Here is a 57,057-nt window from a genome sequence, read left to right on the forward strand (position 1 = left end):
GCCCCGGCTCCTTCGGCCACCCGGGCCGTGGCGGCTCGCTGGGCTTCGCCGACCCCGAGTCGGGCATCGCGTTCGGGTACGTCACGAACGGCATGCGCAAGGGGGTCACGGCGGATCCCCGTGCACAGGCTCTGGTGCGGGCGGTCCGCTCGGCGCTGTGATCGCCTCGGGCGGTCCCTTTCCCGAGGCAACCCCGGGCCTCCGGGGAGCATCTGTCCTTCCGGTAGGACCACACCCGTGAGGCGGGGCACCGAGGCGGCGAACCACCTTCGGTGAGTGAACCTTTGGCCAATAAATGGGCCATCCTCATGGCCAAAAGATCACTTGTCGTGATCTCGGGTGAAATGTGAGGGTGGTCCAAGCCGCCTGGGGGGTGCGGAGGTTTGCGGCTGCCTCTCCATCCCCCTTCGTGAGACCGCAGTTCACACCACAGGGGGAACAACACAGTGCTGAGCAAGAAGATCACGGCCTCGCTCGTCGGCATGTCCGCCGTCGTCGGCGTCCTCGCCATGGCCCCGTCCGCACAGGCAGTCGACCGCACCTGTTACGACGGCAACTTCTGCATCTACAAGGACCGGGACTTCAGCACCGACAACTCGATGTACCGGACGAAGATCGAGTCGGCGCGCTGGGACCTCGACATGTCCTCGGTCTACGAGAACGACAGCTCGTGGCGGAACCGCCGCGCCAAGGGCTCCCGTACCTTCGGCGGCCGCTGGATGACTCTCGGTACCGAGATCTGCATCATCGGCGGCGGCCAGGTGAACTACTACTGGGACGCCAATGACGACGGTGCGAGCCACCGGCTCAACGAGAGCTGCTGACCCATCACCAGCTGAAGTCTGCTGAGGCTGCTGCCCCCGGATCCCGGGGGCGGCAGCCCGCGCACGGACGTACGGACGGAACCGTCGGTGAACATACCTGTGAAGATCAAGACCCTCGCTCTGCCGGCTTCTGTGACGCTGGCACTGGTGCTCGGCGGTTGTTCCACGGCCGGGGAGGCGAGCCCTGACGAGCGCAAGTCCGCCCAGCGCGCCCAGGCCGCGCTCGACGCCTCGCGCGAGGACAAGCAGATGGCCGCGGACGCCGAGCTGAAACTGATCCGGCGCTGCATGGTCCAGAAGGGTTTCACCGTCTTCCCCGATGACGGCGGTGCGAGCGCTCCCGAATCCGAGCGTGCGCCGGGCTCACCGACCCTGGAGACCGCGCAGAAGATCGGTTACGGCCTCGACCCGCGCCGCACCGCGAACGAGAAGGGCACGCAGACCAGTTCGGACGCGTTCGATCAGCTCCCGGACAGCAAGAAGGCGGCCCATACGCTCGCGATGTACGGACGCGATGACGAACAGGTCACCTACGAGTTCGGCAGCGGGAAGGTGTCCATCGGCAAGACGGGCTGCATGGCGGAAGTCCGCAAGGAGCTCTACGACGACCTCGAGACCTATCTGCGACTGCACTGGACCGTCACCAACACGGTCAACTCCGACACCGGCGATGCCGTGGCCGAGAGCACGGACGTGAAGGACGCGCTGGGACGCTGGTCGGCCTGTATGAAGGAAGCCGAGCACACCGGCTTCAAGTCGCCCGACGACGCACGCAAGGAGGCGTCCACCGGCTTCGAGGGACTCGGGCCCGAGGACGAGCAGGCCCTCGACAAGGCCCAGGACCGCGAGATCGCCATCGCCGTGGACGACGCGAAGTGCGCACGCGGCAGCCGGCTCAACCAGTCACTGAGCACGGCCCGCGCCGATGCCGCCGCAAAGGTTCTCGCCGAGCACGAATCGGAGATCATCGCGTGGCGCGATCTGATGACCAAGGCCGCGGACAACGCACAGCGCCTGCTGCAGAAGACGTCGTGAGCAGCCCTTCCGAAGAGCGTGCCGCGCGGCCCCGCCGCCGCAAGCGCCCGACTGCCCTCGCCGTCGCCGCGCTGGTGGTGCTGGGGAGCTGCGGCTCCGTCTGGTACATCGCCGCCCAGGCCCGTACGCCGGAGCAACGCGCTGCCAATGCGGCGCCTCCGTCCGCCTCCCAGATCACCGGTGAGGTGTCCGGGGAGCCGCTCGTGGAGCGGCTCGAGCTCACCGGAACGGTGGCGACCGCCGGCCGTACCACCGTCACCGGGTCCCCGCCCGCGGGCACATCGCGGGCCGTCGTCACCGCCCTGCCCGTGAAGGCCGGTGACAGGATCACCGCAGGCTCGCCCGTGGTCGAGGTGTCCGGTCGCCCCGTCCTCGTCCTGCCGGGCCGGTTTCCCGCGTACCGGGATCTGCGCATGGGCGACAAGGGGCCGGATGTGCGGCAGCTTCAGCAGGCGCTGCGCGACCGCTATCGCCTGCCGGTCACGGGGACCTACGGGCCGGCGACAGCCGATGCGGTGAAGCGGCTGTACGCGGCCGCGGGCTACGACGCACCGGTCGGCGAGTCGTCCACCGCCACGGACCCCGGATCCGGGGAACGGTCCGCCGACGGCGGTGCGCAGGGCGCGGACGACGCCGCCCGCAACGGTGCGGAGACCGACGGCGGTACCGGTGCCGCGGCCACGTCCGGTGCATCGACGAGCTCCTCGGAGAGTTCGAGTACGCGCGGAGATTCCGGCGCGTCGCCCGGTGGCACGGACCGGACCGTGGCCGGAGGGCTGCTGCCTGCCGCCGAGATCACCTACGTCGGCTCCCTTCCCGCGACTGTCGCCGAGGTCGGCGGCCAGGTGGGCGGCGATGCCGACAAGCCCCTGGTGGTCCTGGGCAACGGTGGTCAGCACGTGAGCGCTGCGCTCACCGCCGATCAGCGCACCCAGCTGCGTGACCTGCCGGACGAGGCCAAGATCCTGTTCGGTGAGGGCCCTTACGAGGGGCACTCCGGTCGCCTGCACGCCCTGCGAACGGTCGCGGGGGACCAGGGCACCGGCGCGAAGAACGGGTCGGGCGACGGCTCGAAGGGCGAGCCGGCCCGGCAGGAAGCACTGTTCAAGCCGCAGGGCGGCCCCAGCGCGGTGCGCAGCGGAACCAGCCAGCGTGTCACGGTCGAGTTGCGGCGCAGCCCTGCGGACGCACTCAGCGTCCCGGTGTCCGCGGTCTGGACGGATCTCGGCGGTTCCTCCGTCGTCACCGTGATACGTGCGAAGAAGAAGCTCGAAGTGCCGGTCGAGGTGGTGTTCACGTTCGACGGACTCGCTGCCGTGAGGCCCGAGGGGGACGGTCTGCGGTCCGGCGACAAGGTTCTGCTCAGCCGCAACGGCGGCGAGGGAGCCGGCAGCACGGACGGGGCCGATGGCTGACACCTCTTCGGTCATCGAACTGTCCGGTGTGGGCAAGACGTACCCCGGGCCCCCGCCGGTGCACGCGCTCTCCGACGTGACGCTGGCGATCCGTACCGGTGAACTGGCCGCCATCGTCGGTCCGTCCGGTTCCGGGAAGTCGACCCTGCTGAGCGTGCTGGGACTGCTCGACACCCCCACCGGAGGCCAGTACCTCCTCCAGGGAACCGACACCACCGCTCTCACGGAGCGCGAGCGCACCGCCCTGCGCGCCGCGACGCTGGGCTTCGTCTTCCAGGCTTTCCATCTGGTTCCGCATCTGACGTGCGTGCAGAACGTCGCGCTCGCCCTGGTCCACCTGGGAATTCCACGCGCCCGGCGAAGGCCGCAGGCGGTCGCTGCCCTGGAGGCGGTGGGCCTCGGCCACCGCCTCGACGCACGACCGGGCACGCTGTCCGGCGGGGAGAAGCAGCGCGTCGCCGTGGCACGGGCCATCGTCCACCGGCCGGCCGTCGTGCTCTGCGACGAGCCGACGGGCAACCTGGACACCGCGAACTCCGCGCGCGTCATGGACCTGTTGCAAGGGCTGGTCGGCGCCGACCGGGCGGTCGTGGTCGTCACCCACGACCTCGATGTGGCGGCACGCGCCGACCGGGTCCTCAAGGTGGTGGACGGCCGTGTCTCGTAGTCGTAGAGCCTCACGCGGCCCGGGTGACCGGCCCGGCGGCCGGCGCCACGCCGGCGGCCGGCGCGATTCCCGGGGGCCCCGGCGGCCGCGTACGCACCCGCTGGACCTGCTGGCCCAGGCGTTCCTGGCGCTGGCAGGCCGCCGGGTCCGCACGCTGCTCACCACGGCCGGCATCGCGGTCGGTCTGGCCGCGGCACTCGCCACGGTCGGGATCACGGCGAGCGCGGCCGCGGCGGTCTCGGACCAGTTCGACGCGCTCAAGGCCACCCAGGTCACGGTGAAATACCCGGCGGAGCCCGTCAGCGGTATCCAGCCTCGTCCGGAGCCGTCCGCGGCACGCAAGGTGCGGGAGCTGAACGGGGTGCGCGCCGCGGGGCTGAGCAGCCGGGCAGCCGACCACCCGCTGGTGTCCCGGCTGGCCACCGGAACGGAGAACGAACTGCCCGAGGGCAGCGTCGCCGCCGCCGAGACCGAGGCCCTGCGGGCGCTGTCCGCCACCTTGGACCGTGGCCGCTGGTTCGACGCGGGCCATGAGGAACGGCGCGACCGTGTGGCTGTCCTGGACACCGCCGCGGCCGACCGGCTCCTCGTCGACGGAGCGACGCCCAATCCCACGGTGTACATCAACGGGACGGCCTTCACGATCATCGGCGTCTACCGTGCGCCGGAAGGCAACACCGATCTCACCAGCGCAGTCGTCCTGCCCTACTGGGCTGCGCGGGAGGCGCCGGCGGAACTGGAGTTCGCGCCCGCCGAAATGATCATCCATACCGACCTCGGTGCGGCCGACCAGGTCGGCAGCGAAGCGCCGCTGGCCCTGGCTCCGGGCGCACCGGAGAAGCTGGCGGCTCTCGTTCCTCCGGACCCGCGCTCACTGCGGCAGGGTGTCGAGTCACAGACGCGGGCGCTCTTCCTCGGGCTGGCGGCGGTCTCCCTCGGGGTGGGCGCCCTGGGCGTCAGCAACACGTCGTACGTGTCCGTGCTGGAACGGCGCGCGGAGATCGGGCTGCGGCGTGCTCTGGGCGCGTCCCGGCGGGCCGTGGCCGGGCAGTTCTGTGTGGAGAGCGGGCTTGTCGGGGCCGCCGGGGGAGGGCTGGGCACCGTACTCGGCGTACAGATCACGGCGCTGACCTGCCTGGCGAAGGGCTGGGTCGTGGTGCTGGATCCGGCACTGACGGCGGCCGGTCCGCTGATCGGCCTCGTGGTCGGGCTGCTGGCGGGTCTGTATCCGGCGCTCGCCGCGGCTCGGGTGCTGCCTGCGGAGACGCTGCGCGCCGGGGTGTGAGGCCCGAGGCGACCGATCGCATCGGACACGTGTGACCGGACTCTGGCCACGGCGGTGCGCGCGGCGGCATGATCGGCGGCAGTGCTGTCCCGGGGGCGACCCCGGACCCCCGGCAGGCAAGGCCGGCCGGGGTGACCGTGCGCGAGTCGGAAAGGGGACGCAATGGACCGGTTCGAGGGTTACGGCGTACTGATCACCGGAGCCGGCCAGGGCATCGGCGAGGCGATCTCCCGTAGACTGGCCTCCGAAGGCGCCCGCGTCCTCGTCACCGACCTCGACGGCGAGCGCGCCGCGGCCACCGCCCGGACGATCCCGCGCGCCGCCTCGTTCCCCTGTGACGTCGCCGACCGCGACGCCGTCGAGGCGGCGGTCGCCTACGCCGTCGAGGAGTTCGGCACCCTCGACGTCCTCGTCAACAACGCCTACTCCTGCGCCCTCGACACGCCGCTCTTCGAGGACCAGCCCGACGACACCTGGCAGCGGGACCTCGACATCGTCCTGACCGGAGCCTTCCGGTGCGCCCGCGCCGCACTCCCGCACCTCGCGAAGGCGGGCGGCCGCGGCGCCATCGTCAACATCGGCTCCGTCAACGCCGAGCAGGACTTCGGCAACCACGCCTACAGCGCGGCCAAGGCCGGCCTCGCCTCGCTCACCCGCACCCTCGCGGGCGACGCCGCCCGCCGCGGCGTCCGCGTCAACCAGGTCAACCCGGGCACCATCCGCACGCCCGCCTGGGACGGCCGCGAGCGCCAACTCGACGCCCTCGCCGGCGTCTACCCGCTGGGCCGCGTCGGCACCCCGGACGACATCGCGGCCGCGGTCGCCTTCCTGGCCTCCTCCGACGCCTCGTGGATCACGGGCACGACGCTGCGCGTGGACGGCGGCCTGCTGGCGGTCAACACCGGTTCTGCGCAGGTCCTTTCGGCCGACTGAACGGAACGTCCCGGTTTTGGACGCCCGTTGACACTCTCCGTGTGCGGCCGCTAACTTCGCGGCATCGTCGCCACACCAGGAGCACGAGGCTCCCTCGGGACTAGCGACGCGAAGGACGCTTTCAGGTTGACCACTGCAACCGTCTTCGAGAGCCACTCACTCATTCCGCCCACGATCGAGGCGGACCTCTTCAGAGTCCAGCCCTACACTCCGCACTGCCAGGTGATCCACGAGGCGGGCGACCATGCCGTGATCGGCGTCTCGCCGGGCAACAGCTACTTCTCGGCGCAGCGCGTACACGATCTCGCCCGCTGGGGCGTCGGGCACTTCGACCGGGTCGACTTCGTCTACACCGACCTGCACGTGGCCGAGATGTACGAGGCCTCCGGCTACGACCCGGACGACGCCCGGCGCAAGGCCGTCAAGAATCTGCGCGGAGTACGGGCCAAGGTGACCAATGCGGTCGAGGCCGTCGACCCCGGGGGCGGAAGACTCCGTGCCCACGCCATGTCGGACTTCACGAGCAATCCGGCCTACCGCGACCTCCACGGCCACCTCCAGGAACTCCTGAGGACGGACCGGGAGTTCCGCGCCACCTGCGACCAGCTCGTGGACGCGTTCCTCTCCTCCAAGGTCCTCAACGGGAAGGCCGCCACCGAGCGGCAGCGCGAGGTGTGCCTGCAGTACGTCTGCGCGGAGGCACCGCTGTTCCTGGACACCCCCGCGATCCTCGGGGTCCCGTCCTCCGTCAACTGCTACCACCAGCTCCTGCCGATGGCAGAACTCCTCTATTCACGGGGCGCCGGACTGCGTGCCTCCCGAAACCAGGGCCATGCCGTCGTCACGCCCGCCGAAGGAGACCACCCCGATGTCCGTTGAGACGCTCCTGGACAAGCCCACGGAGGAGCAGCCCGTGGAGAAGCGGCCCGTGGAGAAGCTCCTCGACTTCCCGTTCTCCTGGCGCGGCGACCAACTCCCCGACGAAATAACCGCCTTGCGCGCCGAGCCGGTCAAGCGGGTCCGCACCATCGCCGGTGACGAGGCGTGGCTCGTGTCCTCCCACACGCTGTGCAAGCAGGTCCTGGAGGACCGCCGGTTCAGCCTGAAGGACACCTCGGCGCCCGGTGTACCGCGGCAGTACGCGCTGACGATCCCGCCCGAGGTCGTCAACAACATGGGCAACATCACCGGGGCCGGCCTGCGCAAGGCGGTGCTCAAGGCGCTGAACCCGAAGAGCGAGGACTGGTCGACCGGCTGCGGTCGTACGCGGCCGAGCTGGTGGACGGGTTCATGGCCGAGGGGGCACCGGCGGATCTGCGCGGCCAGTTCGCCGACCCGTACTCGGCGGCCATGCACTGCCACATCCTCGGCATCCCGAAGGCCGACGCACCCCGCCTGATGCGGAGCCTGGACATCGCGTTCATGAATTCCGCCTGCCCCGTCACGGGGGCGAGGCTCAACTGGGACCGCGACATCGCCTACATGACCGAGCGGCTCGACGATCCCCTGACCACCGGGCTGATGGCGGAGATCGCGGACCTGCGCAAGGACCCGGACTACGCCCATCTCACGGACGAGATGCTGGCCACGGTCGGGGTGACGATGTTCGGCGCGGGAGTCATCTCGACCTCGGGATTCCTGACGATGGCCATGGTGTCCCTCATCCAGCACCCGGAGCTCAAGGCCGAACTGCTCGCCGACCCGACGAGGATCCCCGCGGCGGTCGACGAACTGCTGCGCATCAACCTGTCGATCGGGGACGGGCTGCCCCGCCTCGCCCTGGAGGACGTCACGCTCGGCGATGTGGAGGTGAAGAAGGGCGAGCTGGTCCTGGTCCTCGTCGAGGGCGCCAACTTCGACCCCGAGGTGTTCGCCGACCCGCACCGCGTGGACCTCGACCGCGAGAACAGCACCGCCCATCTGTCGTTCGGCGGCGGACAGCACTACTGCCCTGCCACCGCGCTGGGCAAGAAGCACGCGGAGATCGCGCTGGAGGTGCTGCTCGACCGGATGCCCGGGCTGCAGCTCGCGGTCCCCGTCGAACAGCTCGTCTGGCGGACCGGGTTCATGAAGCGGATCCCCGAGCGGCTCCCCGTCATGTGGTAGCCGTCCGACGCTGCCCGGCCGGGCGGGGCGGTGCGCCTCGCCCGGCCGGCCGGTCCGTCCTCGTCCGAGCGTCGGACCGTCCGGGCGTCAGCCCGTCCGCAGCATCAGCCCTATGCCCACCACCATCAGCCCCGCCGCCGCGATGCGCGGTCCGCCGAAGCGTTCCTTGAAGAAGAGGGCGCCGATGGCCGCACCGACGATGATGGAGGACTCGCGGAGGGCCGCGATCGGGGCCAGCGGTGCGCGGGTCTGCGCCCACAGGACCAGGCCGTACGCCGTCATGGCGAGCACCGCGCCGAGGAGTCCACGGGCCGCGTGCGGGCGGAGGGCCGGGAGCAGCGCGCCGCGGTAGCGGTGGTAGGTGTAGGCCGGGACCAGGACGCCTTCCAGGAGCATCAGCCAGGCGATGTAGCCGATCGCCGAGCCGGAGGCGCGCACGCCGATGCCGTCGACGACGGTGTACGCGGCGATGGACAGGCCCGTCGCGAGCGCGGCCAGCAGGGCGGGCCAGTGGGGGCGCGACTCCCGGATGCCCCACAGGGCCACACCGACCAGACCCGACGAGGCGACCGCGACCCCCGTCAACTGCCAGGCGCCCAGGGCCTCGTCGACGAAGACCACCGCCAGGACGGTCACCACCAGCGGCGCCGTGCCCCGCGCGATCGGGTACACCTGACCGAAGTCGCCCAGCGTGAACGACCGCATCAGCAGCACGTGGTAGCCGATGTGCAACAGCGCCGAGACGATCAGATACGGCCACGCGGCGGCGTCGGGCAGCGGGGCGAGGCAGGCGATCACCGCCCCGATCACCGCCGCGCCGCCCATGATCAGCGTGAAGGCGATGAGCTTGTCGTCGATGTCGTGCGCGATCGCGTTCCAGCTGGCGTGGGTGACGGCGGCCACGAGCACCGCCACCGCGACGAGAAGGCTCACGCCGTGCGCTCGCGCACGTCCACCAGCGTGGCACCGGCATGGGCGACCAGTGACTTGGGGTCCAGCGGGAACACCGCGTGCGGGGTGCCCGCGGCCGCCCACACCACGGCGTGCTCGAGCACACCCCGGTCGGCCAGCACCCGGGTCCTCGTACGGTGCCCGAAGGGCGGCACGCCGCCGATCGCGTACCCGGTCGTCTCCCGGACCAGGTCCGCGTTCGCCCGCCTGACGGCCGACGCGCCCAGCTCGCGCCGTACGAGCTCCACGTCCACCCGCGACGCACCGTCCATCAGGACCAGCACCGGTTCCCCGTCCGCCTCGAAGATCAGGGACTTGACGATCTCGCTGACGTCGCAGCCGATGGCGGCGGCCGCCTCGGCGGCCGTGCGCGTGGCGTCGGGGAAGCGGCGTACCTCGACCTGGAGGCCCAGCTCGCGCAGGGCCTCGGCGAATCGGGGGTGGGCATGGGTGTCGGAACTGGTCATGGCCCGCACGCTAGCGGTAGGTGTACGGGCCATGCGACCCCGTTTCAGGACCCGGTCAGCGGGCGTTGAGCACCGCGGCGACGAGCGGTCCCGCCGCGTCGCCGCCGTGCCCGCCGGAGTCGACGACCGCCGCCGCGGCGAGGTCGTCGGCGAATCCGGTGAACCAGCTGTTGGACGTGGCGTTCCCGTCGACCTCCGCCGAGCCGGTTTTCGCGCCCTTGTCGCCGCCAACCGGACCCATGGCCTTCGCGCCGGTGCCGATCGTCGCCGTACGCCGCATCATGTTGCGCAGCTGCTGGGCGACGGAGGCGGGCAGGCTGCGCGCGGCGGTGGCGCGCTCGCGGTCGTCGAGGTCGAGCGGCACGATGATGGGCTGCTTGAAGGTGCCGCTCTTGGCGGTGGCGGTGATGGACGCCATGTTGAGGGCGTTCATCTGGATGGTGCCCTGACCGATGTACTGGGCGGCCGCCTCGCCTCCCGACTCCTCCGGCACGCTGCCGTCGACGGACGGGATGCCGGTCTGCCAGTCGAGCCCGATGCCGAAGACGTCCCTGGCCTCCTTGGCCAGCGCGGCGTCGTCCTTGGTGTCGTCGATCAGCTTGATGAAGGCGGTGTTGCAGGACCGGGCGAAGCTGTCCTTGAAGGGGCGGCCGTCGAGCGTGAAGTTCTTCAGGTTGTGGAAGGTCCGGCCCTGGTACATGGCGTACTCGGGGCACTCCGCGGTCCGGTCGGCCGCGACCAGGCCCTTCTCCAGCAGCATGGCCGCGGTCACGATCTTCATCGTGGAACCGGGCGCCTGCTTGCCCAGGAACGCCGCGTTCCAGTTGCCCTTGCGGTTGTTGGCGACGGCCCGCACCTCACCGGTGCTCGGCTTGATCGCGACGACCGACGAATCGCCGTACCGCTTCACCGCCTGCTCGGCGGCCGCCTGCACACCCGCGTCGAGCGTGGTCTGCAGCGTGCCCGGCTCGCCCTTGGCGAGCGTGAGCAGGGTCCGCGAGGGCAGATCTTGGCCCGCGCCCTCGATGGTCAGCTCGACCCCCGGCTTGCCGCCCGCCTTGTCGCCGTACCGCTCGCGCAGCTCGTCCAGGATCGGCCCGAGCGAGGGGTACTTCTCCTTCGTCAGCTCCTTGCCGCCCTTGTCGACGGCCTTGATGGGCGGTGCGGATGCGGCACCCGTGCTCAGCGTCTCGCCCTTGCGCAGCTCGGGGTGGACGACCGCCGGCTGCCAGTCGACGAGCGGCCTTCCGGTGGTCAGCCCACGGACGACGGTGAGTTCGGAGCTGTAGCTCAGGGGCTTGCTCTGCCCCTCGTACGAGACCACGGCACTGACGGTGAACGGCACCTTCGCGCCGACCGCCTGCCCCGGCGTCAGCTTCACCTCGCCGATGTGGGCGTCGGCCTGGTACGAGGCGAGCACGGGCTCCGCCTCGGCCGCGTTGTTGGTCAGCTCCGCGGCGGCCTCCGGCTCGCCGCCGGCCCATGCCGCGAGGAAGTCCTTCGCGGTCGTCCGGATCTCCTCGGCGCTGGGCGGCCCGGTCCGCTTGGGCGCGGACTGCGACGTGCCGTCGGTGCCGCTGCCGCCTTCCCCGCCCATCAGTACGTTGTACGCGCCGTAGGCCATCCCTCCGGCGAAGACGATGAACACGCCGCCGATGACGACGACCTTCGCTCCACTGCGCATTGTTGCGGTCCCCTCCCCAGGAGTCCCCCTGGACTTGAACATGTTCAAGGAGCTGTCCCGAGGAACTCTACGGGGCGGGAGCGACAGGCGTGATGGCTGTTATGAGACTGTGCCCGCGCGGATCCGCCCGGGCACGGTCTCAAACGGCCGAGCCGGGGATACGGCTGCGGACGCGGAAGGCCCGTGCGCACGCCATGACGATCACCATGAGCGCGGCAGGGACGAGCAGGGCCAGGGTGGGCAGGGCGAGGACGAGGGTCAGCACGAGTTCGGGCGACTTGTGCTCGGCGTCCACGGCCCACAGCACGGAGCGCAGCCAGCCGGCCGACACCAGCACGGTGAGCGCGAGCAGCAGCCAGTGGACGATCGAGGCGACGGTCCATCTGCGGACGGCCATCGGGGACCGGGACGGCAGTCGTCGGCGCAGCAGGTGCAGCGTGACGGCGGAGACGAGCAACGGCCCGACGAGGGAGAAGTGCCAGGTGGTGTCCAGTGCCCACTGGTAGTCGTCCCAGCCGGGGCTCGCCGGGGTCAGCTGGGGGTCGGGGTTTCGCAGCTGGGCGTCGATCGTGTCGCGACCGCCCGCCATCACCAGCAGCGGCAGCAGCGCGATGAAGCCGAGGAGCGGTCTGCCGAGCAGTCCCCGGGTCGCCCATGCGGCGCCGACGGGCTTTGCGGAGCCGGGCGGTTGCTGCCACTGCCCGGGGGGACGGTGACCCTGCGGTGCGGATCCCGGTCGCACCCCGGCCGGTCCCGCCTGCCCGCCGGCCGCCACCGGCACCTGGGCCGGTACGCCCTGTGCCCCGAACAGTACGGGTGCGGGACCGAATTCCTGGCGGGCCTCCAGGTCGAGCACCCACGCGGCCCGGCGTGCGACCGCCGAGGTCAGGGACGCCGGCAGCCAGTCCGGGTCCGCGGTTATGTTCTCCCGGGCCTGAGCGACGAGTTCCGCGAGAGACGATCGCTGCGCCGGGTCCTTGGCCAGGCAGCCCCGTACCGCCTCCGCGAAGGTGCCCGGCAGCCCGGAGAGATCCGGCTCGTCGTGCACCACGCGGTAGCCGAGCTCAGGCCCCGCACCGGAGCCGAAGGGGCCGCGCCCCCTGCCCGCGTACGCGAGGAGGACGCCCAGCGCGAAGATGTCACTGCGCTCGTCGACCTCCTCCTTCCCCGTGATCTGCTCCGGGGACATGAAGCCGGGCGAGCCGATGACCAGGCCCGTGCCGGTGAGGCCGGCGTCGTCGGCCGCGCGGGCGATGCCGAAGTCGATCAGGCGGGGTCCGTCGAGCGCGAGCAGCACATTGGACGGCTTGAGGTCGCGGTGCACGAGGCCCGCCTTGTGCACAGTCGTGAGCGCCTCGGCGAGACCGCCGAGCAGCCGCCACAGCGCGGGTCCGTCCAGCGGCCCGTGCTCGTGGACCGCCTCGGCGAGCGAGGGACCGGGCACGTACGCGGTGGCAAGCCACGGCACCGCCGCATCCGGGTCGGCCGCCACCACCGGTGCCGTGCCCGGGCCGGACACCGCCTGGCACGCCCGCACCTCACGCGCGAACCGCGCCCGGAACCCGGGGGCGTCCGACATGCCCGCGTGCACGGTCTTGAGCGCCACCGTGCGGCCGCCCGGCGACCGGGCGAGATAGACGCGCCCCATGCCGCCCTCGCCGAGCAGGAACAGCAGACGGTAGGCGCCCACCTCGCGCGGATCGTGTGGTGACAAGGGCTGCACTGCGTCCCCCAAGGCTGTTCGGGCGCCCACATCCTGGCATGCGCCCTTCGGCACCGGGAAGGGAAGTCCGTGATCACGGGCCCGTACGGTCCGCCCGTCGCCGGCACCCAGGTGTCCAGCCACATCCTGGCGCTGCCGGCGCAAAAGGTTCCCTCAGGTGTTGCGGCGTCGCGCCTGGCGCGCCTGCTCCTCGCCCGCCTTCAGCAGGAGCTTGTACTTCCAGAGTGCGCGCCTCTCGTCCCGCGTCAGATGGTCCGCCAGTCGGCCCACCTCGTCCCAGGCGGCGGCCCTGGCCGCTCTGGCACGTGACCAGTCGCGGCGCGATATAGCCGCCTTCAGGTCCGTCATGTGCTCGTTCAGCTTCTTCTTTGCAGCCTTCTGCCTTTTCGTCAGCTTCGGTGACGCGCTCACCTTTGCCTGTCGCTCTTCCCAGGCGGGTCCACCAGTGAGGAGGTGCACGCGCGGCCGGCCCCTATGCGTCATCGGCTTCTCCTTCGCCCTCGCTCTGCTCCTCCCGGAGCAGCCGACGCAGGTCCGTCTCGAAGGCGGTGCGGCGCGGGCCGAACAGGTGCGGAGCCGAGAACGACATCGAGAACACCCAGGCGACGACATCGTCATACGTGCGTTCCAGCGCCTGCCCGCCGGAAACCACGTGACGCTGAGGACCGGAGAATCCCGCCCGGGCAAGCACCGCCGCCTCATCGCCGGGTGTTCCCTGCGGCAGCACCCCTCGGCCGGCTCGTCGCACCGGTCCCAGGTAGTGCCTGACCAACTCCTCGATGGCCGCATAGGGCACCGCCGGATGCGGAAGACCCTCGACGGATCGGCTCTCCGTCTTCAAGTCCGAGATGTGCACCAGCGCCCCGCCGGGCCGGAGCATGTCCCGGATGGTTGCCGCCACCAGGTCGCGATCCATCCAGTGGAAGGACTGGCCGAAGGTCGCGACGGTGAACGTTCCAAGACCCGCGGGCAGATCCTCGGCCCGGGCCTGCACCCAGTGCGCCTTCTCGGTCACCCCTCGCTCGGCGGCCCCGCGCGTGGCTTCCTCGATCATCTCGCCGTCCGGGTCCACGCCGACGATCTCACTGAACAAGTGCGCCAGACTCAGGGCGAGGGTTCCCGGTCCGCAGCCCACGTCGACGAGGCGCCCTTGCCCGTCGAGCTTCAGGACATCGGCGAGCACCTCCACCAGCCCAGGGGCATAGGGAAGCCTTCCGCGCTGGTAGTAGGCGGCAGTACCCGAGAACAACGTGTCGTCCCACTCCCAGCCGGCCGCCACGCCCGCTCACCACCTTCACAGAGATCCGCAGCTGCGAAGCTGCCGATGATTCCACGGCTCGATTCGAGGAACAGCCGGGAATCCGTGCGGCGGACATCAGGACGTCAGCAGCCCCCCGCACCCTCACAGGTGTCGCCCAGCCAGACCCAGGTGTCCAGCCACATCCCTGTCGGGCCAGTGTGTCCGACCGGCCGGATGCCGGAGCTCGCCCGAATGGCTCAGCAGTACACCACCCGCGGTGTGGCGTCGGCTCAGGATGAGACGGTGAACACCGCTTCCCGCGACACACCCGGCACCCGGGTCAGGCATCACCCTCGTGCGAGGCGATTCGAGTCGGTGCATCTGTGGATCACCACTGCCACCGGCCTGGTTGCCCTGGTCGTGTCGCTCTACAACTTCGCGGAGCTACAGCGGGAACCGGACATCGACGTCACCCTGCCCCATCTCGTCCGCATCTCCCAGGACAAGGACGTGTGGCTCTACCTTCAGCCAACTCTCTCCACACGCATCAAGACGCAGGAAGTCGAAGTGGTCATGAACGCAGAGCTTCGGCTGAAGCCCACCGGCCCAATCGCCAACTCCAGCAAGCCGGAGTTCTTCTGGGATGAGACGGGCACCTGGACCTACGGCCTCAAGGCGAACGAGCTGTCCTACCAGCGGGTGGCCGATCCCGTGCCGCTGCTCGTAAGCCAGGACAAGCCCCAGCAGCCGACGATCCTGTTCAACGCGATCGCCTGGAATTTTCAACCTGGGCGGTACGAAGGAACGCTGCGCCTGCACCGGGCGAGCAGACCCGAGCCGTTGGTTTCCCGGTTCTGCTTGGACATCTCGGAGCAGGCGCTGAAGCAGTTCCAGAGTGGCGGGCAACGAAGGTTCTTCAGCTTCCGTGACGATCTTCCCGCCTCCGCCGGCGGATCGCGAAGCTCTGGTTGCTACCGTCTGCCTCCGTTTGATTAGATCTGGCCGGTCACCCCGTAGCTCGTGCGCATCAGTCAAGGTCAGCTGCCGGTCCTGGCCAGGGCTCGAATCAATCCGTTTGAGCCGTCTCGCACCTTGGCGGCCTGAAGGACGCCTCGTAAAGGCTGTCCACAGCCTTCGTGTACGCCCTCACTGCCTCTATCCGATCCCCCTCTGACCTGCAGCGCGAGGCGTTCTCCGGATCTCGGGACGCACTCTGAGCAAGATCGGACAACTCGTCATGCACGTATTGGGGGCTGCGGCGCGTCGGGGACCCCTCCCTGGTTGGAGGTGCAGAGGCGCGCGGTCTGTGGCTCTCTCTCGGGCCGTCTGTGGGCAACGAAGGGTGCCTGATGACGCCCAGCAACGACCAACAACGCCCGCGAGGGCGCGGCGGCCCGCTGCGCCCCCACGGGCGTCCGCCCAGCTAGACCCAGGTGTCCAGCCACATCCTGTTGCGCCAGTCGTCCAGCGGGATTGCCTGGCCCGTGTAGATCGGCCAGAAGTAGATGAAGTTCCAGATGATCAGCAGCACCAGCACGCCCGCACCCACCGCGCCGATCGTCCTGCGCCGTTCGTCCGACCCGGGCGAGCCCACGATCGCGCCGATCATCATCGCGACCGCGAGACACAGGAACGGCACGAAGACGACCGCGTAGAAGAGGAAGATCGTGCGTTCCTGGTAGAAGAACCACGGCACCCACCCCGCCGCGACGCCGCAGGCGATCGCGCCCGCCCGCCAGTCGCGGCGGAAGAGCCAGCGCCACAGGACGTACGCGAGGGCGAAGCACGCGGCCCACCACAGCAGCGGGGTGCCGATCGCCAGGACCTCGCGGGCGCACTTGCCCGCCGTCGTCACGGGGCAGCCGTCCCGGCCGGCGGGCGGGTCCTCGTAGAAGTAGGAGACGGGGCGGCCCAGGACGATCCAGCTCCACGGGTTGGACTGGTACGTGTGGCCCGAGGTCAGGTTGACGTGGAAGTCGTAGACCTCGGTCTCGTAGTGCCAGAGACTGCGCAGCCAGTCGGGCAGCCAGGACCAGGTCCCGCCCGGCGCCTCCCTCTCGGCCCAGTCCCGGAAGTAGCCCTTGTCGGTGACGATCCAGCCCGTCCAGGAGACGACGTACGTGACGATCGCCACCGGCACCGTCGAGACGAACGCGGGGACGAGGTCGCGCCGCAGGACCGCCGTGTACGGACGCACCGCGCCCGCCGTGCGCCGGGCGCCGGCGTCCCACAGCACCGTCATCAGGCCGAAGGCGGCCAGGATGTAGAGGCCGTTCCACTTGGTCGCGAAGGCCAGGCCCAGCATCAGCCCGGCCGCGATCCGCCACGGCCGCAGGCCCAGCCGCAGGTTCTCGGCGACCTCCGTGTCGGGCCGCAGCACACCCTCCTCGTCCACCGGCAGCGCGGCGGCCAGCCGCCCGCGTGCCCGGTCGCGGTCGACGAGCAGGCAGCCGAAGGCCGCGAGCACGAAGAACATCAGCACCTGGTCGAGCAGCGCCGTGCGGCTCATCACGAAGTGCAGCCCGTCCACGGCGAGCAGCGCGCCCGCCAGACAGCCGAGGAACGTCGAGCGGAACAGCCGTCGCCCGATCCGGCAGAGCATGAGCACGGACAGCGTGCCGAGCACGGCCACCATGAAGCGCCAGCCGAAGGGCGTGAAGCCGAAGAGCTGCTCGCCGAGGCCGATGACCCATTTCCCGACCGGGGGGTGGACGACGTAGCCGGGTTCCGCGGGCACGAGGACCGCGTTCGGATCCGCCAGGACCGACTTGTCGATGTCCTTCGGCCAGGAGCCCTCGTAGCCCTGGTTGATCAGCGCCCAGGCGTCCTTCGCGTAGTACGTCTCGTCGAATATCACCGCCTTGGGGCTGCCCAGGTTCCAGAACCGCAGCACCCCGGCCACCAGCGCCACCAGCAGTGGCCCGCCCCACGCCGCCGCCCGCTCGGCCGTCCGGTGCGCCGACGGGGGCACCCCGAGCAGCGACCACAGCCGGGCGGACGGCCGCGTGTACGGAGGCACGAGCCGGTCGCGCAGCCCGATCACGGGCCGCGGCACATGGCCGAACCTGCGCAGGCGCTGCTGCCAGGAGGGCGGCTGTTCCACGGCGTCCGTCCCGTGCAGGGCCTGTGGTGCAGTACTGGTCACCGCGCCATCGTAGGGAACGCGTCTGTGCGATTGGTGTGTCCCGCCCTGCGAGGATGGCTCCTGTGACTGGATCGGTGACTGGAACGCTCGTACTCGCAGGGACGCCCATCGGCGATGTGGCGGACGCGCCGCCGCGGCTGGCGGCGGAGCTGGAGACCGCCGACGTGGTCGCGGCGGAGGACACCCGGCGGCTGCGCCGGCTCACCCAGGCGCTCGGCGTGCAGACCCGCGGCCGGGTCGTGTCCTACTTCGAGGGCAACGAGTCCGCCCGTACGCCCGAACTGGTCGAGGCGCTGGAGGGCGGGGCCCGGGTGCTGCTCGTGACCGACGCCGGGATGCCGTCCGTCTCCGACCCCGGCTACCGGCTGGTCGCCGCGGCCGTCGAGAAGGACATCAAGGTCACGGCCGTGCCGGGCCCCTCCGCCGTGCTCACCGCGCTCGCCCTGTCCGGGCTCCCCGTGGACCGCTTCTGCTTCGAGGGCTTCCTGCCCCGCAAGGCGGGCGAGCGGCTCGGCCGGCTGCGCGAGGTCGAGGGCGAGCGCCGCACCCTCGTCTACTTCGAGGCGCCGCACCGCCTCGACGACACCCTGGCCGCCATGGCCGAGGTCTTCGGTGCCGACCGCAGGGCGGCGGTCTGCCGCGAGCTGACCAAGACGTACGAGGAAGTGAAACGCGGCGGCCTCGGCGAGCTGGCGGCGTGGGCGGCCGAGGGCGTACGCGGCGAGATCACGATCGTCGTGGAGGGCGCCCCGGCGGCAGGGCCCGCCGAGCTGGACGCGGACGAACTGGTGCGCCGGGTGCGGGTGCGCGAGGAGGCGGGGGAGCGGCGCAAGGAGGCGATCGCCGCCGTCGCCGCCGAGGCGGGGCTACCCAAACGCGAGGTGTTCGATGCCGTGGTGGCGGCAAAGAACGCGGATCGAAAGGCCCCGGCCAACGGTAAAGGGCTAACCTGAAAGGCAAAGCACCGACCGTGTGGCGAGCCTTTCGGGCATGGGAAGACCAAATTTCCTTCCATTATTCGACAGGCGCTGATGCGCTCCCGCCGGAAAAGGCGTCCACTGGATCAGTGGAGAGGAGCTCACGTGAGCGAGATCGCAGGTATCCGCGTCGCGCACGAGGCCTACGGCTTCGCCTGCATGCGCTGCGGATACGGCTGGGAGCAGGCGTACGAGATCGAGCACCACACGGACGCCGCAGGACACGACTTCATCATCTACAAGGCGGACGGAATACACGTTCCGTCGCCGCTGTCCCGGCCGACGTGCCTGAACTGCGGCGAGCACAAGGTGCGCATCATGCGGGCCGGTCAGGTCTCCTCGGTGCGGAACACGCTCGACGAGCACTACCACTACCGGGTCGCACCGGGTATCGCGGGGCCCGTCCCAGCGACCCACTCACCCGCCAGGAAGGCACCGGCTGCGACGGAAGCGCCGGCAGCGACGGAAGAAGCGGCCGGATCCGCGGCGGCGAAGCCCGCTGCCGCTGACGACGTGTCCGCTCCGGCACCCCGCAGGCGCCTGTCCGACCTGTTCCGCTCCTCCCACCACAAGCGGTAGCCGTACGGCGGCGCCACGGACGGGGCTCGTAGGATCGCGTTCATGAGCCCCAAGCCCGACGCCACCCCTCCGCCGCTGCCGGCACCGCTGAGCGTGCCGGTCGCCGACTCGCACACCCACCTGGACATGCAGAGCGGCACCGTCGAGGAAGGCCTGGCGAAGGCCGCCTCGGTCGGTGTGACGACCGTCGTCCAGGTGGGCTGCGACATCAAGGGCTCCCGCTGGGCCGCCGAGACGGCCGCCGCGCACGAGAACGTGCACGCCGCGGTGGCGCTGCACCCGAACGAGGCGCCCCGCATCGTGCACGGGGACCCCGACGGCTGGTCGCGGCAGGGGGCCAGGGAGGCGGGCGGGGACGCCGCCCTCGACGACGCGCTCGCCGAGATCGACCGGCTCGCCGCGCTCGAGCAGGTCAGGGCCGTCGGTGAGACCGGTCTCGACTTCTTCCGCACGGGCCCCGAGGGCGTCGCGGCCCAGGAGGCGTCTTTCCGCGCCCATATCGAGATCGCCAAACGCCACGGAAAGGCCCTCGTCATTCACGACCGGGACGCGCACTCCGATGTGCTGCGCATTCTGACGGAGGAAGGCGCCCCCGAGCGGACCGTGTTCCACTGCTATTCCGGGGACGCCGACATGGCCCGTATCTGTGCGAACGCCGGGTACTACATGTCGTTCGCCGGCAATGTCACCTTCAAGAACGCCCAGCCGCTGCGCGACGCGCTCGCCGCCGCCCCGCTGGAACTCGTTCTTGTGGAGACTGACGCGCCATTCCTGACTCCCGCGCCGTACCGCGGACGGCCGAACGCGCCGTATCTCATTCCGGTCACGGTCCGGGCGATGGCCGCGGTGCGCGGGATCGACGAGGACGCGATGGCGAGGGCGATCGCCGCGAACACCGCACGGGCATTCGGTTACTGACCGATAACGGCACAATCGTGCACGACACTGCGTAGTCGCGTCGCTTTGGAGAGTGACCGACGCTCCGCTAGGGTCCCGGCCTCGTGAGCACTTCACAGGGCAGTCACCGTGCCGCACGTGGCGGGCGCCGCGCCGGCCGGCTCATGGAGCCCGCGCCGCCCCCGGTGCCGCCGGCGCCGGTCGCCGTCCCGGCTCCGGTCCGGATCCCGGGGTCGGCCGTGTCGCCGTACGAGCCGACGGTCACGGCGCCGGTGTACGCCGCCGCGGACACCGCTCCCGCAGGCCCTGGAGCCCCCGGTCGCGCCGAGGCCCGCCGCGCCGCCCGCCGTCGCAGGACGGGCATGGGCGGATCCTCCGAAGCCCTGCGCCGCATCGTCCCGCAGGCCCTCGTCGTCGCCTTCCTCGCCGGCGGCACCACCGCCTTCGTCGCCGCCGACAAGGCCGTACGGCTCAGCGTCGACGGCGTACCCCGCAGCCTGCACACCTTTGCCGACGACGTGCGCGAGCTGCTCGCCGACGAGGGCGTGACCGTGGGCGCGCACGACATCGTCGCCCCCGCCCCCGGAGCCCCCCTCTCCAGCGGCGACGAGGTCGTCGTCCGCTACGGCCGCCCCGTCACCCTCACCCTCGACGGCCGCCGCCGCACGGTGTGGACCACCGCCCGCACCGTCGACGACGCACTGCGCCAGCTCGGGGTGCGGGCCGAGGGCGCGTTCCTGTCCGCGTCCCGCTCCCTGCCGATCTCCCGCAGGGGACTCGCGCTCGACGTACGCACCGAGCGGACCGTCACCGTCATGGCCGACGGCCGCGAGCGCACCATCCGTACGAACGCGGCGACCGTGCGCGAAGCGGTCGAGCGGGCCGGGGTCACCCTGCGCGGCCAGGACACCACGTCCGTACCGCCCGGCGGCTTCCCGCACGACGGCCAGACCGTCACCGTCATGCGGATCACCCGCACCCAGCAGGTCCGCGAGGAGCCCGTCCCGTACGACACCGTCAGGGTCCAGGACCCGGCCCTGCACTCCGGCACCGAGGTGGTCGAACGGCAGGGACGGCACGGCGCCCGGCGCGTCACGTACTCCCTCCGCACGGTCAACGGCGTCCGGCAGAAGCCGAGGAAGATCTCCGAGGAGGTCGTACGGGAGCCGGTCACCCAGCGGGTCAAGGTCGGCACCAAGCCGCTGCCGGACTCGGTCGGGGGCGCCGACGGCCTCAACTGGAAGGCGCTCGCCCAGTGCGAGTCGGGCGGGCGGCCCCATGCCGTCGACCCGTCGGGGACGTACGGCGGGCTGTACCAGTTCGACACCGGCACCTGGCGCGCGCTGGGCGGAAAGGGCCGCCCGCAGGACGCGTCCCCCGCCGAGCAGACGTACCGCGCGAAGAAGCTCTACGTACAAAGGGGGGCGAGTCCGTGGCCGCACTGCGGCCGTAGGCTGTACCGGTGAGCACCAGCACCGATCCCGATGGCCCGTCCGGCCCCGACGGCCCCACCGGTTCCACCGGTCCCTCCGGCCCCGATACCCTCCTCGGCCCCGCCGACATCCGTGAACTGGCCGCAGCGCTCGGGGTACGCCCCACCAAGCAGCGCGGCCAGAACTTCGTCATCGACGCCAACACGGTCCGCCGGATCGTCCGCACCGCAGAGGTACGCCCCGACGACGTCGTGGTGGAGGTCGGACCCGGGCTCGGCTCGCTCACCCTCGCCCTGCTCGAAGCCGCGGACCGCGTGACGGCCGTCGAGATCGACGACGTCCTCGCCGCCGCGCTGCCGAACACGATCGCCGCACGGATGCCCGAGCGGAAGGACCGCTTCGCGCTCGTGCACTCCGACGCGATGCACATCCAGGAGCTGCCGGGCCCCGCGCCGACCGCGCTCGTCGCGAACCTCCCGTACAACGTGGCTGTGCCCGTGCTGCTGCACATGCTGGAGCGCTTCCCCACCATCGAGCGCACGCTCGTCATGGTCCAGTCGGAGGTCGCCGACCGGCTCGCCGCCCGGCCCGGCAACAAGGTCTACGGCGTCCCGTCCGTGAAGGCCAACTGGTACGCGGAGGTCAAGCGGGCCGGCGCGATCGGCCGCACTGTCTTCTGGCCCGCGCCCAATGTCGACTCGGGGCTCGTGTCCCTGGTCCGGCGGACCGAGCCGCTGAGGACGACCGCCTCCAGGGCGGAGGTCTTCGCCGTCGTCGACGCGGCCTTCGCCCAGCGCCGAAAGACCCTGCGCGCCGCGCTCGCCGGCTGGGCGGGCTCCCCCGCGGCGGCGGAGGCCGCATTGGTCGCGGCCGGCGTCTCGCCGCAGGCGCGGGGCGAATCCCTGACGGTGGAAGAGTTCGCGCGCATCGCGGAGGCCAAGAAGTGAGCGTCACGGTACGAGTGCCCGCCAAGGTCAACGTCCAGCTGGCGGTGGGCGCCGCGCGGGTGGACGGTTACCACGACCTGGCCAACGTCTTCCTCGCCGTCGGCCTGTACGACGAGGTCACGGTGACCCCGGCCGACGAGCTGACGATCACCTGCTCCGGCCCCGGCGCGGACCAGGTCCCCCTGGACCGTACGAACCTCGCCGCGCGCGCCGCCGAACTGCTCGCCGCGCGCCGTGGCATCGACCCGGCCGTCCACATCCACATCGCCAAGGACATCCCGGTCGCGGGCGGCATGGCGGGCGGCAGCGCCGACGGCGCGGGCGCGCTGCTGGCCTGCGACGCGCTGTGGTCCACGGGGGCGTCGAAGGCCGAGCTCCTCGACATCTGCGCCGAGCTCGGCAGCGATGTGCCGTTCAGCCTCGTCGGCGGCGCGGCGCTGGGCACGGGCCGGGGCGAGCGGCTCACGGAGCTGCCCGTCGGGGGCGCCTTCCACTGGGTGTTCGCGGTCGCCGACGGCGGGCTGTCCACCCCTGCCGTGTACCGGGAGTTCGACCGCCTGAACGCGGGCGTGGACGTCCCGGTCCCGGTGGCCTCCCCGATGCTCCTCGACGCCCTGCGCACCGGCGACGCGACTGCGCTGGCGGGCGCGCTCGTGAACGACCTGCAGCCCGCCGCGCTGTCCCTGCGCCCGTCCCTCGCGGACACCCTCCGCGCCGGCACCGATGCCGGCGCCCTCGCGGGCCTCGTCTCGGGGTCCGGGCCGACGACGGCCTTCCTCGCGAAGGACGCGGACGCGGCGGAGCAGATCTCCGAGGCCCTGCAGTCCTCGGGCACCTGCCGCTCGGCACGCGTGGCCGCGGCGCCGGCCCCGGGGGCGACGCTCCTGTAGCCCGGGGGCCTCGGCCCCGGTGCGGGGGCCTGCCCTGCCTGCGCCCTGCGGGCAGGCTCCGAAGCGCGTCGGAGCTGCCGGGTGGCCCGGGTGTCCGTGCTCAAGCGCCGGACGGCTGATTGTGCCCGGTACCGCCGGGTGGGCCGGGGTGTCCGTCCTCAAGCACCGACGGGCTGGAGTCGAGCCCCCACGCCCGCCAGGGCGTAAGGGAGGCCTGGGGCGAAACCCGGCGGGGGCCGGGGCGGAGCCCCGTGATTCAGCCCCCTGGGGTTCCCCCCACGCCGCAGGGCGTAGGGGGAGCTTGAGGAGCGGGGTTCGGGGGCGGAGCCCCCCGGAATCGGGGTCCGGGGCGGAGCCCGGTGGGGGCTGGGGGCGAAGCCCCCGGTTCGGGAAGGGGCGGGGTGGGGATAAGGCGCGCCGCAGGCGTCCGCGCACACGGCGCGGTCGCGGCCGCGTACTCACGCCGGAAATGAGTACGCGAGCGCTGACGCCCGCACCACCTCGAGCGCGACCGTACCCGTATGCCAACACGCGTTCGTGAGCTCGCCGAAGCCACCCCGGCCACCCGGGACCGGTACGTCGACCTGCTGCGGGTCGCCTCGCTCGGGACCGTCGTCCTCGGCCACTGGCTGATGGCGGCCGTCACCGCCGACGGCGTCGGCAATCTGCTCGCCGTCGTGCCGGAGCTCCAGGTCCTCACCTGGGCGCTGCAGATCATGCCGGTGTTCTTCTTCGTCGGCGGCTTCTCGCACGCCCTCTCGTACCGCTCGCTGCGCCGCAAGCAGCCGGACGGTTCCGTGTACGCGGCGTTCCTGCGGGCCCGGCTGCGCAGGCTGCTGCGCCCCACGATGGTCTTCGTCCTGGTCTGGGGCGCGGCCGCGCTGGTCATCCAGCTGCTCGGCGGGGGCGGCGGGCTGACCGGGGTCACACTGCGCCTGGTGACCCAGCCGCTCTGGTTCATCGGCATCTACCTGGCGATGGTCGCCTTCACCCCGCCGCTGCTGAGGCTGCACGAGCGGTACGGCTGGGGCGCGTTCGGGGCGCTCGCGGGCGGGGCGGTCGCAGTGGACGTGCTCCGGTTCGCGTACGGCGTCCCCTTCGTGGAGTTCCTGAACTTCGCCTTCGTCTGGCTGGCCGTCCATCAGCTCGGCTTCCTGCGGGCCGACGGCCGGCTGCGGCTGCCGTCCGTGCTCGCGCTCGGCGGCCTCGCCGGGGCCGCGGCGCTCGTCGCCCTCGGCCCGTACCCGCTGTCCATGGTCGGGATGCCCGGCGAGAAGGTCTCGAACATGGCCCCGCCCACCCTCGCCCTCCTCTGCCACGGCCTCTGGCTGGTCGGCGCGGTGGAGCTGCTGCGCGGGCCCGGCGCCCGGCTGGTCGCCCGGCCGAGGGTCTGGCGCACGGTCGTCGCGGCGAACGGCGTCGCCATGACCGCCTTCCTGTGGCACCTCACCGCCATGCTCGGCGTCTACGGCGCCCTCCTCGCCCTCGACGTCGACCTGCCCGCGCCGGCCTCGGCCGCCTGGTGGACCCAGACCCCGCTGCGTATCGCAGCAGCGGCCGTCCTCACGGCGGCGCTGGTCGCGGCCTTCCGCAGCTTCGAACGCCCGTCCCCGGCTGCCCCCTCGACCGGCTCCGGCCCGCTCGCCGCGCTCGGCATCACCCTGTGCCTGCTCGGCGTGCTGGGCCTGTCGATGGTCGGCTTCGCGGGCATGCTGGAGGGCCGCTCGGCGACGCTGATCGCGTTCCCGGTCACGGCCCCGGCGGCCGTCGCGATGTCCCTGGCGGGCTGGCTGCTGGTGGAGCGTTCGGGACGTCGGCCGGGACGTCATTGAGCAAGCGCGAGAGGTCTCCCCCAGGGCGGCGCCCCCGCGCAGCCCGCCGAACGCGTACTCCTCCACCGACGAGCGGCCGGCCGGAGACTCCAGGTCGGTCCGGACCGCCGAAAGCGCGCGCCTACGGTGTCGGCCCCCGCAGTCCCGTCCGATCGTCGTACGAACGCCGCGCACGCTGTCACACCCCCCGCGCCGACTACGCTGGGAGGCCGATCGATCCCCGTGGCAGGAGAGAAATGGCAGTCAACCTCGTCAATGTCGAGGCAGTCAGCAAGGTGTACGGCACCCGTGCCCTGCTCGACGGGGTCTCCCTCGGCGTGTCCGAGGGAGACCGCATCGGTGTCGTGGGGCGCAACGGAGACGGCAAGACGACCCTCATCCGGATGCTCGCCAGGCTGGAGGAGCCCGACACCGGTCGGGTCACACACAGCGGCGGGCTGCGTCTCGGGGTGCTCACGCAGCACGACTCGCTCGACCCGTCCGCCACCATCCGGCACGAGGTCATCGGCGACCTCGCCGACCACGAGTGGGCCGGCAACGCCAAGATCCGTGACGTCCTCACCGGGCTCTTCGACGGGCTGGACCTGTCCGGGTTCCCGCAGGGCCTGGACACCGTCATCGCGCCGCTCTCCGGTGGCGAGCGGCGCCGGATCGCCCTCGCCAAGCTGCTCATCGGCGAGCCGGACCTGATCGTCCTCGACGAGCCGACCAACCACCTCGACGTCGAGGGCATCGCCTGGCTCGCCCGCCACCTGCGGGAGCGCCGCTCGGCGCTCGTCTGCGTCACGCACGACCGGTGGTTCCTCGACCAGGTCTGCACGCGCATGTGGGACGTCCAGCGCGGCACGGTGTACGAGTACGAGGGCGGTTACTCCGACTACGTCTTCGCGCGCGCCGAGCGCGAGCGCATCGCCGCGACCGAGGAGGTCAAGCGGCAGAACCTCGTCCGCAAGGAGCTGGCCTGGCTGCGGCGCGGTGCCCCCGCCCGTACGTCGAAGCCGCGCTTCCGCGTCGAGGCCGCCAATGAGCTGATCAAGGACGTGCCGCCGCCGCGCGACACCTCCGAGCTGATGAAGTTCGCCTCGTCACGGCTCGGCAAGACGGTCTTCGACCTGGAGAACGTGACCGTCCAGGCCGGGCCGAAGGTGCTGCTGAAGCATCTGACCTGGCAGCTCGGCCCCGGCGACCGGTTCGGCCTGGTGGGGGTGAACGGGGCGGGCAAGACCTCGCTGCTGCGCGCGATGGCCGAGGCCGCCCGCAGCGACGGCGAGAAGCAGCCCAGTGCCGGGCGGATCGTCACCGGCAGGACGGTGAAGCTGGCCTACCTCTCGCAGGAGGTCGCCGAACTCGATCCGAACCTGCGGGTGCTGGAGGCCGTCCAGCAGGTCCGCGACCGCGTCGACCTCGGCAAGGGCCGGGAGATGACGGCCGGGCAGCTGTGCGAGCAGTTCGGCTTCTCCAAGGAGAAGCAGTGGACCCCGGTCGGCGATCTGTCCGGTGGCGAGCGCCGCCGGCTCCAGCTGCTGCGGCTGCTGATGGACGAGCCGAACGTCCTCTTCCTCGACGAGCCCACCAACGACCTCGACATCGAGACCCTCAACCAGCTGGAGGACGTCCTCGACGGCTGGCCCGGCTCGATGGTCGTCATCTCCCACGACCGGTTCTTCATCGAGCGGACCACCGACCGGGTGTACGCGCTGCTGGGCGACGCCGCGCTGCGGATGCTGCCGCGCGGTATCGACGAGTACCTGGAGCGGCGCGCGAGGATGATCGAGGCCACGGCCACGGCCCCGGCACCGGCTGCCGCGCCCGAGAAGTCCGGCGCCCCGGAGAAGTCCGCCGCGGATGTGCGTGCCGCGAAGAAGGAACTCCAGCGGATCGAGCGGCAACTGGACAAGATCTCCGACAAGGAGACCAAGCTGCACTCGCAAATCGCCGAGAACGCCACCGACTTCGAGAACGTGGCGAAGCTCGACGCGGAACTGCGTGAACTGGCAGGAGAGCGCGAGGAATTGGAGCTGCGCTGGCTCGAACTCGCCGAGGACGCGTAACGACGGCATCACGGGCCGGTCCTCCCTTGGGTACAGGGGCGGACCGGCCCCTACTTTCCGGTCAACCGGGTGATAAAAAGAAGCCCCGCTCGACTGACGTGACGCTGCGCCATCCATGTCCGATTCGCTCCTTTCCGTAAGGCAATTGCCGGACGGAATCGCGGGGGAGGCCGGTCGGGTCGTGGACCGCACGAAGGGGGAAGTGCTGCCATGACTCAGCCGCCCAGCCAGCAACCGCCGCAGGGGGGCTTCGGATCTCCGCAGGATCCACAGCAGGTCCCGCAGCCGCCCCAACAGCCCGCGCAGCCCGCCCAACAGCCCGCGCAGCCGCCCCAACAGCCCGCGCAGCCGCCCCAACAGCCCGCGCAGCCCGCCCAACAGCCCGCGCAGCCGCCCCAACAGCCCGCGCAGCCACCTCAGATGCCGCCGGTCCCGCCTCAGGTGCCGCCGCAGGCCACCCCGCCGACGGCCCCGCCCCAGGCCGGTCAGCCGGAGCCCGGCTACGGCTATCCCCAGAGCCCGCAGCCCGGTTACGGCTACCCGCAGCAGGCCCCCGGCCAGCCCGGCCCGTACGGTCAGCAGCCCGGCCCGTACGGCCAGCCGGGTCCGTACGGTCAGCAGCCCGGCCCGTGCAACCAGCAGCCGGGCCCCTACGGCCCGCCCCAGGGCGGCTACGGCTACCCCACCCAGCCGCAGTACCCCGGTGTGCCCACTCCGCCGCCCGGCGGCAGCGGCAACCCCTTCAAGGGCAAGCCCGGTGTCATCATCGGCGCGGCCGTGGCGGCCCTCCTCGTGATCGGTACCGGCACCTGGTTCGCGCTGAGCAGCGGTGACGACGACAAGAACGCCAACCCCAAGCAGACCGCGCTCCCGCAGCCGAGCGGCTCGGAGTCCGTCGACCAGGGCGACGGCACCGGCGGTGGCCGCGACGCCGAGGACGACCTCAACGCCGGGCGCAAGCCGGGCGAGGCGAAGGTCCTGTGGCTGGCGAAGAACGACGTCGACCTGCCGCGCAACGGCGCGGATGTGTTCGGGCCGTGGGTCGTCGGCGACACCGTCGTCAAGGGCATGTACAAGGAGCTCACGGGCTACTCCGCCACCACCGGCCAGAAGAAGTGGAGCATTCCCTTCCCCGCCGAGCTGTGCGCGGCCAGCTCGCGGACGACGGACGCCGGCCAGCTCGTCGTGGCGTACAAGGACGGGACGGGCGACAAGGCCAACTGCACCCAGCTCCAGCAGGTCGACGTCAACACCGGCAAGGCGGGCTGGAAGCAGGCCATCCAGAAGAAGGGCACCTGGGACCTGCTCTCCGACATCAGCCTCACCATCAGCGGCGGCACCGTGACCGCCGCGCGCCTCGGCAACTCGGACGCGTTCCGGGTCAGCGACGGCAAGGTGCTGTTCGGCAAGCTCCCGGGCAACTGCCAGCCGGAGGCCTTCGCCGGCGGTCCCAGACTGATCGCCTCCGAGACCTGCCCCCGGGTCAACGGCAAGGCGCAGAACCAGGTCCAGGAGCTCGACCCGTCGACCGGCAAGGCGCTGTGGACGTACAAGCTCCCGGCCAACTGGGAGGTCGCCAAGGTCTACTCGGTCACTCCGCTCGTGCTGTCGCTGGAGGAGCCGGACCAGAAGAAGTGGAGCGTCATCGCGCTCAACCCGAACGGCACCCTGCGTTCCCAGATCGACGGCGGCACGGACAAGTACCAGCCGCGCTGCGGTGGGGGGTTCATCATCTTCGGCGCCCATCTGGAGGGCTGCGTCGGCGTCGCCGCCGACGCCAACACCTTCTACATGGCGACCGACCCCGGCAGCTCCGGCAAGTCCCGCACCAACGCGGTGGTCGCCTTCGACCTGAACACCGGCAAGCGCAAGTGGCGTGCCGAGGCCCCGGCCGACCGCACGATGGTGCCGCTGCGCATGGAGGGTTCCGACGTCCTCCTCTACATGGAGGCGACCTTCCAGGACGGCGGCGCGGTGGCGACCCTGGCGCCGACGGGCGGCAAGCCGAAGGTGATCCTGCAGCACCCGCAGTCCACCGCCAAGATCGAGAGCGACTTCTACTCGCCGAAGATGCTCTACCAGGACGGGCGGTTCTACATCGCCAGCGGCCGGGTGAGCGCGTACAACGACGCGGAGGAGAAGGAGACCAAGACGATGATGGCGTTCGGGAAGTGACGGTCGCAGCACCGCGATGACCCAGCCCATGCACGCGTCACCGCATCCCGGGCAGGGACACGGGCCGGGACACGGGCCGGACCGGCCCGGTCCGCACGGACCGCCGCAGGCGGGCCCGTACGGCCGGCTGAACCCGTACGGAGGCGACCGCCACCGCGTCGCGCCGGCCGGTCCGGGCACGCCGCCCGGCCAGGGCGGCCCACCCGGCCGTCGTTCCACCGGTCGGCCCGCGGCGCTGCTCGCCGCGGGCCTGGCCGCGCTGCTGGCGATAGGCGGCGGCACCTGGTTCGCCCTGTCCGGCGACGACAAGGACAGCGGCGGCAACAGGCCGATCGCCGGGGCGAGTTCCGGCGGTCCCTCCGGCTCGACGGACGACGGCGAGCAGGGGAAGGCCGGACTGCCCGGTGCCTCGGCTCCCGATGCCGCCAAGGCCGCCCGCCTCAACGCCGAGCGCAAACCGGGCGACGCCCAGGTCCTCTGGCTCCGCAAGAACGACGTCGACCTGCCCAGCCTGGGCGGCGACGTGTTCGGCCCCTGGCTGGTCGGGGACACCATCGTCACGGCCATGTACCGTTCGGTCACGGCCCATTCGGTGGCCGACGGCACCCTGAAGTGGAGCCTGCCGCTGGGCACCGGCATCTGCCGGGCCCCGCAGCACGCGTCGGACGACGACAAGATCGTCCTCGCGGTGCAGGAGCGCCCGGGGGCGAAGGCCGACGAGTGCAGGCAGCTCCGGATGATCGACCTGCGGACCGGCAAGCAGGGCTGGCAGCAGAAGATCAAGGAGGACGGCCTCTTCGACTTCTTCTACGACTACTCGACCACCATCACCGGCAATACCGTCACAGCCGGCCGCTACGGCCATTCGACCGCGTACCGGCTCAGTGACGGCAAGCCGCTGTGGGGCAAGTGGGACGGCGGCGAGGACGTCTGCCGGCCGTACGCGTACGCGAGTGAAGCTCCCGTGCTCGTCGCCGCCGTCAACTGCCCGACCGACGACGCCGACAATCCGCAGGAAGAGGTCCACGGGATCGACCCGGCGACCGGCGCCTCCCGGTGGAAGTACCGCCTCCCGCGCGGCTACGTGGTCGAGCACGTCTACTCCGTCCGGCCGCTGGTCGTGTACGCCGTCGACCGGGCCAAGGACCGGCGGGGTGTGCTGGTCCTCAACGACGACGGCACGAAGCGCTCCTCGCTCCGGGGCCAGGACCAGTACGCGAACGGGTGCAGCGAGGACGTGGCCGACCAGGGCAATCTGCAGACCTGTCAGGTGGTCGCGGACGATGACACCCTCTACATGGCCACGGGGGCGCCCGACGGCCGGGAAGGGGCCAACAGCATCGTCGCCTTCGACCTGGACACGGGCGCCGAGGTGCGGCGTATCAAGGCCCCTGGCGTACACACGGTCATGCCGCTGCGGATGGAGGGGAACCGGCTGCTCGTCAGGATCATGCCCACCATCACCACCGACGAGCCCGGGGCGCTGGCCTCCGTCGGCCCCGGGGCGACCGAGCTCCATGTGCTGCTCCAGCTTCCGGCTTCGACCGTCAAGACCGAGCGGATGTTCATCGGGTACAGGGGCGTGTACGCCGACGGGCGCTATTTCCTCGTCGACGACGCCGTCGTTGCCGAGAACGACGCCGAGGAGAAGGAGAGGGAGACGATGATGGCCATCGGCGAGTGACCCCGTCCCCAGGGACGGCCCGGACCCGGCCCCCGACCGACTCCCTCCGCTTCGCACCCTTCAGAGGTATCCACGCATGACGCAGCCACCACAGCCGCCCAACCAGCCACCCCAGCAGCCGTACCAGCCGAACCAGCCGCCGCAGCAGCAGCCCCCGCAGGGCGGCTTCGGCGCCCCGCAGGATCCCCCGCAGGGCGGCTTCGGCGCCCCGCAGGACCCTCCGCCGGGCGCCTTCGGCGCGCCGACCCCGCCGCCGCAGGGCCCGGGTTGCGGATACCCGCAGACGCCCCCCGGCCAGCCGGGCCAGCCCGTCGGGTACGGCTATCCACCGGCCCCGGGCGCCGGCCAGCCGCCGACCCAGCCCATGGGCCAGCAGCCGTACGGCTACGGCTACCCGACCCAGCCCCACTACGGGCCGCCGCAGCCGCCGGGCAAGAAGCTGAGCACCCAGATGCAGATCATCATCGCCGCGGTCGTCGCGGTGGTCCTGATCGTCGCCGGCGGTGTCTGGTTCGCGGCGGGCGACGACGACACCAAGCAGACCCGGTCCAAGGGCTCGGCCGAAGGCGCCAACGGAGAGGGTGACAAGGACCTCGGGGGCGGCGGCAAGGAGCAGGCCCCCGACAACACCAAGTCCAAGGTGTCCTTCCAGCTGCCGCAGCCCAAGGTCGACGACGTCACCGTCGTGGACGGCTCCTGGGTCACCGACAAGGCGTACGTCAAGACCGGCAGCCGCTCCGTCGTCGGCTACGACGCGGCCAAGGGCAGTGTCCTGTGGACCATCCCGCTGCCGGGCCAGCTGTGCGCGGCGTCCCGGCACAAGTCCGATGACAACAAGACCGCGATCGCCTTCGAGCCGGCCAAGCGCACCACGAACTCGTACCAGCGGTGCAGCCAGGTCGGTGCCATCGACCTCGAAGCCGGCAAGCTGCTGTGGACCAAGACGGCCAAGGGCGAGGGCGACGAGCCCGTCGCGTTCAACGAGATCACGCTGAGCGGCAACACCGTCGCGGCGGGCGGCACCGACGGCGGCGCCGCCTTCGACCTCACCACCGGCGCGGTCCGCTGGCAGCCGCAGGCCAACGCCGAGGAGTGCTACGACATGGGCTACGGCGGCGGCCCGGCCCTCGTCGCGGCGCGCAAGTGCGGTCCGTACGACAGCCAGTACGTCGTCATCCAGTCGCTGAACCCGACGACGGGCGCGCCCCTGTCCTCGTACAAGATGCCGCCCGGTGTCGAGTACGCGAGCATCATCTCCACCAAGCCGCTGGTCGTCGCGGCCGACGTCGGCGACACCGCCGGTGACGGCAGCGGGATCTCGGACTTCTTCTCCATCGACGAGAAGACCGGCAAGCTCAAGGTCAAGATCGCGGCCGATGCCGACCGGTACGCCGCGCAGTGCCGCTCCACCGAGGTCGAGTCCTGCAACAAGGCCGTGGTCGGCAACGGCCGGCTGTACCTGCCGACCGAGGAGCACGAGGGCACCGGCGACTACGGCGACACCAACGAGATCGTCTCGTTCGACCTCACCACCGGGAAGCCGACCTCGGACAAGGCCGATGCGGGCGACCGCTACACGATGTTCCCGCTGCGCATGGACGGCGGCAGCATCATCGCGTACAAGTGGCCGCCGTACGACGGGGGCGGACAGATCGTCAGCATCGACGGCGGCACGTTCAAGCAGACCGTGCTGATGGAGAACCCGGCGGACGAGTCGATCCGGGACGCGGAGACCAGCTTCTCCTCCGACTACGCCGAGATCCTCTTCTCGGCGGGCCGGCTCTACATCTCGGAGACGCTGCTGAGCAAGCCGAGCCCGAGCGCGAACACGGACGACAAGGAGTACCTGGCGGTCGCCTTCTCCACCGACTGACACAGCCGACACAGCTGACACGGCTGACACAACTGACGCGGCGCGACAGCCGCGTTGCGGCCCGGTGCCCCGGTCGACGGATCGGGGCACCGGACTGCTTTGCCGAAGAATTCGGCAATCTGGGCGGCTTCTGGCACGTAAGGGGCGCGCGACGTCGAACAAGCGTGTAGCTTGCCGGGTCAATAGGCTGGGGGGCCGGGGGGCCGACTTCAGGGGTATGGGGGGTTGCTCGATGGGTGTGCGGCTCATGGTGGTCGACGACCACCGACTGCTTGCCGAGGCGCTCGCCTCGGCGCTGAAGCTGCGCGGGCACCGGGTGCTGGCGGCAGCGGCGCCGACGGCGGGGGCGGCGGAGCTCGTGGTGAGCAGGGCGCCCGAGGTGTGCCTGCTGGGGACGGCGACTCCGGCGGAGCCGGGGGTCTTCGACCCGATCGTCCGGATCAAGCGGGAGCGCCCGCAGGTGGCGGTGGTCGTGCTCGGTCCCGTGCCGTCTCCGCGGGGGATCGCGGCGGCGTTCGCGGCCGGTGCGTCCGGTTACGTACGCCATGACGAGCGCATCGAGGGCGTCGAGCGCGCCATGATCAAGGCGCGGTCGGGCGAGGCCGCGGTCGCGCCGCAGCTGCTGCAGGGAGCCTTCACCGAGCTCCTGAACCCGGCGGCCCAGCCGGACGACGAGGGCCAGCGACTGCTCCAGATGCTCACTCCGCGCGAGGTCGAGGTGCTGGTCCGGGTGGCCGAGGGCGAGGACACCCGGCTGATCGCGGCGGGCATGGGGATAGCCCCCAGCACGGCCCGCACCCATGTCCAGCGCGTCCTGATGAAGCTGGGCGTGGGCTCCCGTCTCGAGGCCGCGGCGCTGGCGGCGCGCACGGGCCTCCTGGACCGCGCCCCGATCCCGCTGCCCGGACAGGCCGAGGCTCCCGACCCGCAGTCCTGACCGCACCCCGCCCGGCTTGCCGGGCCGGACCGCGCCGGCTGAACGGACCATGCCGGCTCACCGCGTCGCCTCCCCGCACCGCGCTCAGCCATGAACGGCGGTGCGGGCCACAGGCATGCGCTCGACACGCCAGGGCATTGACGTGCCATGTTCGCTCATGGTTCTTTGTGTGTGGTTCTGTTTGATGGCGTTCGTGAGGAGCGACGGTGTGAAGAAGACGGTGACCAGGCTCGCCGACGGCCGTGAGCTGCTGTACTACGACCGCCGCGACGACATCGTCCGCGAGGCCGTGGACCGCAGGCCCCTCGACGCCGTCTCCACCGCCTCGGAGATCCGCCACGACCCGCTGCTCGGGGACGCGGTCGCCATCGCGTCCCACCGCCAGGGACGCACCTACCACCCACCCGCCGACGAGTGCCCCCTGTGCCCGTCCCGGGACGGCCGGCTCAGCGAGATCCCGGACAGCGACTACGACGTCGTCGTCTTCGAGAACCGCTTCCCCTCCCTCGCCGGGGAGTCCGGCCGCTGCGAGGTCGTCTGTTTCACCCCCGACCACGACACCTCCTTCGCCGGGCTCAGCGAGGAGCAGGCCGCCCTCGTCCTGGAGGCCTGGACCGACCGCACCGCGGACCTCGCCGAACTTCCGCGGATCAAGCAGGTGTTCTGCTTCGAGAACCGGGGCGCCGAGATCGGCGTCACCCTCGGCCATCCGCACGGACAGATCTACGGGTACCCCTTCGTCACCCCGCGCACCGCCCTCATGCAGCGCTCGGTCGCCGAGTACCGGGCCGCCACCGGGCGCAATCTCTTCGACGACACCGTCGCGCGCGAGCTCGCCGACCCCGTCCGAGTGGTTCTGGAGGGCGACCACTGGGTGGCCTTCGTGCCGTACGCGGCGCACTGGCCGTACGAGGTGCACCTGTACCCGCGCCGCCGAGTACCGGACCTGAGGGAGCTCGACGACGCGGCGCGCACAGAGTTCCCACAGGTCTATCTGGAACTCTTGAAGCGCTTCGACCGGATCTTCGGTACGGATGACCCGCCGACGCCGTACATCGCCGCCTGGCACCAGGCGCCTTTCGGTGACGGCGGTGGCTTCCGGCGCGCGGACTTCGCGCTCCACCTCGAGGTCTTCACCATCCGCCGCACATCCGGAAAGCTGAAGTTTCTCGCGGGTTCCGAGTCCGGCATGAGTGTGTTCATCAACGATGTGCCGCCGGAGGCCGCGGCCCAGCGAATGCGAGAGGTAGCGACCAGCAGATGACCAAGTACCTGGTGACGGGCGGCGCGGGCTATGTCGGCAGTGTGGTGGCCGCGCATCTGCTGGAGGCCGGGCACGAGGTGACCGTGCTCGACGATCTGTCCACCGGCTTCCGCGAGGGCGTGCCGGACGGTGCCGAGTTCGTCGAGGGCCGCATCCAGGACGCCGCGCGCTGGCTCGACCCCTCGTACGACGGCGTCCTCCACTTCGCCGCGTTCTCGCAGGTCGGCGAGTCGGTCGCGGACCCCGAGAAGTACTGGGTGAACAACGTCGGCGGCACGACCGCGCTGCTCGCGGCCATGCGCTCCGCCGGGGTCCGCAAGCTCGTCTTCTCCTCCACCGCGGCGACCTACGGCGAGCCGGACTCCACCCCGATCACCGAGACCGACCCGACCGCCCCGACCAGCCCGTACGGCGCATCCAAGCTGGCCGTCGACCACATGATCAGCGGCGAGTGCGCCGCACACGGTCTGGCCGCCGCCTCGCTGCGCTACTTCAACGTGGCGGGCGCCTACGGCAGCTGCGGCGAGCGGCACGACCCCGAGTCGCACCTCATCCCGCTCGTCCTCCAGGTCGCCCTCGGGCGGCGCGAGGCGATCTCCGTCTTCGGCGACGACTACCCGACCGCCGACGGCACCTGCGTACGCGACTACATCCACGTCGCCGACCTGGCGGAGGCGCATCTGCTCGCCATGGACAAGGTCGCCGCCGGCGAACACCTGATCTGCAACCTCGGCAACGGCAACGGTTTCTCGGTCCGCGAGGTCATCGAGACCGTCCGGAAGGTCACCGGGCACCCCGTGCCCGAGGTCGCCGCGGCCCGCCGCCCCGGCGACCCGGCCGTGCTCGTCGCCTCCGCCGCCACCGCCCACGAGCGCCTCGGCTGGTCCCCGTCCCGGGCGGACCTCGCGGGCATCGTCGCGGACGCGTGGGCCTTCGCGCGGGAGAGGGCGGCCGGGGCATGAGCGTCGACAGGCAGTTCGCGGAGCTGTACGGGTACGCCCCCGAGGGCGTATGGGCCGCACCGGGCCGGGTCAATCTGATCGGCGAGTACACCGACTTCAACGACGGCTTCGTGATGCCCCTCGCCCTGCCGCACCGGGCGGTCGCCGCGGTGGCGCGCCGCACCGACGGCGTGCTGCGGGTGCACTCGGCGGACATGGACCAGGGCGTGGTCGAGCTGGCGGTCGCGGATCTCGTGCCGGGCTCGGGCTCCGGCTGGGCGGCGTACCCGGCGGGTGTGGTGTGGGCGCTGCGGGAGGCCGGGCATCCGGTCACCGGCGCGGACGTGCAGATAGCGTCGACCGTGCCCACGGGCGCCGGGCTCTCCTCCTCGGCGGCCCTGGAGGTCGTCACGGCACTCGCCCTCGACGAGCTGTACGGACTCGGCCTCGAGCCCGCACAGCTGGCGGTGCTCGCCCAGCGCGCCGAGAACGCCTTCGTCGGCGTCCCGTGCGGGGTCATGGACCAGATGGCGTCGGCTTGTTGTACCGAGGGCCACGCCCTCTTCCTCGACACCCGTGACCTCACCCTGCGCCAGGTCCCCTTCGACCTCGCCTCCCATGGCCTGCGGCTCCTGGTCGTCGACACCCGCGTGAAGCACGCGCTCGGGGACGGCGCGTACGCGCAACGGCGCGCCGGCTGCGAGGCGGGTGCGCGGGCGCTCGGCGTGCGCGCGCTGCGCGAGGTTCCGTATGTGCAACTGTCCGATGCCCTCGCGCGTTTGAACGACGGAACGATTCGTCGTTACGTACGCCATGTCGTGAGCGACAACCATCGCGTCGAACGGACGATCGCCCTTCTCGATGCGGGCGACCTCCGCGGTGTCGGCCCGGTCCTCACCGAGGGCCATGCCTCGCTGCGGGACGATCTCCAGGTCTCCTGCCGGGAGTTGGACCTCGTGGTCTCCGTGGCGAACGCGGCGGGCGCGCTCGGCGCCCGGATGACCGGCGGCGGCTTCGGCGGCTCGGCGGTCGTCCTGGTCGAGGAGGAGGCCGCGGACCTGGTGACCAAGGAGGTCAAGGCGGCCTTCGCGGCGGCGGGGCACACCGAGCCGAGGGTCTTCCCCGCGGTTCCGTCGGGAGGCGCGCGCCGCGTTCGGTAGGCGACCCGAAGGGGACGCGAAGGCTCATCCGAAGGCGATCCGAGGGGGACGCGAAGGCGTACGAAGGCGCCGTCGACCGGTCGGCGTGCCGAGCTTTGTCGACTTCTGTCTCCATTCGAAACTTCAACCACACGCCAAACACCCTGGCCAACCAGTTCTGCAAATATCCTTCCGCTCCTGTCGCCCGGCCTTACGCTGATGCTCAGCACCGGTGGGGGCCGGTGCTGTTCAGGGGGCGAGACAGTCGGGTGCGACGCCCGGGGCGGGGTAGCAGTCAAGTGCGCGGCGGCGGCCGTGGACTGCGTACCACCCCATCCTCGGGCGCCGTACCCGCGCCATCCGGCCCTCCGCCGGAAAAGCGCAGCTTGGGGGTGTCTGTGGTTCGTATCCGGGTCCTGGTGGTGGATGACCACCGGATCTTCGCCGAGTCCCTCGCCGCGGCGCTCGCGGCCGAGCCGGACGTCGACGTGGCCGCGGCCGGCAGCGGCCCCGCCGCGCTGCGCTGTCTGGAGCGCGCGGCGGCCGACGGCCGCAGATTCGACGTGATGCTCGTGGACGCCGATCTGGGCGTGGCCCCGGCACCGGCCGCCCCGGTCGTCGCACGGGCCGTCCCCGACAACGGGGAGGGCGGCTTCGTGGACGGCATCTCCCTGGTGTCCGCGGTCCGTTCGGCCAGGCCGGCGGTCCGCTCGGTCGTGCTCGCCGAGAAGGACGACCCGCGCAGGGCGGCCCTCGCGCTGCAGGCGGGCGCCTCCGGCTGGGTGGCCAAGGACTGTTCGCTGCAGCGGCTGCTCACGGTGATCCGCGGGGTGCTCCGCGAGGAGACGCATCTGCCGCCCGCGCTGCTCACCGGAGTACTGCGGGAGCTCACCGCCGCGCGCAAGCACCGCACCGAGAGCGAGCGGCTCGTCGAGTCCCTCACCCCGCGCGAACGCGAGGTGCTGCGCTGCATGGTGGCCGGCCTCGGCCGCAAGGCGGTCGCGGAACGCCTCTATCTGTCCCCGCACACGGTCCGCACCCATATGCAGAACGTGCTGGGGAAGCTGGGTGTGCACTCCACGCTCGCGGCGGTGGCTCTGGCCCGGCGGGCCGGCGTCGGACCGGTGGAGCTGGACCTGCCGGCGGTGGGGAGCGCGGGGTAAGGAGCCCAACGGCACACGACGCCGCGCGCCCCGCCGCGGCGGGTCCTCAGCCGGGTACGTTGTCGAACGGGGCGGTCAGCCGGCGTAGCAGCGCGGCCAGTTCGCCGCGCTGGGCGCCGGAGAGCTGGGCCAGGATCGCGCGCTCCTGGGCGAGCAGTCCGGCGAGTGCCTGGTCGGCGCGGTCGCGCCCCTCGGGGGTGAGCCGCACCAGCACACCGCGCCGGTCGCTCGGGTCGGGCAGCCGCTCGACCAGGCCCTTCTTGGCGAGCCGGTCGATGCGGTTCGTCATCGTGCCGGAGGTCACCAGGGTCTGCGTCAGCAGCTGGCCGGGGGAGAGCTGATACGGCGCGCCCGCGCGCCGCAGCGACGTCAGTACGTCGAACTCCCAGGGCTCCAGATTGTGCTCGGAGAACGCGAGCCGACGGGCGCGGTCGAGGTGCCGGGCCAGCCTGGAGACACGGCTGAGCACCTCGAGCGGTTCCACGTCGAGGTCCGGGCGCTCGCGGCGCCATGCAGCGACCAGTCGGTCGACCTCGTCCTCCATGACGATCAGTGTAGATGGTCTGTCGACATGAAGTCTCTTGACGTCAAGATATATTTCGATGGACTATTGGGCATGGTCGGGCCGGAACCTCGTTCCGCTTGTCTGCACCGTTCCAGTAAGGGGGCTCGAACATGCATTCCGCACCAACCTGGGATCCACAGCAGTACCTTCGCCACTCCGGCCACCGGACCCGCCCGTTCCTCGACCTGCTCGCCCGGATACCCGAGCTGCCGCACGGCACTCGTCCCCCGCGCATCGCCGACCTCGGCTGCGGGCCGGGCAATGTGACCGTCCTGCTCGCCGACCGCTGGCCCGACGCCCGTATCACGGGCTTCGACCTCTCCCCGGAGATGCTCGCCCGGGCGGAGAAGGAGTACGCGGGCACCACCCCCGGCGGCGGCTGGCTCGACTTCCGCGCCGCCGACGCGGCGCACTGGACTCCCGATGAGCCGTACGACCTGATCGTCTCCAACGCCGCACTGCAGTGGGTGCCCAACCACCCCGAGTCGCTCCCCGCCTGGATCGAGGGCCTCGCCCCCGGCGGCACGTTCGCCTTCCAGGTCCCGGGGAACTTCACCTCACCCAGCCACGCCCTGCTCGGCGAGCTCTGCGACACGCCCCAGTGGCGCGACCGCCTCGCCGACCAGGGCCGCCGCTTCGTCCATGTCCTCGAACCCGCCGACTACCTCATGCGGCTCGCCGACCTCGGCTGCGCGACGGACGTCTGGGAGACGACCTACTCCCAGCTGCTCACCGGCGAGGACCCCGTGCTCGACTGGGTGAAGGGGACGGCCCTGCGGCCGGTCCTCACCGCCCTGGAGGGCGACGACGCCGCGATCGAGGAGTTCCTCGGCCAGTACCGCGATCTGCTCCGCAAGGCCTATCCGCCGGGGCCGCACGGAACGGTCTTCCCGTTCCGCCGGATCTTCGCCGTGGCCCGCAATCCGCAGTAGAGGGGGAACCGATGCTGACTGCGATCGACCACGTCCAGCTCGCCGCACCGCCCGGCACCGAGGACGCTCTGCGCGCCTTCTACGCCGACGCCCTCGGCATGACCGAGATCCCCAAGCCCCCGGCCCTCGCCGCCAACGGCGGCTGCTGGTTCCAGGCCGGGGCCGTACAGCTCCACCTCGGCATCCAGAGCGACTTCCACCCCGCGAGGAAGGCCCACCCCGGCCTGCGCGTCCGCGGCATCGAGGCGTATGCCGACCGCCTCGCATCCCACGGCGCCAAAGTCGTCTGGGACCAGGACCTCCCGGGCCACCGGCGCTTCTTCTCCGAGGACCCGGTCGGCAACCGGCTGGAGTTCCTGGAGCCGGACACGCAGCGGGATGACGAGCCGGCGCCGTGAGTGGCTTGACCGACCGGTCGGCGGCCGGTCCGTCCCACGGCGGGGACAGGACCGACCGCCGACCGGGTCAAGACCGGGTCATGGTCGTGCCGCGCGTCAGTGCAGGCTGGTGTACGTGTTCCAGCCGGGGCCGATCTTCACGCGCGCCGAGAACCCGCCGGTGCCGTTGGCGGAGTACCGCCACAGGTTCCCCGTGGAGTCCGTGGCGAGCAGATCCGCCCGCCCGTCACCGGTGATGTCGCCCGGGGCCTGCAGCTTGTTGTACGCGTTCCAGCCGGGGCCGATCTTCACCCGGCCCTTGAACGGCGCGGTGACGCTGCCCGTGCCCGCGTACAGGTAGAGATTGCCCCCGGCGTCGCGGGCGACGATGTCGGCCCGGCCGTCACCGGTGATGTCACCGGCGCCGACGATCCGGTTGTAGGCGCCCCAGCCGGACCCCACGCTCACCCGGGTCGAGAAAGCGGTGCCCTCGCCGTTGCCGCGGTACAGGTACAGCTGGCCGGAGCTGTTGCGCGCCAGCAGGTCGCCCTTGCCGTCGCCGCTCAGGTCGCCGGGTGCGAGGAGGGTGTTGTACTGGCCCCAGCCGGAACTGATGGCGAAGGGCCCGCCGTCGCTTCCGGCGACCTGGTAGTTGTACAGCGTTCCTTCGAACACTTCGAGGAGATCGCCCCTGCCGTCGATGTCCAGCGACGAGGCAAAGGTGATCTTGGCGCCCTTCCAGTCGCCGACCTCGCTTGCCTGGTCACGGGGGCTCAGCAGCCCGTTGTTCATCGCCCAGTAATAGAACAGCGTGCCCTGGGTGTCGAGCCCGAACACCTCGCCCTTGCCGACCTCGGGGTTGCCGCCGGAGGTGGCGAACAGGGACACCACGTGCCACCCCGTCCCGGCCTCGCTGCGGGCGGCCAACAGGCCGCCGCCGGTCGAGGAGTAGAAGTACAGCGTGCCGTTGTGGGCGCGGGCGAGGAGGTCCGCCATGCCGTCGCCGTTGATGTCGTCGACGCTGAGGAGCTGGTTGTAGATCTGCCAGCCGCTGCCGACCTTGACGCGGGCCGCGAACGGCGCCGCCGCGTTGCCCGTTCCGGCGTAGAAGTACAGCTCGCCGCTGGGCGTACGGGCGAACAGATCCCCGACACCGTCGCCGTCGGCATCGTTGGCACCGACGAGCTGGTCGTACGCGCCCCAGCCGGCGCCGACCTTCACACGGGGTGCGAAGGGCTCTACGAGCGAGCCGTTCGTCGTGTACAGGTAGAGCTCTCCGCCGGGCGTCCGGGCCAGGAGGTCCATCCTGCCGTCGCCGTTGACATCGCCGGGGACGGTGAGTTTGTTGTAGGCCTGCCAGCCCTTGCCCCGCCACACGGGGGCGCCCGCGCCGGTCGCGTCGAAGGCCTGGTGGGTGGACAGAACACCGTGCGCGGTGAGCGCCAGGATCTCCGGATGGCCGTCGGCGTTCAGGTCGCCGATGGGAACGATGTCCTTGAACATCTCGCCCGGCGTGTCGTAGAGGCCGAACTGCGTGTCTTCGGCAGAGCCGTACGGGGAGAGGTACACCTGGCCGTTGATGGCTCGGTAGAGCAGGTCGGTGTAGCCGTCGCCGGTCACGTCGAACCGGGACTTCAACGGCACGGCCTCGGCGTCGCCCGCCGCGTAACCGTTCCGCTGCGCCGTGCGCTCCGGAAGCGTGAGCTCGGGCGCCTCGACGTCGGGCGTGACCCGCTCGACGACGTTCCTGTGCGGCGGCGGCACCGGGCCGTCAGCCGACGCCGGGCCGGCCAGCAGCATGCCGGCCGACAGTGCGAGTGCGGTGCAGGCAGCGATCCGTCGGGCGCGTCTCGTGCGCGCGCGACCGGAACGGCCGGATTCCACAGAAGACAAGGCCCCCCCTGGGGATGAGTGGTGGAACCGGTCGAACGTGTCCGCAGAAGCTTCACCGTCGAACGGGAAGGCCGGACAGTCACCGGAATGCTCACGGACCCTATTAGGGGGAACCCGGGAAAACAGGAGGTCGGAAGGCAAACGGAAGCTTACGAGTCGGATCAGCGCGGGCAGCGGGGCCGCAGGGGGCAGCGGGACCGGACGCGGGACCGTACGGCCGGCCGGCCCGCGGGCTCAGCTCTTGCGATGCCCTATCAGTCGCGGCTTCTGCTCCAGACCGTCCAGACCGTGCCACGCCAGATTCACCAGATGCGCCGCAACCTCCGCCTTCTTCGGCTTACGGGCGTCCAGCCACCACTGGCCGGTCAGGGCGACCATCCCGACCAGCGCCTGCGCGTACAGCGGCGCAAGCTTCGGGTCGAAGCCGCGGGCCTTGAACTCCAGGCCCAGGATGTCCTCGACCTGCGTGGCGATGTCGCTGATCAGCGAAGCGAAGGTGCCCGTCGACTGGGCGACCGGGGAGTCGCGGACCAGGATGCGGAAGCCGTCCGTGTACGCCTCGATGTAGTCGAGCAGGGCGAACGCCGCCTGTTCCAGCAGCTCACGCGGGTGGCCCGCGGTGAGCGCGCCGGTCACCATGTCGAGGAGCTGGCGCATCTCGCGGTCCACCACGACCGCGTACAGACCTTCCTTGCCGCCGAAGTGTTCGTACACCACCGGCTTGGAGACCCCGGCCTTCGCCGCGATCTCCTCGACCGACGTGCCCTCGAACCCCTTCTCGGCGAAGAGCGTGCGGCCGATGTCGAGCAGTTGCTGGCGGCGCTCGGCCCCGGTCATCCGGACCCTGCGCCCGCGCCGGGGCTTGTCGCTGCTGCTGATACCGCCGTCGATCGCCACGTCCTCAATCATGCCGCTTCCGCGGCCTCCGTCCTGCGCCGAGCGTCGATCCGGTCCGCGCTCGGCCAGCGCACGTCGTACGCCCAGCCCAGCAGCTCGAACCAGCGGATCAGCCGGGCGCTGGAGTCGATCTGTCCGCGCATCACGCCGTGCCGCGCGCTGGTCGGATCGGCGTGGTGCAGGTTGTGCCACGACTCGCCGCACGACAGCACCGCGAGCCACCACACGTTGCCCGAGCGGTCACGCGACTTGAAGGGGCGCTTGCCCACCGCGTGACAGATCGAGTTGATCGACCACGTGACGTGGTGCAGCAGCGCCACCCGGACCAGCGAACCCCAGAAGAACGCGGTGAAGGCGCCCCACCACGACATCGTCACCAGGCCGCCGACCAGCGGCGGGATCGCGAGCGAGACGATCGTCCAGTACACGAACTGGCGGGAGATCGCCCGGATGGCCGGGTCCTTGATCAGATCCGGCGCGTACTTGTGCTGCGGGGTCTGCTCCTCGTCGAACAGCCAGCCGATGTGGGCCCACCACAGGCCCTTCATGAGTGCCGGCACCGTCTCACCGAAACGCCACGGCGAATGCGGGTCACCCTCGGCGTCCGAGAACTTGTGGTGCTTGCGGTGGTCCGCCACCCAGCGCACCAGCGGGCCCTCCACGGCCAGCGACCCCATCACCGCGAGCGCGATCCGCAGCGGGCGCTTCGCCTTGAAGGAGCCGTGCGTGAAATAGCGGTGGAAGCCGATGGTGATGCCGTGGCAGCCGATGAAGTACATCGCCACCATCAGGCCGAGGTCGAGCCAGCTGACGCCCCAGCCCCAGGCCAGCGGCACCGCGGCGAGCAGGGCGAGAAAGGGCACCGTGATGAACAGCAGCAGGGTGATCTGCTCGATCGAACGCTTCTTGTCTCCGCCGAGCGTGGCGGAAGGGAGGTCGGATTCAGACGGCTTCCGGGCGTCGTCGATCACATCGGGGCTTGTGGTCATGGGGTGTCCCCTGTGGGGTGAGGAGTGCGAGGGATCCGTTGCTACGGATCCGTAACCTACGGCGTCGTAAGTATGGCAGCGCGACGCCTCGCGGCAAGAGGGCTGTGGACAACGGCGCGTGAACGGACACCTATCCTTGGTGGCGTCGGACAGCGCGGTCCGCAAGCCTCCGGAAAACCTCCAGACGTGCTCAAACACTGCAAGGAGCCGCACCTGTGAGCAGTGCCGACCAGACCCCATCCGCCAGCGCGGAGCTGCGCTCCGACATCCGCCGACTGGGCGATCTGCTGGGCGAGACCCTCGTACGGCAGGAAGGCCCCGAACTCCTGGAGCTCGTCGAACGCGTACGAGCCCTGACCCGGACGGACGGCGAGGCCGCCGCCGAGCTGCTCGGGGACACCGATCTGGAGACCGCCGCGAAGCTGGTCCGGGCGTTCTCCACGTATTTCCATCTTGCCAACGTCACCGAGCAGGTGCATCGCGGACGCGAGATGCGCGAGCGGCGCGCGGCCGAGGGCGGACTGCTCTCCCGCACCGCCGACATGCTGAAGGAAGCGGACCCCGACCACCTGCGCGAGACCGTGCGGAACCTGAACGTACGGCCCGTGTTCACGGCGCACCCCACCGAAGCGGCGCGCCGGTCCGTACTGAACAAGCTCCGGCGCATCGCCGAGCTGCTCGAGACCCCGGTCATCGCCGCCGACCGGCGCCGGCACGACCTGCGGCTCGCCGAGAACATCGACCTCGTCTGGCAGACCGACGAGCTCCGCGTCGTCCGCCCCGAGCCCGCCGACGAGGCCCGCAACGCCATCTACTACCTGGACGAGCTGCACGCGGGCGCCGTCGGCGACGTCCTCGAGGACCTCGCCGCCGAGCTGGAGCGCGTCGGCGTCGAGCTGCCGCCCGGCACCCGCCCGCTCACCTTCGGCACCTGGATCGGCGGCGACCGCGACGGCAACCCGAACGTCACCCCCGACGTCACCCGCGAGGTGCTGATCCTCCAGCACGAGCACGGCATCACCGACGCGCTGGAGGCCATCGACTCCCTGCGCGGACTGCTGTCCAACTCGATCCGGTACGCCGGAGCCACCGAGGAGCTCCTCGCCTCGCTCCAGAACGACCTGGAGCGCCTCCCCGAGATCAGCCCCCGCTACAAGCGGCTCAACGCCGAGGAGCCGTACCGCCTCAAGGCCACCTGCATCCGCCAGAAGCTCGTCAACACGCGCGAGCGCCTCGCCAAGGGCACCGCCCACGAGGAAGGCCGCGACTACCTCGGCACCGCCGAACTGCTCCACGACCTGACCCTCATCCAGACGTCGCTGCGCGCACACCGCGGCGGCCTGTTCGCCGACGGCCGCCTCGACCGGACCATCCGCACGCTCGCGGCCTTCGGACTGCAGCTCGCCACGATGGACGTGCGCGAGCACGCGGACGCCCACCACCACGCGCTCGGCCAGCTCTTCGACCGCCTCGGCGAGGAGTCCTGGCGGTACGCGGACATGCCGCGCGACTACCGGCGGAAGCTGCTCGCCAAGGAGCTCCGCTCGAGGCGGCCGCTGGCGCCGACCCCGGCCCCGCTCGACGCGGCCGGAGCCAAGACCCTCGGCGTCTTCGAGACCGTCAAGGAAGCCTTCGAGCGGTTCGGGCCCGAGGTCATCGAGTCGTACATCATCTCGATGTGCCAGGGTGCGGACGACGTCTTCGCGGCCGCCGTGCTCGCGCGCGAGGCCGGGCTCATCGATCTGCACGCCGGCTGGGCGAAGATCGGCATCGTGCCGCTGCTGGAGACGACCGACGAGCTGAAGGCCGCGGACGTCATCCTCGACGGCATGCTCGCCGACCCCTCGTACCGGCGGCTCGTCTCGCTGCGCGGCGACGTCCAGGAGGTCATGCTCGGCTACTCCGACTCGTCGAAGTTCGGCGGCATCACCACCTCGCAGTGGGAGATCCACCGGGCGCAGCGAAGGCTGCGCGACGTCGCCCACCGCTACGGTGTCCGGCTGCGGCTGTTCCACGGCCGCGGCGGCACGGTCGGCCGCGGCGGAGGCCCCACGCACGAGGCCATCCTCGCGCAGCCGTGGGGCACGCTGGAGGGCGAGATCAAGGTGACCGAGCAGGGCGAGGTCATCTCCGACAAGTACCTGATCCCGTCTCTGGCCAGGGAGAACCTGGAACTCACGGTCGCCGCCACCCTGCAGGCGTCCGCGCTGCACACGGCGCCGCGGCAGAGCGACGAGGCGCTGGCACGCTGGGACGCGGCGATGGACACGGTCTCCGACGCGGCCCACGCGGCGTACCGGCGGCTCGTGGAGGACCCGGACCTGCCCGCGTACTTCTTCGCCTCGACGCCCGTCGACCAGCTCGCCGAGCTGCACCTGGGCTCCCGGCCCTCGCGCCGCCCGGACAGCGGGGCGGGCCTGGACGGGCTGCGGGCCATCCCGTGGGTCTTCGGCTGGACGCAGTCGCGGCAGATCGTGCCGGGCTGGTTCGGCGTCGGGTCCGGGCTGCGGGCCCTGCGGGAGGCGGGTCTCGACCCGGTCCTGGAGGAGATGTACGGACAGTGGCACTTCTTCCACAACTTCATCTCGAACGTGGAGATGACCCTCGCCAAGACGGATCTGCGCATCGCCCGGCACTACGTGGACACGCTGGTGCCGGAGGACCTGAAGCACGTCTTCGCCACGATCGAGGCGGAGCACGAGCTGACGGTGCAGCAGGTCCTGCGGGTGACGGGCGGGGAGCGGCTGCTCGACTCCAACCCGGTGCTCCAGCAGACCTTCGCGATCCGCGACGCCTATCTGGACCCGATCTCCTACCTCCAGGTGGCGCTGCTGTCCCGCCAGCGCGAGGCGGCGGAGCGCGGCGAGCCGGCGGACCCGCTGCTGGCGAGGGCGCTGCTGCTGACGGTGAACGGCGTGGCAGCGGGCCTCCGCAACACGGGCTGACGCCCGGGCCACTCGCTCCACAACGCCGCTGCCCGGCACCTCGCGGTGCCGGGCAGCGGCGTTGTGCGAAGGAGTTTCCGGGGCTGCGCCCCCGGCCCTGCGCCGTGCGGCGGGGCTGCGCCCCTGCCACGGCGCTTCGGGCCTGTGCCCCGTGCCCGCTTCGGGTTCGGGGGTTCGGGGGCGTGTGCCCTCGGTCCTCCGTGGCGTGCGGCGGGGCTGCGCCCCGTGCCCGCTTCGGGGGCCGGGAGACCGGGGGTTGGACCCCGGGCCCCCGGCCTGGGGTCAGTGCTGCCGCTGGGTCCTGCGGCGGCGCATGACGAGGTAGCCGCCAGCGGCGAGCAGGGCGGCCGCGGTTGCCGAGAGGGCGCCCACGGGGGCGCTCGAACCGGTTTCGGCGAGGTCTCCGGAGTCGCCGTTCGCCGACGGGGAGGTGGCCGGGGTCGGCTGCGTGCCCGCGGGGGCGGTGGTGGCGGGACCGGACGGCTTGTCGCCCGGCTTGTCGCTGGGCTTGTCGCCCGGCTTCGTGTCCTCGGACTCGCAGTCGGTCCAGAACACCTTGTGCTTGGCGCTGCCGTGCTCGCCGTCGAAGTTCCAGAACAGCTTGTAGTGGCCGTCGGGGAGGGACAGGTCCGCGGTCCGGCCGTGACCGGAGCCGTCGAGGGTCAGCGAACCGGACTTGACCTCATCACCCTTGACGCCGGCGGTCGGGGACCAGACCTCGATACGCCAGTCGACCTGCTGACCGGCGTCGAAACCGAAGGCGTCGAGGTAGAAGGTGCAGACGTGCGGCTCGTTCTTGCGGAGTTCTTCGCCGGTCGTGGCGTCATGGATCTTGACGGTGCCGTTGTCGCCGGGCGGGGTGGCGAGCGCGGAAGGGGCGAGCAGCAGCGAGCAGACCGCAGCCGTCACCACCGCGCCGGTGGAAGTGAGCATGCGCATGGGCAGTCCAACACGAGAGAAGGGGGGCCGTGGGGGGCGGCTCAGCTTCCTGTCGGCTCCACCGGGCCGTCAATACATGCGACGACGCATCCGCACCAAGAGCTGTCAATTGCCCGAATACTCCTCGGTAACAATAACGTGACTGTGCCGCCCGCCCATGGCCGCACGGGCTCACAGCGCGAAGAACGCCCCCAGCAGCAGCGCCCCGCCCGCCGCCGCGGTGCCCCAGGCGATACGCGTCCACCGCAGGCCCCCGCCGATGACGCACGCGGCCAGAAGGAGCGCGCCGCCGAAGGGGACCCAGGCGTGGAGCGCGCCCGGCCAGCCGGTGCGGACCACCTCGTCGGTGCCGGGCTTGACGACGACCGACAGCTTCGCGCCCTTGGTGACGGCGACCGAGCGGTCGATCGTCAAGCCGGCACGGGACGCCCCGGGGCCCTCGGGGTCGTACGGGCCCGTGCACGTCTCCTCGCCGCAGTTGGCGACGGTGAGCGTGCCGTGTTCGCGGCCCTTGGCAAGCAGGACGTGCTGGGCCGTGCCCCATGAGGACCAGGCTCCCGCGACGAGCAGGAGCAGGGCGACCAGCACCATGGCCGCACGGCGGCCGTGGTCGAGCATCCGGCCGGAGGAGTTCCGCTTCATGTGGCGCGATCCTTCGGCAAGCGACCGCGCTGGGTCAACCTCAGGCCAGCGCTATGGGGGCCTTGTCAGGAGTTGTACGCACTCTGCGCGCGCTCCAGCCCCTCCGTCACCAGACACTCCACCGCGTCCGCCGCCCGGTCCACGAAGTAGTCGAGCTCCTTGCGCTCCGCCGCCGAGAAATCCTTCAGCACGAAATCCGCGACCTGCATCCGCCCCGGCGGCCGGCCGATCCCGAAACGCAGCCGGTGATAGTCCGGACCCATCGCCTTCGTCATCGACTTCAGCCCGTTGTGCCCGTTGTCACCGCCGCCCAGCTTCAGCCGCAACGTGCCGTAATCGATGTCCAGCTCGTCATGGATCGCAACGATGTTCGCCGTCGGCACCTTGTAGAAGTCCCGCAACGCCGTCACCGGGCCACCGGAGAGATTCATGTACGACATGGGCTTCGCGAGGATCACCCGGCGGCTCGCGGGACCAGGAGCACCGATCCGGCCCTCGACGACCTGAGCCTGCGCCTTCGTCGCCCGCTTGAACTTCCCGCCGATCCGCTCGGCGAGCAGATCGGCCACCATGAACCCGACATTGTGGCGGTTCGCCGCATAGTCCGGCCCCGGATTGCCGAGGCCCACGATGAGCCAAGGGGTGGTCGCGTCCGTCATCGTCATCATCTGCTGCATGTCTCCTTCTTGACGTCTCCCCCACAGTGCTGAGGGGTTCCCGCCTGGCCGCCCGTTGCTGACGCGGCGGCCTTCGGGTGGTTCCTGTTTCATCGCCCACTGCTCGGCTTGCCGGGTCTTACACGGGCTCCGCAGGCGTTTTACGTGTCGGCCCGCCCGGCCGCCACGATGCGCCGACCTTCGGTGCGCAGGTTGTACTCGGCGTTCTGGTCCCGGTGATGCATGGTGCCGCAGTCACATCTCCAGGTTCGGACCTTGAGGCCCGCCTTTCCCCTCGGGCCGTTGAGCGCGCCGCAGCGCGAGCACAACTGCGTGCTGGGAAAGAACCGATCCACCTTGATGAAGGTTCGCCCGTACCGTGCGCACTTTGCTTCCAGAGTGCGGGTGAACATGGCCATGCCCTGGTCGTGCACGGACTTGCCGAACCGGCCTCGCGCCATGCCCTTCACGTTCAGGTCCTCCACGTAGACCGCTTGGCTCTCGCGGACTATCCGGGTCGTTTCCTGGTCGATGAAGTCGCGTCTCTGGTCGCCGATACGCGCATGGATCCTGGCAACGGTCAGCTTTGCCTTACGACGGTTGTTGCTGCCCTTGGTGCAGCGGGACAGCTTCCGCTGCGCGCGGCGGAGCTTCTTCTCCTGCCTGCGGAAGAACTTCGGCGAAATGATCTTCCTGCCTCGCAGGACGGCGTAGGTGGACAGGCCCAGGTCGATCCCGGTGTCGGTCTCCTCCCAGTCCAGCTCGGGGAGCGGTCTGTCCTCGGCCTCCACGACGAACGAGGCGAAGAACCTGCCCGCAGCATCCTTGACGATCGTCACAGACGACGGAACGGAGGCCAGCTCGCGCGACCAGCGAACGCGGATGTCGCCGATCTTCGGAAGTCGAAGCCTGCCGTCCGTGGTGACGGAGAAGCGTGCGGCCTTGGTGAACCTGACCGCCTGACGGCCAGCCTTCTTCTTGAAGCGCGGCGGCCCGATCTTCGGCCTCTTGCGGGTGTCTTTCTTCGAGGCGAAGAAGTTGCTGTACGCAGTCTGCAGATCCCGCAGGGACGACTGAAGTACGACCGCCGACACGTCGCCGAGCCATGCACGCTCAGGCATCTTCTTGGCTTCGGTGATCACCAACTTCGCCAGTTGGACTATCGAGAGGACAGGGCCGCCCTGCTTGTAGGCGTCCTGTCGGATACGCAGCGCATCGTTCCACACGACGCGGGCGCATCCGAACGCCTTCGCCAGCTCTTGCCGTTGAGAAGCGCTCGGATACACACGGTAGTTGTATCGGAGCTTCACGTAGCTCATTGTACGCCAAGTGACACTATACTGGTGTCATGGTTCGGATTACGCTTCGACTCCCCGACGACGTTCACGCCCGGCTGGCCACTCAGGCCGAGACCGACCGGCGGTCCCTCAACTCTGAGATCGTGCACCTGCTCGAGGTCGCGCTCGCCGCCGTGGATGGAAACGACGAGTCGCCCTGACCGCGATTCGTCGTTCCTCACCCGTGTAGCGCCACCGCCCCCCGCACCGGGCGGTGCGGGGGGCGGTGGCGAGTCGATCGGCTACCGGGAGGATCAGGCCTCGGCGGCGGCGGCCTCTTCGCCCTCGGCCTCGGCCTCGCCCTCGGCGGACGGCTCCTCGGCCTGCGCGGCCAGGACCTGAAGGACGACAGCGTCCTCCTCGACGGCCAGGGTCACACCGTTGGGAAGCGCGACGTCCTTCGCCAGGACGGAGGCGCCGGCCTCCAGGCCCTCGACGGAGACGGTGAACGCCTCGGGGATGTGCGTGGCCTCGGCCTCGACCGGAAGCGCGTTCAGCACGTGCTCCAGCAGGTTGCCGCCCGGGGCCAGCTCGCCCTCGGCGTGGACCGGAACCTCGACGCTGACCTTCTCGCCGCGCTTCACGAGCAGCAGGTCGACGTGCTCCAGGAAGCCCTTCAGCGGGTCACGCTGCACGGCCTTCGGGATCGCCAGCTCCTTCTTGCCCTCGATCTCCAGCGCCAGCAGGACGTTCGGGGTACGCAGCGCCAGCAGCAGGTCGTGACCCGGCAGCGTGACGTGGATCGGGTCGACGCCGTGGCCGTACAGAACACCCGGAACCTTGCTGTCGCGGCGGATGCGGCGCGCGGCACCCTTGCCGAACTCGGTGCGGGCCTCGACGGCGAGCTTCACCTCGGACATGTGCACTCCTCGTATGCAGAAACGAACAATGGCCGTTACCCGGCCACGACTGGCCTGCTACGAAGAGCGCGTCGATAACGGACCGCCGTACCGGAAAACAGGTACGGCCTCCCTCGCCGAGCAACCCGATGAGTCTACCCGGAGGGAGGCCGCAGCCTAAATCGATCTCTACTGCTCCTCGAACAGGCTCGTCACCGAGCCGTCCTCGAACACCTCACGCACCGCGCGCGCGATCGTCGGAGCGATCGACAGGACCGTGATCTTGTCCAGCTCCAGATTGTTCGGGTCCGGCAGCGTGTTCGTGAACACGAACTCGCTCACCTTCGAGTTCTTCAGCCGGTCCGCCGCCGGACCGGACAGCACACCGTGCGTCGCCGTCACGATGACGTCCTCCGCACCGTGCGCGAACAGCGCATCCGCGGCCGCGCAGATCGTGCCACCCGTGTCGATCATGTCGTCGACCAGCACACACACCCGGCCCTCGACATTGCCGACGACCTCGTGGACGGTGACCTGGTTCGCCACGTCCTTGTCACGCCGCTTGTGCACGATCGCCAGCGGCGCGTCCAGCCGGTCGCACCAGCGGTCGGCGACCCGCACCCGGCCGGCGTCCGGGGACACCACCGTCAGCTTCGAACGGTCGACCTTCGCGCCCACGTAGTCCGCCAGCAGCGGCAGGGCGAACAGATGGTCCACCGGGCCGTCGAAGAAGCCCTGGATCTGGTCCGTGTGCAGATCCACCGTCAGGATGCGGTCCGCACCCGCGGTCTTCATCAGGTCCGCCACCAGACGCGCCGAGATCGGCTCACGGCCGCGGTGCTTCTTGTCCTGACGGGCATAGCCGTAGAACGGGACGATCACGGTGATGCTCCGGGCCGAAGCCCGCTTCAGAGCATCCAGCATGATCAGCTGCTCCATGATCCACTTGTTGATGGGAGCCGTGTGGCTCTGGATCAGGAAGCAGTCCGCGCCCCGCGCCGACTCCTGGAAACGGACGTAGATCTCACCGTTGGCAAAATCGAATGCCTTGGTCGGCACCAGGCCGACACCCAGCTGGGCGGCGACCTCCTCGGCCAGCTCGGGGTGGGCGCGGCCGGAGAAGAACATCAGCTTCTTCTCGCCGGTCGTCTTGATCCCGGTCACAGCACTGTCTCCTCAGACGTGTAGCTCTGCTGCTGATCCGCCCGTCCCTTGTGCGGCGAGCCAGCCGAATCATGTGCACGTATCACGGTACGCCGAGATTGACGCACCCGTTTCCGGTCAGCCCTCGTTGTCGACCAGCTTCCCCGCCTCCGCGGCAGCCTGCGCAGCCGCACTCCCCGGACGCTTGCGAGCCACCCAACCCTCGATATTCCGCTGCTGGCCACGGGCCACAGCGAGCGAACCGGGCGGCACGTCCTTGGTGATGACCGAGCCCGCGGCGGTGTAGGCACCGTCCCCGACTGTGACAGGAGCAACAAACATGTTGTCCGAACCCGTCTTGCAGTGCGACCCGATCGTGGTGTGGTGCTTCGACTCCCCGTCGTAGTTCACGAAGACGCTCGCGGCGCCGATGTTCGTGTACTCGCCGATCGTCGCGTCACCGACGTACGACAGGTGCGGGACCTTCGTCCCCTCGCCGATCGTCGCGTTCTTCATCTCCACGTACGTACCGGCCTTGGCCTTCAGGCCGAGCTTCGTACCGGGACGCAGATAGGCGTACGGGCCGACCGACGCCGACTCACCGATCACCGCGCTGTCCGCGACCGTGTTGTCCACGCGCGCACCCTTGCCGACCGTCGTGTCCTTCAGCCGGGTGTTCGGGCCCACCTCGGCGTCCTCCGCGATGTGCGTGGCGCCCAGCAGCTGCGTACCCGGGTGGATCACCGCGTCCCGCTCGAACGTGACCGTCACATCGACCAGCACCGACGCCGGATCGACGACCGACACGCCGGCCATCATCGCCCGCTCGAGCAGCCGCTCGTTCAGCAGCCTGCGCGCCTCGGCGAGCTGCACACGGTTGTTGATGCCGAGGATCTCCCGGTGATCGCCCGCGACGGACGCGCCCACACGGTGACCCGCCTCGCGCAGGATCCCCAGCACGTCCGTGAGGTACTCCTCACCCTGGCTGTTGTCCGTGCGCACCTTGCCCAGCGCATCCGCGAGCAGCTGCCCGTCGAACGCGAACACACCCGAGTTGATCTCCTTGATCGCCCGCTCGGCCTCGGTCGCGTCCTTGTGCTCCACGATCGCGGTCACCGCACCGCTCGCGGCATCACGCACGATCCGCCCGTACCCGGTCGAGTCCGGGACCTCGGCCGTCAGCACGGTCACGGCATTCCCGTCGGCGGCATGCGTCGCGGCCAGGGCCGTCAGCGTCTCGCCGGAAAGAAGAGGAGTGTCCCCGCAGACCACGACCACGGTGCCCTCGGGCGCCTGCCCCAGCTCCTCAAGAGCCATACGCACCGCATGACCGGTGCCGTTCTGCTCGGCCTGGAACGCGGTGCGCGTACCGGCGTAATGCGTGGCGAGGTGCTCCTTGACCTGCTCGCTCGCGTGGCCGACGACCACCACGAGCTCCTCGGGCTCCAGCTCACGGGCGGCGGACACGACATGCCCGACGAGCGAGCGCCCGGCGATCTCGTGGAGGACCTTGGGAGTCTTCGACTTCATGCGGGTGCCCTCACCCGCTGCGAGGACGACGACGGCTGCCGGGCGGTTGGCGCTCACGGGAATGCCCTTCGGCTTCGATGCTTCGGCGGGGGGACACCGGAAGGATACCGGCACGTTTCAGGGGTGAAATGAGGGCGGGTCCTGACCATGGAGGTCAGGACCCGAACTGAGCATGTGTGCTCCCGGAGAAGGACTCGAACCCTCATTCAACGGACCAAAACCGTTTGTCCTACCTTTAGACGATCCGGGATGGTATGCCGCCTATGTCCGATTCGATGATCCGGACGCAGTGGCAGCCCCTACTATGCCGTACCACCAAGCCTCGATGCGACGGTACAAGTGGGCGCCTTGCAATACGCGCACGGAAAGCGGCCGTGATACCCCTCGCCGACGTTCTTCCGGTTGGTCTTCGGGTTGTGCTTCTTGAGCGAGGTCTTGCCGAAGCGCTCAATGCTTGCGCCGACGAGGTCCGCCCAGTACTGCTCGGCGGCGTCGGCATCGGCGGTCTCGTGGATCTGGACAAAGAACCGCAGCCTGTCTTCCTGGACTGCCAGCAGGCGTACCCATCGAAGGAAGAGACTGATCATGTCGGGGTCGCTGTTCACGAAGGTGACCCGGGGGTGCGGCTTGGCCTCTGCGCCCTCGGCCCAGTAGAGGGCGACGCCGGCGATGAACAGCTCCCGCGGGGTGAGCTCCCCGATCTCGGCGGTCGCCGCTGCCCTGGCTTCCGCGCGATCGGCGGTGCGCTGCTCCAGGGCGCGTCGACGGCCGAGTTGCGCGGCTTGCATGTCCTGCCCGGGGGCGTCGTTCGACGTTCCGGCTTCGGTAAGTCCCGCCCACACAGTTCGAGCTCTTCGAGCATCCCAGCTCCACCTGGATCTGGTCGTAGGTCATCCCCTGTAACCGCAGTTCCCGCGCCTTCGCCCGCAGGTCGTCCTTCGCGTTCGGCCGTTTCGTCCACTCGGGAGGCGGCTCGCCCTTCACGAGGCGGTTGAGGACGTCGTTGTTGTCGATGTGGAGTCGGTCACGGATCTGGCGGAGGCTGAGGCCTCCCGGCGCAGGGTGATCGCCTGTTCGCGGAGGCCTTCGAAGTCGGCGTACTTGCCGTTGGCAGCTGTCATGGGCAAAGGCTCGGCCGGAATGGGGACGTCCGGGTCGAATGTCTGCGCGATTCGCCAGTTCGAGCGATCGTCGCAGGTTGTGTTCGTGTTCGATGATGTTTCGTGCTGAAGAAGTCGCCGGAAATTCGGTCGCGGGCTTCCGTAGTCTGGGAGACATGACCACAACGGGGGCACACCAGGACTCTGCCGGCGACACCGCCCGCTCCTGGCTGTGGTGGGGGCGGCGGCGCAGTGTGGTGCTGGATGTGGGGCTCGGGCTCCTGTCCGCGGTGGAGTGTGCGCTGGAGGGGGTCCGGTTCGCGGACACCTCGGCGTTGCCGGTGCCGCTGGGAGTGGTGTTCGGGCTGATCGCCGGGTCGGTGCTGGTGCTGCGGCGGCGGTGGCCGGCGAGTGTGGTGCTGGTCTCGATCGCGATCACGCCGGCCGAGATGGGCTTCCTGATGGGGATCGTCGGGCTGTACACGCTCGCGGCCTCGGAGGCGCCCCGGCGGATCACCGGGGCGCTGGCGGGGATGTCCCTGGTGGGGACGTTGATCGTGACGTTCGTGCGGACCCGGCAGGACGTCGCGTCGGCGGATTTCGATCCGGGGCCCTGGTACGTGCCGGTGGTGTCGCTCGTCATGTCGATCGGGCTGACCGCGCCGCCTGTTCTGCTCGGGCTCTATGTGGGTGCGCGGCGCCGGCTGATGGAGAGCCTGCGGGAGCGGGCGGTCAGTCTGGAGCAGGAGCTGTCGCTGCTGGCGGACCGGGCGGAGCAGCAGGCGCAGTGGGCGCGTACGGAGGAGCGGACGCGGATCGCGCGGGAGATGCATGACGTCGTGGCGCATCGGGTGAGCCTGATGGTGGTGCATGCGGCGGCGTTGCAGGCGGTGGCGTTGAAGGATCCGCAGAAGGCGGTGAGGAACGCGGCGCTGGTCGGTGACATGGGTCGCCAGGCGCTGACGGAGCTGCGGGAGATGCTCGGTGTGCTGCGGGCGGGTGAGGACGCGGCGGCGCGGGCGGCGGAGCCGGTGCCGCTGGCGGCGGTCGGGGCGGCTGCCGCCGCGGCTGCTGCGGCGGCCGCGGAGGACGGGCCGTCGCTGGCGGATCTGGAGCTGCTGGTGGAGCAGTCCCGGCAGGCGGGGATTGCCGTGGAGCTGATGGTGCACGGTGAGGCGCGTGTGTACCGGCCGGAGGTCGAGCAGACGGCGTACCGGGTGGTGCAGGAGGCGCTGACGAACGTCCACAAGCATGCGGCGGGTGCCAAGACGTGGGTGCGGGTCGCTCATCGTGGCGCGGAGATCGCGATGCAGGTGGAGAACGGTCCTTCGGACCGTGGTGCGTCGGATGCGGGTCTGCCGAGTGGGGGCAACGGTCTGGTGGGTATGCGGGAGCGGGTCTCCGCGCTGGGCGGTGTCTTCGTGTCGGGGCCGACGGACGCGGGTGGTTTCCGGGTGTCGGCGGTCCTGCCGATGGAGGCACCGGCGGCGTCGTCGGCGTAGCTGCCGGACGGTGCGGCCGGTGTGGCTCAGTCGGTCGTGAGGCGGGTCGGCCGGCTGCCTGTGATGAGGGTCGTGAGGGCCTGGTCGACATCGGGGCCGACGTACCAGTCGCCGGTGTGGTCGAGGCTGTAGACACGGCCCTCGGTGTCGATGGCGAGCACCGCCTGTGCGTTTCCCTCCTCTCCCTCCTCGCCGAGCGGGGTGAGCTCGGTGCCGAGGGCGCGGCCGAGGTCGCCGAGGGTGCGGGCCAGGTGGAGGCCCGCGAGGGGGTCGAGGCGGAGGGTCGCGGGGGCGATCTCGCGGCCTGGTCCCTGCGGGGTGATCCGGAGGCCGCCGAACTCGGCCCAGGCCTCGACGGCGGCGGGGAAGACGGCGTGGCGGTGGCCGCCGGGGGATTCGTGGGCGCGGAGTGTGTCGGCCCAGTGTTCGGCCTGCTTGATGTCCCAGCGGCCGTGCTGCCAGCCGGCCTCTCGCAGTGCGGCGTCGACGGCGACGGAGAAGCGTGTGGTGTGGT

Annotated in this window: 51 protein-coding genes, 1 tRNA gene and 1 pseudogene (2 of these 53 cut by a window edge); 32 read left to right on the forward strand and 21 right to left on the reverse strand. The window is 70.8% G+C overall.

Going from position 1 to position 57,057, the window contains the following annotated elements:
• The 10 genes from ACFV9O_RS06585 to ACFV9O_RS06630 all read left to right on the forward strand — a co-directional run.
• On the forward strand, positions 1-161 hold the end of the coding sequence (locus ACFV9O_RS06585; RefSeq protein WP_385413130.1) for a serine hydrolase domain-containing protein. It extends 1,000 nt beyond the left edge of the window; the window shows 161 of its 1,161 coding nt (coding positions 1,001-1,161); its start codon lies off the left edge, out of view; its stop codon occupies positions 159-161.
• A 285-nt stretch (positions 162-446) separates the two neighbouring features.
• Positions 447-824: a hypothetical protein gene (locus tag ACFV9O_RS06590; protein WP_385413133.1), complete on the forward strand. Its 378-nt coding sequence runs from the start codon at positions 447-449 to the stop codon at positions 822-824.
• Between the two features lie 87 nt (positions 825-911).
• Entirely contained in the window at positions 912-1,859 is a 948-nt protein-coding gene (locus ACFV9O_RS06595; protein ID WP_385413136.1) for a hypothetical protein, read from the forward strand.
• Entirely contained in the window at positions 1,856-3,274 is a 1,419-nt protein-coding gene (locus ACFV9O_RS06600) for a peptidoglycan-binding protein (RefSeq protein ID WP_385413138.1), read from the forward strand. The genes ACFV9O_RS06595 and ACFV9O_RS06600 overlap by 4 nt, the downstream gene beginning before the upstream one ends.
• Entirely contained in the window at positions 3,267-3,941 is a 675-nt protein-coding gene (locus ACFV9O_RS06605; RefSeq protein WP_385413141.1) for an ABC transporter ATP-binding protein, read from the forward strand. The genes ACFV9O_RS06600 and ACFV9O_RS06605 overlap by 8 nt, the downstream gene beginning before the upstream one ends.
• Entirely contained in the window at positions 3,931-5,226 is a 1,296-nt protein-coding gene (locus ACFV9O_RS06610) for an ABC transporter permease (protein ID WP_385413144.1), read from the forward strand. The genes ACFV9O_RS06605 and ACFV9O_RS06610 overlap by 11 nt, the downstream gene beginning before the upstream one ends.
• Positions 5,227-5,388: 162 nt before the next feature.
• Positions 5,389-6,159, forward strand: a complete 771-nt coding sequence (locus ACFV9O_RS06615) for an SDR family NAD(P)-dependent oxidoreductase (RefSeq protein ID WP_385413147.1) — start codon at positions 5,389-5,391, stop codon at positions 6,157-6,159.
• Positions 6,160-6,285: 126 nt separating this feature from the next.
• Positions 6,286-7,038 (forward strand): tRNA-dependent cyclodipeptide synthase, encoded by a 753-nt coding sequence (locus ACFV9O_RS06620; RefSeq protein ID WP_385413150.1) that lies wholly within the window; start codon positions 6,286-6,288, stop codon positions 7,036-7,038.
• Positions 7,028-7,558, forward strand: a complete 531-nt coding sequence (locus ACFV9O_RS06625; protein WP_385413153.1) for a hypothetical protein — start codon at positions 7,028-7,030, stop codon at positions 7,556-7,558. Before ACFV9O_RS06620 ends, ACFV9O_RS06625 begins: the two co-directional genes overlap by 11 nt.
• On the forward strand, positions 7,450-8,265 hold the full coding sequence (locus ACFV9O_RS06630) for a cytochrome P450 (RefSeq protein ID WP_385413155.1): 816 nt from the start codon (positions 7,450-7,452) through the stop codon (positions 8,263-8,265). Before ACFV9O_RS06625 ends, ACFV9O_RS06630 begins: the two co-directional genes overlap by 109 nt.
• Positions 8,266-8,352: 87 nt before the next feature.
• Here the strand turns inward: ACFV9O_RS06630 and ACFV9O_RS06635 are convergent, their stop codons facing one another.
• From ACFV9O_RS06635 to ACFV9O_RS06660, 6 genes are all read right to left on the reverse strand, one after another.
• Entirely contained in the window at positions 8,353-9,198 is an 846-nt protein-coding gene (locus tag ACFV9O_RS06635) for an EamA family transporter (RefSeq protein WP_385413157.1), read from the reverse strand.
• Complete coding sequence (locus ACFV9O_RS06640) at positions 9,195-9,683, reverse strand: YbaK/EbsC family protein (RefSeq protein WP_385413160.1); 489 nt, start codon at positions 9,681-9,683, stop codon at positions 9,195-9,197. Before ACFV9O_RS06640 ends, ACFV9O_RS06635 begins: the two co-directional genes overlap by 4 nt.
• A 55-nt stretch (positions 9,684-9,738) precedes the next feature.
• Positions 9,739-11,367, reverse strand: coding sequence for a penicillin-binding transpeptidase domain-containing protein (locus tag ACFV9O_RS06645; protein WP_385413162.1), 1,629 nt, complete (start codon positions 11,365-11,367; stop codon positions 9,739-9,741).
• A 139-nt stretch (positions 11,368-11,506) separates the two neighbouring features.
• Positions 11,507-13,057 carry a serine/threonine-protein kinase gene (locus tag ACFV9O_RS06650; protein ID WP_385413164.1) on the reverse strand — a complete coding sequence of 517 codons (1,551 nt, stop codon included), beginning with the start codon at positions 13,055-13,057 and terminating at the stop codon, positions 11,507-11,509.
• A 186-nt stretch (positions 13,058-13,243) separates the two neighbouring features.
• Complete coding sequence (locus ACFV9O_RS06655) at positions 13,244-13,501, reverse strand: hypothetical protein (RefSeq protein ID WP_385413167.1); 258 nt, start codon at positions 13,499-13,501, stop codon at positions 13,244-13,246.
• Between the two features lie 61 nt (positions 13,502-13,562).
• Positions 13,563-14,369 (reverse strand): class I SAM-dependent methyltransferase, encoded by an 807-nt coding sequence (locus ACFV9O_RS06660; RefSeq protein WP_385413169.1) that lies wholly within the window; start codon positions 14,367-14,369, stop codon positions 13,563-13,565.
• A gap of 213 nt (positions 14,370-14,582) precedes the next feature.
• Between ACFV9O_RS06660 and ACFV9O_RS06665 the strand changes: the two genes are divergently transcribed.
• Positions 14,583-15,326 (forward strand): hypothetical protein, encoded by a 744-nt coding sequence (locus tag ACFV9O_RS06665; protein ID WP_385413170.1) that lies wholly within the window; start codon positions 14,583-14,585, stop codon positions 15,324-15,326.
• A 427-nt stretch (positions 15,327-15,753) separates the two neighbouring features.
• Here the strand turns inward: ACFV9O_RS06665 and ACFV9O_RS06670 are convergent, their stop codons facing one another.
• Positions 15,754-17,475: a dolichyl-phosphate-mannose--protein mannosyltransferase gene (locus ACFV9O_RS06670; protein ID WP_385413173.1), complete on the reverse strand. Its 1,722-nt coding sequence runs from the start codon at positions 17,473-17,475 to the stop codon at positions 15,754-15,756.
• A gap of 53 nt (positions 17,476-17,528) precedes the next feature.
• On the opposite strand from ACFV9O_RS06670, the gene rsmI reads away from it, so the two are divergent.
• From rsmI to ACFV9O_RS06750, 16 genes are all read left to right on the forward strand, one after another.
• Positions 17,529-18,428, forward strand: coding sequence for a 16S rRNA (cytidine(1402)-2'-O)-methyltransferase (rsmI, locus tag ACFV9O_RS06675; RefSeq protein WP_385413176.1), 900 nt, complete (start codon positions 17,529-17,531; stop codon positions 18,426-18,428).
• A 129-nt stretch (positions 18,429-18,557) separates the two neighbouring features.
• Positions 18,558-19,031, forward strand: coding sequence for a hypothetical protein (locus ACFV9O_RS06680; RefSeq protein ID WP_385413179.1), 474 nt, complete (start codon positions 18,558-18,560; stop codon positions 19,029-19,031).
• A 42-nt stretch (positions 19,032-19,073) separates the two neighbouring features.
• Entirely contained in the window at positions 19,074-19,949 is an 876-nt protein-coding gene (locus tag ACFV9O_RS06685; protein WP_385413181.1) for a TatD family hydrolase, read from the forward strand.
• Between the two features lie 143 nt (positions 19,950-20,092).
• Positions 20,093-21,394 (forward strand): ubiquitin-like domain-containing protein, encoded by a 1,302-nt coding sequence (locus ACFV9O_RS06690; RefSeq protein ID WP_385413290.1) that lies wholly within the window; start codon positions 20,093-20,095, stop codon positions 21,392-21,394.
• A 95-nt stretch (positions 21,395-21,489) separates the two neighbouring features.
• Entirely contained in the window at positions 21,490-22,308 is an 819-nt protein-coding gene (gene rsmA / locus ACFV9O_RS06695; protein WP_385413293.1) for a 16S rRNA (adenine(1518)-N(6)/adenine(1519)-N(6))-dimethyltransferase RsmA, read from the forward strand.
• On the forward strand, positions 22,305-23,198 hold the full coding sequence (locus ACFV9O_RS06700) for a 4-(cytidine 5'-diphospho)-2-C-methyl-D-erythritol kinase (RefSeq protein WP_385413182.1): 894 nt from the start codon (positions 22,305-22,307) through the stop codon (positions 23,196-23,198). The genes rsmA and ACFV9O_RS06700 overlap by 4 nt, the downstream gene beginning before the upstream one ends.
• Before the next feature lie 521 nt (positions 23,199-23,719).
• Positions 23,720-25,030 (forward strand): acyltransferase, encoded by a 1,311-nt coding sequence (locus ACFV9O_RS06705; RefSeq protein WP_385413185.1) that lies wholly within the window; start codon positions 23,720-23,722, stop codon positions 25,028-25,030.
• 236 nt (positions 25,031-25,266) lie between these two features.
• Positions 25,267-27,081: an ABC-F family ATP-binding cassette domain-containing protein gene (locus ACFV9O_RS06710; RefSeq protein WP_385413188.1), complete on the forward strand. Its 1,815-nt coding sequence runs from the start codon at positions 25,267-25,269 to the stop codon at positions 27,079-27,081.
• 210 nt (positions 27,082-27,291) lie between these two features.
• Entirely contained in the window at positions 27,292-29,256 is a 1,965-nt protein-coding gene (locus ACFV9O_RS06715) for a PQQ-binding-like beta-propeller repeat protein (protein WP_385413190.1), read from the forward strand.
• Positions 29,257-29,284: 28 nt separating this feature from the next.
• Positions 29,285-30,940: a PQQ-binding-like beta-propeller repeat protein gene (locus ACFV9O_RS06720; RefSeq protein ID WP_385413193.1), complete on the forward strand. Its 1,656-nt coding sequence runs from the start codon at positions 29,285-29,287 to the stop codon at positions 30,938-30,940.
• Positions 30,941-31,016: 76 nt separating this feature from the next.
• Positions 31,017-32,813 (forward strand): PQQ-binding-like beta-propeller repeat protein, encoded by a 1,797-nt coding sequence (locus ACFV9O_RS06725; protein WP_385413196.1) that lies wholly within the window; start codon positions 31,017-31,019, stop codon positions 32,811-32,813.
• A gap of 232 nt (positions 32,814-33,045) precedes the next feature.
• Positions 33,046-33,750 (forward strand): LuxR C-terminal-related transcriptional regulator, encoded by a 705-nt coding sequence (locus ACFV9O_RS06730; RefSeq protein WP_385413198.1) that lies wholly within the window; start codon positions 33,046-33,048, stop codon positions 33,748-33,750.
• 208 nt (positions 33,751-33,958) lie between these two features.
• Positions 33,959-35,014, forward strand: coding sequence for a galactose-1-phosphate uridylyltransferase (gene galT / locus ACFV9O_RS06735; RefSeq protein ID WP_385413201.1), 1,056 nt, complete (start codon positions 33,959-33,961; stop codon positions 35,012-35,014).
• Positions 35,011-35,976, forward strand: a complete 966-nt coding sequence (gene galE / locus ACFV9O_RS06740) for a UDP-glucose 4-epimerase GalE (RefSeq protein WP_385413203.1) — start codon at positions 35,011-35,013, stop codon at positions 35,974-35,976. Before galT ends, galE begins: the two co-directional genes overlap by 4 nt.
• Entirely contained in the window at positions 35,973-37,115 is a 1,143-nt protein-coding gene (galK, locus tag ACFV9O_RS06745) for a galactokinase (protein WP_385413205.1), read from the forward strand. The genes galE and galK overlap by 4 nt, the downstream gene beginning before the upstream one ends.
• 377 nt (positions 37,116-37,492) lie before the next feature.
• A complete protein-coding gene (locus tag ACFV9O_RS06750; protein ID WP_385413294.1) occupies positions 37,493-38,257 on the forward strand; it encodes a LuxR C-terminal-related transcriptional regulator in 765 nt (254 codons plus the stop codon).
• Positions 38,258-38,303: 46 nt separating this feature from the next.
• Here the strand turns inward: ACFV9O_RS06750 and ACFV9O_RS06755 are convergent, their stop codons facing one another.
• Positions 38,304-38,801 carry a MarR family winged helix-turn-helix transcriptional regulator gene (locus tag ACFV9O_RS06755; protein WP_385413208.1) on the reverse strand — a complete coding sequence of 166 codons (498 nt, stop codon included), beginning with the start codon at positions 38,799-38,801 and terminating at the stop codon, positions 38,304-38,306.
• 131 nt (positions 38,802-38,932) lie between these two features.
• Here ACFV9O_RS06755 and ACFV9O_RS06760 point away from each other — a divergent pair, with 131 nt between their 5' ends.
• The gene (locus tag ACFV9O_RS06760; RefSeq protein ID WP_385413211.1) at positions 38,933-39,754 is read left to right on the forward strand and encodes a trans-aconitate 2-methyltransferase; all 822 of its coding nucleotides are present in this window, start codon (positions 38,933-38,935) and stop codon (positions 39,752-39,754) included.
• An 11-nt stretch (positions 39,755-39,765) separates the two neighbouring features.
• Complete coding sequence (locus ACFV9O_RS06765) at positions 39,766-40,152, forward strand: VOC family protein (protein WP_385413213.1); 387 nt, start codon at positions 39,766-39,768, stop codon at positions 40,150-40,152.
• A gap of 96 nt (positions 40,153-40,248) precedes the next feature.
• Here ACFV9O_RS06765 and ACFV9O_RS06770 read toward each other — a convergent pair whose 3' ends face one another.
• The 3 genes from ACFV9O_RS06770 to ACFV9O_RS06780 form a co-directional block, all read right to left on the reverse strand.
• Positions 40,249-41,931, reverse strand: coding sequence for an FG-GAP repeat domain-containing protein (locus ACFV9O_RS06770; protein ID WP_385413215.1), 1,683 nt, complete (start codon positions 41,929-41,931; stop codon positions 40,249-40,251).
• A gap of 327 nt (positions 41,932-42,258) precedes the next feature.
• A complete protein-coding gene (locus ACFV9O_RS06775; protein WP_385413218.1) occupies positions 42,259-42,933 on the reverse strand; it encodes a TetR family transcriptional regulator in 675 nt (224 codons plus the stop codon).
• Entirely contained in the window at positions 42,930-43,910 is a 981-nt protein-coding gene (locus ACFV9O_RS06780) for an acyl-CoA desaturase (RefSeq protein WP_385413221.1), read from the reverse strand. The genes ACFV9O_RS06775 and ACFV9O_RS06780 overlap by 4 nt, the downstream gene beginning before the upstream one ends.
• 215 nt (positions 43,911-44,125) lie before the next feature.
• Here ACFV9O_RS06780 and ppc point away from each other — a divergent pair, with 215 nt between their 5' ends.
• On the forward strand, positions 44,126-46,855 hold the full coding sequence (gene ppc / locus ACFV9O_RS06785) for a phosphoenolpyruvate carboxylase (protein ID WP_385413224.1): 2,730 nt from the start codon (positions 44,126-44,128) through the stop codon (positions 46,853-46,855).
• Between the two features lie 282 nt (positions 46,856-47,137).
• Here ppc and ACFV9O_RS06790 read toward each other — a convergent pair whose 3' ends face one another.
• The 4 genes from ACFV9O_RS06790 to ACFV9O_RS06805 form a co-directional block, all read right to left on the reverse strand.
• The gene (locus tag ACFV9O_RS06790) at positions 47,138-47,794 is read right to left on the reverse strand and encodes an LPXTG cell wall anchor domain-containing protein (RefSeq protein WP_385413227.1); all 657 of its coding nucleotides are present in this window, start codon (positions 47,792-47,794) and stop codon (positions 47,138-47,140) included.
• 171 nt (positions 47,795-47,965) lie between these two features.
• Positions 47,966-48,436: a hypothetical protein gene (locus ACFV9O_RS06795; protein WP_385413230.1), complete on the reverse strand. Its 471-nt coding sequence runs from the start codon at positions 48,434-48,436 to the stop codon at positions 47,966-47,968.
• Positions 48,437-48,501: 65 nt separating this feature from the next.
• A complete protein-coding gene (gene pth / locus ACFV9O_RS06800) occupies positions 48,502-49,095 on the reverse strand; it encodes an aminoacyl-tRNA hydrolase (protein WP_385413297.1) in 594 nt (197 codons plus the stop codon).
• Between the two features lie 158 nt (positions 49,096-49,253).
• Entirely contained in the window at positions 49,254-50,411 is a 1,158-nt protein-coding gene (locus tag ACFV9O_RS06805; protein WP_385413232.1) for an RNA-guided endonuclease InsQ/TnpB family protein, read from the reverse strand.
• Positions 50,412-50,440: 29 nt separating this feature from the next.
• On the opposite strand from ACFV9O_RS06805, the gene ACFV9O_RS06810 reads away from it, so the two are divergent.
• On the forward strand, positions 50,441-50,590 hold the full coding sequence (locus ACFV9O_RS06810) for an Arc family DNA-binding protein (RefSeq protein ID WP_385413234.1): 150 nt from the start codon (positions 50,441-50,443) through the stop codon (positions 50,588-50,590).
• Positions 50,591-50,683: 93 nt separating this feature from the next.
• On the opposite strand, the gene ACFV9O_RS06815 is transcribed toward ACFV9O_RS06810, so the two are convergent.
• The 5 genes and pseudogenes from ACFV9O_RS06815 to ACFV9O_RS06835 form a co-directional block, all read right to left on the reverse strand.
• Positions 50,684-51,289: a 50S ribosomal protein L25/general stress protein Ctc gene (locus ACFV9O_RS06815; RefSeq protein WP_385413237.1), complete on the reverse strand. Its 606-nt coding sequence runs from the start codon at positions 51,287-51,289 to the stop codon at positions 50,684-50,686.
• Between the two features lie 168 nt (positions 51,290-51,457).
• Positions 51,458-52,432, reverse strand: a complete 975-nt coding sequence (locus ACFV9O_RS06820; RefSeq protein WP_385413239.1) for a ribose-phosphate diphosphokinase — start codon at positions 52,430-52,432, stop codon at positions 51,458-51,460.
• A 117-nt stretch (positions 52,433-52,549) separates the two neighbouring features.
• Positions 52,550-53,998 carry a bifunctional UDP-N-acetylglucosamine diphosphorylase/glucosamine-1-phosphate N-acetyltransferase GlmU gene (gene glmU / locus ACFV9O_RS06825; protein WP_385413241.1) on the reverse strand — a complete coding sequence of 483 codons (1,449 nt, stop codon included), beginning with the start codon at positions 53,996-53,998 and terminating at the stop codon, positions 52,550-52,552.
• Between the two features lie 122 nt (positions 53,999-54,120).
• Positions 54,121-54,191, reverse strand: a tRNA-Gln gene (locus ACFV9O_RS06830).
• Positions 54,192-54,202: 11 nt separating this feature from the next.
• Positions 54,203-55,062: pseudogene (locus tag ACFV9O_RS06835) on the reverse strand (hypothetical protein).
• A gap of 155 nt (positions 55,063-55,217) precedes the next feature.
• On the opposite strand from ACFV9O_RS06835, the gene ACFV9O_RS06840 reads away from it, so the two are divergent.
• Complete coding sequence (locus tag ACFV9O_RS06840) at positions 55,218-56,543, forward strand: sensor histidine kinase (protein ID WP_385413243.1); 1,326 nt, start codon at positions 55,218-55,220, stop codon at positions 56,541-56,543.
• A gap of 26 nt (positions 56,544-56,569) precedes the next feature.
• Here the strand turns inward: ACFV9O_RS06840 and ACFV9O_RS06845 are convergent, their stop codons facing one another.
• Positions 56,570-57,057 carry the 3' portion of an SUKH-3 domain-containing protein gene (locus tag ACFV9O_RS06845; protein WP_385413246.1) on the reverse strand. It continues 10 nt past the right edge of the window, so only the last 488 of its 498 coding nucleotides appear in the window; its start codon lies off the right edge, out of view — the gene reads right to left on this strand; it ends in the stop codon at positions 56,570-56,572.

Source organism: Streptomyces sp. NPDC059909, assembly GCF_042730885.1.
In the GTDB taxonomy this organism is placed as follows: Bacteria; Actinomycetota; Actinomycetes; order Streptomycetales; family Streptomycetaceae; genus Streptomyces.

Bases quoted from the DNA above. Each gene is read 5' to 3' on its own strand.
- ACFV9O_RS06705 (WP_385413185.1), top strand. From the start codon at position 23,720: ATGCCAACACGCGTTCGTGAGCTCGCCGAAGCCACCCCGGCCACCCGG.
- rsmI (WP_385413176.1), top strand. From the start codon at position 17,529: ATGGCTCCTGTGACTGGATCGGTGACTGGAACGCTCGTACTCGCAGGG.
- ACFV9O_RS06810 (WP_385413234.1), top strand. From the start codon at position 50,441: ATGGTTCGGATTACGCTTCGACTCCCCGACGACGTTCACGCCCGGCTG.
- ACFV9O_RS06710 (WP_385413188.1), top strand. From the start codon at position 25,267: ATGGCAGTCAACCTCGTCAATGTCGAGGCAGTCAGCAAGGTGTACGGC.
- pth (WP_385413297.1), bottom strand. From the start codon at position 49,095: ATGACGGACGCGACCACCCCTTGGCTCATCGTGGGCCTCGGCAATCCG.
- ACFV9O_RS06790 (WP_385413227.1), bottom strand. From the start codon at position 47,794: ATGCGCATGCTCACTTCCACCGGCGCGGTGGTGACGGCTGCGGTCTGC.
- ACFV9O_RS06775 (WP_385413218.1), bottom strand. From the start codon at position 42,933: ATGATTGAGGACGTGGCGATCGACGGCGGTATCAGCAGCAGCGACAAG.
- ACFV9O_RS06755 (WP_385413208.1), bottom strand. From the start codon at position 38,801: ATGGAGGACGAGGTCGACCGACTGGTCGCTGCATGGCGCCGCGAGCGC.
- ACFV9O_RS06665 (WP_385413170.1), top strand. From the start codon at position 14,583: ATGGCTCAGCAGTACACCACCCGCGGTGTGGCGTCGGCTCAGGATGAG.
- ACFV9O_RS06730 (WP_385413198.1), top strand. From the start codon at position 33,046: ATGGGTGTGCGGCTCATGGTGGTCGACGACCACCGACTGCTTGCCGAG.
- ACFV9O_RS06780 (WP_385413221.1), bottom strand. From the start codon at position 43,910: ATGACCACAAGCCCCGATGTGATCGACGACGCCCGGAAGCCGTCTGAA.
- ACFV9O_RS06615 (WP_385413147.1), top strand. From the start codon at position 5,389: ATGGACCGGTTCGAGGGTTACGGCGTACTGATCACCGGAGCCGGCCAG.
- ACFV9O_RS06605 (WP_385413141.1), top strand. From the start codon at position 3,267: ATGGCTGACACCTCTTCGGTCATCGAACTGTCCGGTGTGGGCAAGACG.
- ACFV9O_RS06630 (WP_385413155.1), top strand. From the start codon at position 7,450: ATGGCCGAGGGGGCACCGGCGGATCTGCGCGGCCAGTTCGCCGACCCG.
- ACFV9O_RS06815 (WP_385413237.1), bottom strand. From the start codon at position 51,289: ATGTCCGAGGTGAAGCTCGCCGTCGAGGCCCGCACCGAGTTCGGCAAG.
- ACFV9O_RS06685 (WP_385413181.1), top strand. From the start codon at position 19,074: ATGAGCCCCAAGCCCGACGCCACCCCTCCGCCGCTGCCGGCACCGCTG.
- ACFV9O_RS06805 (WP_385413232.1), bottom strand. From the start codon at position 50,411: ATGAGCTACGTGAAGCTCCGATACAACTACCGTGTGTATCCGAGCGCT.
- ACFV9O_RS06645 (WP_385413162.1), bottom strand. From the start codon at position 11,367: ATGCGCAGTGGAGCGAAGGTCGTCGTCATCGGCGGCGTGTTCATCGTC.
- ACFV9O_RS06760 (WP_385413211.1), top strand. From the start codon at position 38,933: ATGCATTCCGCACCAACCTGGGATCCACAGCAGTACCTTCGCCACTCC.
- ACFV9O_RS06715 (WP_385413190.1), top strand. From the start codon at position 27,292: ATGACTCAGCCGCCCAGCCAGCAACCGCCGCAGGGGGGCTTCGGATCT.
- ACFV9O_RS06625 (WP_385413153.1), top strand. From the start codon at position 7,028: ATGTCCGTTGAGACGCTCCTGGACAAGCCCACGGAGGAGCAGCCCGTG.
- ACFV9O_RS06840 (WP_385413243.1), top strand. From the start codon at position 55,218: ATGACCACAACGGGGGCACACCAGGACTCTGCCGGCGACACCGCCCGC.
- ACFV9O_RS06765 (WP_385413213.1), top strand. From the start codon at position 39,766: ATGCTGACTGCGATCGACCACGTCCAGCTCGCCGCACCGCCCGGCACC.
- ACFV9O_RS06770 (WP_385413215.1), bottom strand. From the start codon at position 41,931: ATGCTGCTGGCCGGCCCGGCGTCGGCTGACGGCCCGGTGCCGCCGCCG.
- ACFV9O_RS06640 (WP_385413160.1), bottom strand. From the start codon at position 9,683: ATGACCAGTTCCGACACCCATGCCCACCCCCGATTCGCCGAGGCCCTG.
- ACFV9O_RS06690 (WP_385413290.1), top strand. From the start codon at position 20,093: ATGGAGCCCGCGCCGCCCCCGGTGCCGCCGGCGCCGGTCGCCGTCCCG.
- galE (WP_385413203.1), top strand. From the start codon at position 35,011: ATGACCAAGTACCTGGTGACGGGCGGCGCGGGCTATGTCGGCAGTGTG.
- ACFV9O_RS06725 (WP_385413196.1), top strand. From the start codon at position 31,017: ATGACGCAGCCACCACAGCCGCCCAACCAGCCACCCCAGCAGCCGTAC.
- ACFV9O_RS06720 (WP_385413193.1), top strand. From the start codon at position 29,285: ATGCACGCGTCACCGCATCCCGGGCAGGGACACGGGCCGGGACACGGG.
- ACFV9O_RS06795 (WP_385413230.1), bottom strand. From the start codon at position 48,436: ATGAAGCGGAACTCCTCCGGCCGGATGCTCGACCACGGCCGCCGTGCG.
- galK (WP_385413205.1), top strand. From the start codon at position 35,973: ATGAGCGTCGACAGGCAGTTCGCGGAGCTGTACGGGTACGCCCCCGAG.